Below are 45,786 nucleotides of genomic sequence, written 5' to 3'. Positions count from 1 at the left end.
CTGATGCCATAGCGTCGGCACAGCTCGCGGACATTGCTCTGCGGCTGTTCGGCCAACCACACAAATTCACGCCGAATCGACATGGTGGTGCACTCCTGCCACGGCATCGCTCGAACTCCTCATTCGACGGATCCCGTAAGCGTAAATGCGTTACCTATGTCTCCCGACACCCGTTACCTATGTCCCCCGGCTGAACACTGTGCGCACCGCCCCCCGTATCTGCCTCGGTACCCCGTCAAACCGCTGGTGCGCACGGCGCACCCTACCGGATCAGCTTCACTCTTCAATTCCGGCCATTCGAATCGTCCCAGGCAACCATCAGAGGATATTCGCGTAATCCGCCTCGATGCGCTCCAGGCTCAAGTGGTTGAGGAAGTTGGAGAAGCACATCCAGGCCGACAGTGCGTTGAGGTCGCGGAACTGTGGCGGCAGGTACTTCGGCGGCACCACCAGCCCTTCGTCCACCAGTTGGCGCAGGGTGCGGGTGTCTTCCAGGGTGGTCTTGCCGCAGAACAGCAGCGGGATCTGTTCCAACTTGCCTTTGCGCACCGCGAGCTGGATGTAGTTGTAGATCAGGATGAAGCCCTTCAGGTAGGACAGGTCCTTGGTGAAGGGCAAGCCGCCCGGCAATGAACCACGGAATGCGCGGCTGGCGCTGCCGTAGCTTTCTTCCGTGCTGTAACCCTGCTCGCGATAGAAGTGGTAGACGTCGAGGAAATCGGCGCCCTCCTCCGCCATGTGGATGGCGCGGGTGCGGTTGGTCAGCCGGCGCAGGCGCGTTGGATAGGAGGCGAAGGCGATCACTTCCATCAGGATCGCCAGACCTTCCTGGGTCACGGTGGAGGACGGCGGGCCCTTGGAGAGGAAGGTGCAAATCGGCTGGTTCTGGCCGTTCAGGGTGGTGCCCACGTGCACCAGCCCCTCGTGGACTTCCAGGGCGCGCACATCACGCTCGTTGAACATCGCGTCGGCGCGGATCTTGATGTAGTCGGCACCCGCCGCGGCGTCGGCGACGATGCCGTCGGACTCGAACACGCGGATGGTGTCATCGCCGAATACCGGCCCCAGCCGGCTCTGCAACAGGTCCACAGCGTCCTTGGCGGTGAGGGTCTTGGCCTCGTCCTTGAGGTCGCCGCGATCAGCGATGTTGTTCAGGTAGTCCGAGAGCATCAGGCCGAGGTCGGCCAGGGTCGGGTCGCCGGCGTGGAAGGCATCGGAGGCGGCGCCGTAGAGTTCCTGGGAAATCAGGCCGAAATCCGCAGTGCCACGCGCTTCGAGCATGCGGATCACCATGCGGTATTCCTTGCACATGCGTCGCATGATCTGGCCCACCGGGTTGAACTGGCCCAGGTGGCGGGTGATGTCGCGCTCGATGTTCTGGAATTCCAGCTTCTTTTCCGTCGAGTCGAAGGCCAGCGGACGGCTCTCGTAGTAGGCGCGGTCCACCGCGGGCATGGACTTGCCCTTGTGCTTGAGGAAGCCCTGACGGACGCCGTCGTCCCATTTCACGGCATCCAGCACGCGGATCGGCGTCTGTGCCTGGACGATGCGGTCGGACAGCGCGCGAATGGTTTTCTGGTAGTCGTCGGGCAGCTTGCGACGGGACATCGGCGGCTTACTCCTCGGCAGCGCGCTGGTAGCGCGCCACTTCAACGAAGACGTCGGAGTTGGCCGGGTCATCCAGCCAGCCGAAGACGACGTCCAGCGGGCTGGTGATGAGCACGCCGTCGCCATCCGGCATTTCCACGGGCTGGCCCTGGAACTTGCCTTCCTGCATTTCCTGCTCGATGCGCTCGACATCCAGGTTGTAGACCACCAGCTCGTTGTCGGTGGTCAGTTCGAAACCGGCGATGGCGAAATTGGCGCCGAACTTCTTCGGTACGCCAGCGGAGAGGTACCAGCGGCGGCCATGGTGGGCAACGGTGAAGCCGAACTCCTCCATGCCTTCCAGGTTGTCCTTGCTGCCGTCGAAGCTGCGTGCCTTGTACAGGTTGGAGCCAGCGCGGCTGATCTCCAGGTACTGACGCTCGCCCCACTCATCCTTGCGGGTCCAATCCCCGAGAAGGGGAATGGGGGCCGGCTCGTTGGCCGGGATGGGATCCTTGAAGGTGACCAGGCAGCCGCCCAACAGCAGAAATGACAGGGCAACCACGGCACGCCAGACGTTCATCTCGCTCTCCTTGTGATAACGAAAAACCCCGCTACCGCGGGGTTTGATCTACGCGCCTAGAGTCCCATCACCAGATACAGGTAGCGTTTCAGGACGGCTCGCATCTCGTCGATGTCGAGGTTTTCCACCCCATCGAGAAGGCCCTGATATTCCATCCGCAGAATGACAGCCGTCAACACCTTGGCGTCTTCGGTGGGTTCGGCCGAGCCCAATACCTGGAAGAAATGCTCCGCGCCCTGCGAGAGTATCTTGCGATGTGCGTCAGCCAGATTACGAAGCCCCGCATTGAGCAACGCTTCCTGGCGGAAGGCATGCTCGGCCAGGAGCTGGTCGCGGTTCTCTTCGAGTTGGCTGCGCACGTACTGGATGGCCAGTTCGACGATCTGGTCGGTCATCGCACGACGCGAGTCGCCGTCGCGAGTGAGCGCCGCGGCCATGGCCTGAAGGTCATCCTCCACGTTGGCCCAGAAAGCCGCCATCACCGCCGAACTGCGCTCCACGAACTGGGCGAAGGTGTCGGTGATCAGGTCATTGATGTCCTTGAAGTAATAGGTGGTGGCCGAGAGCGGCACCTGAGCCTCTGCGGCAACGGCCCGATGGCGCACCGCCCTCACGCCGTCGCGGACGATGATGCGCATGGCGGCATCGAGAATCGCCTGGCGCCGCTGCTCGCTGCCCTGGCGACTGGCCTTTCGACCCTGGTATTTCACGCTTTCGGCGACCGCGCTGGCTACGCGGGCGGCACTGTCACTGCGCGACGACTGGTTCAAGACAGGAAACCCTCCGAACTCACTCAAAGTGAAGTGTTGACCATTTATCCGGCTAATCAATGCGGGATCTGGCGAGATTGTGGCTCTGTCGACCCTGACGAGCGCCTTGTAGGAGCAGCACCGGGGGCAAAAGGTTCGCGTGCCGGACGCCAGCCAAGAAAAAACCGCCCGAAGGCGGTTTTTCTTGTTACTCCAGGGTCAAGCCTGCGGGCGCATGTGCGGGAACAGGATGACGTCACGAATAGACGGCGAATTGGTCAGCAACATCACAAGACGATCGATACCGATGCCTTCACCAGCGGTGGGCGGCATGCCGTATTCGAGCGCGTTGACGAAGTCGGCGTCGTAGTGCATCGCCTCGTCGTCACCGGCATCCTTCTCCTTGACCTGCAGCATGAAGCGTTCGGCCTGGTCCTCGGCGTCGTTCAGCTCGGAGTAGGCGTTGGCGATCTCGCGGCCACCGATGAACAGCTCGAAGCGGTCGGTGACGCTCGGGTCCTGGTCGTTGCGGCGCGCCAGCGGGGAGACTTCGAAGGGGTATTGGGTGATGAAGTGCGGCTGCTCCAGCTTGTGCTCCACCAGTTCCTCGAAAATCATCACCTGCAGCTTGCCCAGGCCTTCGTGGCCGAGGACCTTGGCACCGGCTTTCTTGGCGATCTCGCGGGCCTTGTCGACATCCTTGAGGTCAGCGGCGCTGATCTCCGGGTTGTACTTGAGGATGGCGTCGAACACGGACAGGCGGGCGAACGGCTCGCCGAAGTGGAAGACCTTGTCGCCGTAAGGCACGTCGGTGCTGCCGAGCACGGCCTGGGCCAGCTCGCGGAACAGCTCCTCGGTCAGGTCCATGTTGTCTTCGTAGTCGGCGTAGGCCTGGTAGAACTCGAGCATGGTGAACTCGGGGTTGTGCCGGGTCGAGACGCCTTCGTTACGGAAGTTGCGGTTGATCTCGAAGACCTTCTCGAAGCCACCGACCACCAGGCGCTTGAGATACAGCTCCGGCGCGATACGCAGGAACATGGCCATGTCCAGGGCGTTGTGGTGGGTGGCGAACGGCTTGGCCGCGGCGCCGCCGGGGATGGTCTGCAGCATCGGGGTTTCCACTTCGAGGAAACCCCGGTCGGACAGGAAGCGGCGGATGTGGGCGATGACCTGGGAACGCACGCGGAAGGTGTGGCGGGTTTCCTCATTGACGATCAGGTCGACGTAGCGCTGGCGGTAGCGCTGCTCGGTGTCGGTCAGGCCGTGGTGCTTGTCCGGCAGCGGGCGCAGGGACTTGGTCAGCAGGCGCACGCTGGTCATTTCGACGTACAGGTCGCCCTTGCCGGAACGGGCCAGGGTGCCTTCGGCGCCGATGATGTCGCCCAGGTCCCAGGTCTTGATCTCGGCCAGGGTCTCTTCCGGCAGGGTCTTGCGGTTCACGTATGCCTGCAGGCGGCCGCTGCTGTCCTGCAGGACGATGAAGGAGCCGCGGTTGAGCATGATGCGACCGGCGACCTTGACCGGGATGGCTGCGGCTTCCAGCTCTTCCTTGGTCTTGTCGGCATACTGTTTCTGCAGGTCCGCGAAATAGTCGGCGCGGCGGAAGTCATTGGGGAAGGCGATGGCCTTGGCTTCGCGCACGGCGGCAAGTTTTTCCTTGCGCTGGGCGATCAGCTTGTTTTCTTCCTGTTGCAGTTCGTGCTGGTCGAGTTGTTGGTCGCTCATGGTCGTCTATCTGCCTGGCGTCAATTTCAAAAGAAGGTAACCGTAGGAGCGAGCTTGCTCGCGAAGCTCTTCGACGCGAGCAAGAACTGGGCGTCCCCCTCGCTCCTACAAAATCGGCTCCGCGTCAGAGCCCTTGTTTGAGGCTGGCCTCGAGGTATTCGTCCAGATCGCCGTCCAGCACCTTGTCGCAGTCGCTGCGCTCTACGCCGGTGCGCAGGTCCTTGATCCGCGACTGGTCGAGTACGTAGGAGCGAATCTGGTGGCCCCAGCCGATATCGGATTTGGAGTCTTCCAGGGCCTGGGAGGCGGCGGTGCGTTTCTGCATCTCCTGCTCGTACAACTTGGCCCGCAGCATTTTCATGGCGGTGTCCTTGTTGGCGTGCTGGGAGCGTTCGTTCTGGCACGCCACCACGGTGTTGGTCGGCACGTGGGTGATACGCACCGCGGAGTCGGTGGTGTTCACGTGCTGACCGCCCGCGCCGGAGGAGCGGTAGGTGTCGATGCGCAGGTCGGCCGGGTTGATTTCGATCTCGATGTTGTCATCGATTTCCGGCGAGACGAACACCGCGGTGAACGAGGTGTGGCGACGGTTGCCGGAGTCGAACGGGCTCTTGCGCACCAGGCGGTGCACGCCGATCTCGGTGCGCAGCCAACCGAAGGCGTACTCGCCCTTGATATGCACGGTGGCGCCCTTGATGCCGGCGACTTCGCCTGCGGACAGTTCGATGATGGTGGCGTCGAAGCCGCGCTTGTCGGCCCAGCGCAGGTACATGCGCAGCAGCATGTTGGCCCAGTCCTGGGCTTCGGTGCCGCCGGAGCCGGCCTGGATGTCCAGGTAGGCGTTGTTCATGTCCATCTCGCCGCTGAACATGCGGCGGAATTCCAGCTTCTCGAGGATCTCGCGCAGGCGCTCGACTTCGGTGGCGACGTCGTTGACCGCGCTTTCGTCGTCCTCTTCGACCGCCATGTCCAGCAGGTCGCGGGAATCGGACAGGCCGCCGGTGAGGTCATCGAGGGTCTCGACGATCTGCGCCAGTTGGGCGCGTTCACGGCCGAGATTCTGGGCGTATTCGGGATTGTTCCAGACGCTGGGGTCTTCGAGTTCGCGGTTTACTTCGACGAGACGATCATGCTTCTGATCGTAGTCAAAGATACCCCCGAATAGAGAGGGTGCGATCGGAGAGGTCCTTGATGCTGTTCAGGATCGGGTTGATTTCCATGGCTGGAAGCTCTCGCTGGCAAAACTTTCGGAAAAGCCGGCGAGTATACCCGAGTCACGGAATGCCGGCAGCATGCCGGCCGCGAATTGCGCCGATCCGGCGACGCACGGGCCCGCCCGGCGTCGCCTCCCCCGTCAGGGCCTGGCGTCGGCTACCACCATGCCCACCTGGTTGCGGCCGTTGTTCTTGGCCTGGTACAGCCCCTGGTCGGCCATGTCCACCAGCACCAGGGAAGCCTGGCCGGTCTTCGGCGTCAGCGTGGCGACGCCAATGCTGACGCTCAGCACCGAACCCGGTGCCGGCATGTCGTGGTGGATGCCCAGGGCCTCCACCGTGCGCCGCACCTTCTCCGCCAGCAGGCGCGCGCCGCCGGCGGCGGTGCCCGGCAGGACCATGGAGAACTCTTCGCCGCCGTAGCGCGCGGCCATGTCCGTGGCGCGGCTGCAGCATGCGCGGATCGCTTCGGCGACCCGGCGCAGGGCATCGTCGCCGGCCACATGGCCGAAGTTGTCGTTGAAGGCCTTGAAGTGGTCGACGTCGATCATCATCAGCGACAGCTCGCTCTGCTCACGCAGCGCGCGGCGCCACTCCATGTCCAGGTACTCGTCGAAGTGGCGGCGGTTGGACAGGCCCGTGAGGCCGTCGGAGTTCATCAGCCGCTGCAGCACCAGGTTGGTTTCCAGCAACTGCTGCTGGCTTTCCCGCAGGGCGCGGTAGGCCTCGTCGCGCTGCAGCAGGGTGACGAAGGAGCGGGAGTGGTAGCGGATACGCGCCACCAGCTCGATGGCGTCGGGCAGCTTGACCAGGTAATCGTTGGCCCCGGCGGCAAAGGCCGCGCTCTTCACGGTGGGCTCTTCCTTGGTCGACAGGACGATGATCGGCACATCGCGCAGGGCCGGCACGCCACGGAATTCGGCCAGCAGGCTGAGGCCATCGACGCCGGGCATCACCAGGTCGAGCAGGATCACCGTCGGCTTGATCTGCTGGGCCGTGGCGATGGCCTGCAGGGGATCGGCGCAGAAATGGAAGTCGATGCCCGGCTCGCCGACCAGCGCGCGGCGCACGGCCTCGCCGATCATCGCCTGGTCGTCCACCAGGAGGACCATCACCCCGCTACCGCCTGGGGAGGCCTCATCCATCTGACTGCGATGTGGGTATTGCATATGACTCTCCGGGCCCGTCAGGCCTAGCTTGATGCTTCGAATTCAACCGATCGCCTCGACCAGCCGGGGCGCGATGCGCTCCAGGGCGAGTATTTCCACCGCCGCGCCGATGGCCGCGGCAGCCTTGGGCATGCCATAGACGGCGCAACTGGCCTGGTCCTGGGCGATGGTCAGGAACCCCTTGTCGCGCATGCGCTTGAGACCTTCCGCGCCATCACGGCCCATGCCGGTGAGCAGTACGCCAATGGCCTCGCCCTTCCAGTGCTCCACCAGGCTGTCGAAGAAGACGTCGATGGATGGACGGTATACATGGCTGGTGGGCTCGGCGGTATAGGCCAAGGTGCCATTCTTCAGCAGCCGCAGGTGATTGTTGGTGCCGGCCAGGAGAACGGTGCCCGGCTGCGGCGGCTCACCCTCCCGCGCGAGGCGGACGGGGAGCCTGGATTCACTGGCCAGCCAGTCGGCCATGCCGGCGGCGAAGACCTCGTCCACGTGCTGGACCAGCACCACGGAGGCCGAGAATTCCGCCGGCAACTGCTTGAGCAGTTGCGCCAGGGACGCCGGGCCGCCGGCGGAGGCGCCGATCGCGACCAGGCGTTGACCGCCACGGTACTGGGCTATGGGCTCGGCGGCGCCACGGCCACGGATATCGCGCTGCCCCATCAGCCAGCTGATGTTCTGGATCTTGCGCAGCAACTGCGCGGCTTCCTGGGCCTGGCCGCTACCAAGTCCCGGGGTGTTCACTGCATCCAGGGCTCCGTAGCCCATGGCTTCGAACACCCGGTGCACATTCTGTTCGATATCCACGGTGACGATGAGGATGGCGCAGGGGCTGCGGGCCATGATCTGGCGGGTCGCCTCGACCCCATCCATCACCGGCATCAGCAGGTCCATCAGCACGACGTCCGGCACGTCCCGGCTGCAGCATTCCACCGCTTCGGCGCCGTTGACTGCGACCCAGGCGATCTGGTGCGCCGGCTCCAGGGCAAGGGCCCGGCGCAGCGCTTCCACCGCCAGGGGCATGTCGTTGACTATCCCTATCCTCACCCTTGCGCCTCCCCGATCAGCATGACCACCGCATCCAGCAACGCTTCGTCGTGGAAGCTGGCCTTGGCCAGATAATAGTCGGCGCCGGCATCCAGGCCGCGACGACGGTCCTCTTCACGATCCTTGTAGGACACCACCATCACCGGCAGGGACTGCAGGCGATTGTCGCGACGCACCAGGGTGACCAGCTCGATGCCATCCATGCGCGGCATGTCGATATCGGTGATGAGCAGGTCGAAATGCTCGGAACGCAGGGCGTTCCAGCCGTCCATGCCATCCACCGCCACGGCCACGTCGTAGCCGCGCCCCGCCAGCAGCTTGCGTTCCAGCTCGCGCACGGTGAGGGAGTCGTCCACCACCAGCACCCGCTTGCGCTGGGCCCCCGCGCCCTGGCGCCCGCTGCGGTCGACCCGCTCCAGGCGGCCGCTGCCGAGCAGCTTGCCGACGGACTTCAGCAGGTCCTCGACGTCGAGGATCAGCACCGGCCGGCCATCATCCAGCAACGCCCCGGCGGACAGGTCCTGGACCTTGCCCAGTCGCGGGTCCAGCGGCATCACCACCAGCGTGCGCTCGCCGAGGAAGCGTTCCACGGCCACGCCATAGCAGGTGTCGCGCTCACGGATCAGCACCACCGGGATGCCGTGCTCGTCGCGCTTGCCTTCGCTGCACTGGAGGATCTGGCTGGCCGAAACCAGCCCCACGTGCCGGCCCTCGTGCCAGAAATGCTGGCGGCCTTCGAGCTGGACGATGTCCTCATGCTGCAGCCGGGTCATGCGTTCGATATGGGCCAGCGGGAAGGCGTAGGCCTCGCCACCCACCTCCACCACCAGGCTGCGCACCACCGACAGGGTCAGCGGCACTTCGATATGGAAGGTGGCGCCCTGTCCGCTGCGCTGCTCCATGCGCACGCTGCCACGCAACTGGCGCACCATGTGCTGCACCGCGTCCAGGCCGACGCCGCGCCCGGACACTTCGGTGACCTGGTCGCGCATGCTGAAGCCCGGCAGGAAGAGGAAAGCCAGCAGCTCCTCCTCGGTCATTCGCATCGCGGTTTCGAGGTTGGCGAATTGACGCGCGACCACCGCGTCGCGCAGGCGCTCCAGGTCGACCCCGGCGCCATCGTCTGCCAGCTCCAGCAGGAGCATCCCGGCGTGGTGACGGGCATGCAGGCGAATCACGCCCTCCTCCGGCTTGCCCAGGCGCAGGCGTACCTGCGGACTCTCGATGCCGTGGTCGACCGCATTGCGCAGCAGGTGCGTCAGGGGCGCTTCCAGGCGCTCCAGTACGTCGCGATCGACCTGGGTGGTTTCGCCACTCACGTCCAGCCGCATCGGTTTGCCCAGGGAGCGGCCAAGGTCACGGACCATCCGCGCCTGCCCCGCCAGCACATCGGCGAAGGGCCGCATGCGCGAAGCCAGGGCAGCGTCGTAGAGCAACTGGGCGCGCTGGCCGCCCTGCCAACCGAACTCGTCGAAATCGGTCATGTAGCCGGCGAGCATTTGCTGGCATTCGCCAAGCAGTTGCCGCGCCTCGCCCAGCATGGCCTGGGCCTGCGGGTCCAGGGAGCCGTCCAGCACCGATTCGCGGGCCACGTCCAGCGCCCGGCTGGCGCTGGCCTGAAGGCGTTTGAGGCGATGCAGGGCGTCGTTCAGCGGCTTGATGCGCTGGAACTCCACCAGTGATTTGCTGGAGATATCCAGCAGGTGATCGAGGCGCTCGGCGCTGACCCGCAGCACGCGGTCGCGGGCCTCGCTGGCCGTTTCGGCGGGAGCGGGTGTCTCCGCCTCACGCTGCACAGGCTCCGCTGGAGGAGGCGGCGGCGAGGGTTCGGGAACCCGTGCTGGCGGAATGACCGGCTCGATGAGTTGCTGGGTCGGCGGCGACTCCTCCACGGACCGCCCCTGCAACCGGGTAATCAGCGCTTCGATGGCCTCGCGCCCGGCACTCTCCGACCAACCGGCCTCAGCGCCGACGCGCAGCAGCAGGTCGGAACCCTGCAACAGCGCGTCGATATTGTCTGGCTGCAGGCGCACATGGCCCTGGCGGGCGGCCTCCAGCAGGTCTTCCATCACGTGGGCGATCCGTACCCCGGCATCCAGCCCGACGATCCTCGCCGCGCCCTTCAGGGAGTGGGCCGCACGCATGCAGGCTTCCAACTGGTCGGCCTGGGCTGGATTGCGTTCGAGCACCAGCAGCCCGGCGTTGAGCACCTGGGTCTGGGCTTCCGCCTCCAGCCGGAACAGCTCCAGCAGGGACGCATCGCGCATCTGATCCGGGGTCATGCCAGGCTCCTTGCCATGGCCTGCAGCAGCAGGCCCTCATCCAGCAGCGTGATACTGCGTTCGCGCCACTGCACGACGCCCGAGGCGAACTGGCGGGCGGCCAGGTCCGGTGCGCGGCCGGGGTCCACCACCGCATCCAGGGGAATGCCGTGGATGCCGTCCACCTCATCCACCGGCGCCACCAGCGGTCCGCCCTGGCTGGCGAAAATCAGCATTCGCGGCACCACGCGGCGCTCGCCATTCACCTCGTTGCCCTTCTCCAGCCCCAGCAGCTCCACCAGGGACAGACAGGCCACCAGGGCACCGCGTACGTTGGTCACCCCCAGCAAGGCCAGGGCGCGCTGGTGCGGCAGGGAGTGGATGGGGTTGAGCGCCGCCACCTCCACCAGGCTGCGGGTGGCGATGCCCAGCCATTGTTCACCCAGGCGGAACACCAGGGTGGAACGGCGTTCACGGCCATCCTCTTCGGCATCATCAACGACGCCGGTGATGTCTTCGCGGATCAGCGCATAGCGGTCGAGCAACAAGGTGGCGGCTGCAGCATGCACCTCGCAATTGCGGCAATGCACATGAGCGGCCAGGCGCTCACAGGATTTGTCGCCATGGATGCCAATGCGATTCCAGCAGTCGTCCACCGCCGGCAACTGGTCGCTGGCAATCAGGGGCAGGCGGTTATCGGCCATGGTTGTTCACTCCCCGGCTGGCACGCTGTTGCAAGCGCTGTGCGCCGGCCCGGTCGCCCCGAGCGGCGAGCAGCGCCGCCAGGTGGGCCAATGCTTCGGCGTGCTGCGGCGCGAGGTAAAGCGCCTTGCGGTAATAGTCCTGCGCCTCATCCACCTTGCCGGCCACGTCGCTGAGCAGCCCGAGCCAGTAGAAGGCATCCGCCGAGGGGCCATGGGCGGCCAGGAAGGCTTCGCAGGCACTGCGCGCTTCCTCGCAGCGGCCGCTGTTGGCCAGGCTGGCAATCGTCGCGAGGGCGGCTTCAGGCCCTGCGCCATCGGCCTTGGGCAGCTCGGGCTTCGGCAGTGGCGCACGCGGCCTGGCCGGCGCCCGGCTGGGCACTGGCGCTGCGACGACGGGAGCGGGTGCCGGGATGCGGACCTTGGCCGGTTTGGCGGCGACCTGCGGCGGCGCATGGCGGAACACGAAGGCCTGTGGATAACCCAGCGGCTGCATGCCCTGTTGGCTGAGCAGGCTGGCCTCGGCGGGACCGATGAACATCGCACCGTCGCGCTGCATCAGGCGTTTCAGCACCTCCAGCACGGCGCTCTGGGTCGGCCGGTCGAAGTAGATCAGCAGGTTTCGGCAGAACACGAAATCGTAGGGCGGCTCCCCGGCGAGCAGCCCGGGCTCCAGCAGGTTGCCACGCAGGAAACGCACCTTGGACGCCACCTGCTGGGCCACCGCGTGGCCCTCGCCCGAAGGAAGGAAGTAGCGGTCGCGAAAACCCAGGTCCTCGCCCCTGAACGAGTTGCGCCCATACACACCCTGGCGCGCCCGCTCCAGCACCCGCTCGCTGATATCCATCGCGTCCACCTGGAACAGCCCCGGAGCCAGGCCGGCGTCGAGCAGCGCCATGACGATGGAAAACGGCTCCTCCCCCGTGGAACAGGGCAGGCTGAGGATGCGCAACGGGCGGCCACCCGCCAACGCCGGCAGTCGCTCGAAGGCCAGGCGGCCGAGGGCGGCGAAGGATTCGGGATAGCGGAAGAACCAGGTTTCGGGCACCACCACCGCTTCCACCAGCGCCTGCTGTTCGGCGGGCGAAGCATTCAGGGTGGTCCAGTAGGCGTCCTCGTCACGGCTGTCGCACGCATGCATGCGCTGGCGCACGGCGCGCTCGATCACCACCCGGCCGACGGACTCCGCCTCCAGGCCGATGCGGTTCTTCAGCAGGGTTTCGAAGCGCTCGATCATGCCGCGCCCTCCGTGGCCGGGAACAGCAAAGCGCGCACCTCGTCCGGCAACAGGTCGCCAACGCGAATGCGCTGCACCAGGCCATCGGCCGCCTGGTAGACCGGCCCCAGGTAGCGCGCGCCGCCCTGTTCCAGGCCGTAGTCGCGGAACTCTTCGGGACGGCAGCGCAGGGTATCGGTTGCCTGCTCCAGGATAAGCCCGAGCCAGCGGCTCTGCCCCTCCAGCGGGTAATCCACCAGCACCAGCCGGGTACTGGTGCGAGCCTGGGCCGGCTGGCCGAAGGCGAGTATTCCCAGGTCCAGCACCGGCACCAGCGCGCCACGGTGGGAAAACACCCCGGCGACCCACTCGGGCGCCTCGGGCACCTGTTTCAACTGGCGCAGCGGCAGGACCTCCACCACTTCATGGACGTCCAGCGCATAGCGGTCGCCGCCCATGCGGAATTGCAGGTAGAGCCGGCCCCTGACGGTGCGGGCCGGCGCTCGGGTTCGACTCGGGCCCATGGCGCCGACTCAGACCTTGAAGCGGCTGACGCCGGTTCGCAGGCCGTTGGCCACCAGGTTCAGTTCGTCGATGGCGGAGCTGGCCTGGCGCAGGGATTCCACCGTCTGCCCGGTGGCCTCGCCCAGTTGCACCAGGGCCTGGTTGATCTGCTCGGCGCCGGTGGCCTGGGCCTGCATGCCCTCGTTGACCATCTGCACGCGCGGCGCCAGCGCCTGCACCTGCTGGATGATCTGCGACAGTTGCTCGCCCACCTGCCCTACTTCAGCGATGCCGCGACGGACTTCCTCGGAGAACTTGTCCATGCCCATGACCCCGGCGGACACCGCCGACTGGATCTCGCGCACCATCTGCTCGATGTCGTAGGTGGCCACGGCGGTCTGGTCGGCCAGGCGGCGCACTTCGGTCGCCACCACGGCAAAGCCACGGCCGTACTCGCCGGCCTTTTCCGCCTCGATGGCGGCGTTCAGGGACAGCAGGTTGGTCTGGTCGGCCACCTTGACGATGGTGGTGACCACCTGATTGATGTTGCCGGCCTTCTCATTGAGGATCGCCAGCTTGGCGTTCACCAGCTCGGCGGCGCCCATCACCTGGTGCATGGTGTCTTCCATGCGCGCCAGGCCAAGCTGGCCGGAGCCGGCGAGGATGGAAGTCTGCTCGGCGGTACCGGACACCTCGGCCATGGTGCGCACCAGGTCGCGGGAAGTGGCGGCGATCTCCCGCGAAGTGGCGCCGATCTCAGTGGTGGTGGCGGCGGTTTCGGTGGCGGTGGCCTGCTGTTGCTTGGACGTCGCGGCGATCTCGGTAACCGAGGTGGTCACCTGCACGGCAGAGCGCTGCGCCTGGGACACTAAGGTCTTGAGCTCCTCGGCCATGCTGTTGAAACCGGTTTCGATGGCGTTGAATTCGTCCTGGCGCTTGAGGTCCAGGCGGGTGGACAGATCGCCACCGCCCATGACCCGCAAGGTATCGACGATGCCGCCCACCGGCCGGGTGATGGCACGCATCAGCAGCAGGCCACAAACGGCGGCGGCGGCAACCGCCATCACCAGGGCGAAAAGCATGCTGCGTTCGGCATTGCGCACCGAGGTGATGATCTCGGTGATCGACGCCTCGCTCATTTCGCGGTTGATCTCGATCAGTTCGTTGAGGTTCTGGCGACCTTCGCCCCAGCGCTCCACCAGAACGCCTTCGAACGTGGCACGGGCCTCGTCGAGCTTGCCTTCTTTCAGGTCTGCCAGCGCCTGCGCCTGATGCCCTCCATACACCTTGCGGATGTCGGTGAAGGACTTGAACTGCTCGCGATCAGCATCGGCGGTAATGGTGCGGTCGTAGGCCTCGATCATCTCGTCGAGCTGGACGTTGCTCTCGTCCAGGTCCTTGAGGCCGGTGTGATAGATGGTGCTGCCCGAATCGCCGTCGCGGTGCAGCAGGGCCTGGGTACGCAGGAGGTTGTCGGTCCAGCCGCTGCGAATCTTGCTGATGTAGTACATGCCGGGTACGGAATCCGTCAGGACCCGATCCCCCTCATGCTCGATATTCCTCAGCTGCATGTAGGACATGCCGGCCATCAGCAACATGATGGCGATGATCACCGCGAAACTTGCCTGGATACGCAAGCGAACAGTCCAGTTCTTCACATTCTTCCCCGTTACCAGTGCCCGGATTCTTGCTGGCCTGCGGCCAATGGCGGCGACTCTAGTGGCAAGGCCATGCGCTAGCAAGCGCAAGGATTAGGCACATTTATGTCGCCAGAATGCCGCCGGTCCGCGGCATTTGGGGAGTTTGGCAGAAAGTTGCCGATTTGCAGGGGGAAGGAATGCTCGGTTGGGAAGCTTGTCCCCAATGCAGAGCTGGGAGCGTCATGCTCGATCGTCGGTGCGCACGGCGCACCCTACCGTTCTCCAGGTAGGCACTCGGCTCGCTGTGGGAGCGATTTCATTCGCGATTGAAATCGCTCCCACACGGCAGCGCCATTCAGGCCAGTTCCTGCCGAACCTGCCGCTCAAGTTCGGCCTTGAGCCCCGGATCGAGGCGCAGCTGACGGGCCAGCTCTTCGAGGTAGGCACGCTCCATGAAGTGTTCCTCGTCCACCATCAACACGCTGGCCAGGTACATCTCGGCGGCCATTTCCGGCGTGGTGGCAGCGCGGGCTACCTCGGCGGGGTCCAGCGGCTTGTTCAGTTCAGCGTCCAGCCAGTAGCGCAGCTCGACGTCCTGGGTCAGTTTGGCCAGCTCTTCCTCTATCAGTTGGCGTTCGCGGGCGTCCACATGGCCATCGGCCTTGGCCGCCGCCACCAGCGCCTTGAGGATGGCCTGGCTGTGTTGCTCGGCCTGGGGCGCGGGCAGGCGGTCGAGAGTCCGGGGCTCGTTCTGCGGAGCCGTCGCCTGCTGGGCCTGCCAGTTGCCGTAAGCCTTGTAGGCCAGCACACCGAGCGCCGCCAAGCCGCCGTAGGTCAGCGCCTTGCCGCCCAGCTTGCGTGCGCTCTTGTTGCCCAGCAACAAGCCCAGGGCTCCCGCCGCCAGGGCACCGCCGCCTGCGCCCTTGAGCAGGCTGCCGAGGTCGCTTCCGTTACCGGTTTTGCTGGCGGATTTGCCGGCCGCCTTCTGTTGCAGCAGGTCCTGGCCGGATTTCAGCAGTTGGTCGAGCAGTCCGCGGGTAATCATCGATGCCTCCTGGTCATTCCGATCTCACAGATCGACCGACTCTATCCGCAGGGATTCCTGGCGGCCCTTCGCAGAGTGCTTCGAGATATTGCTGCGGGTCCGCAGAGTGGCGGAAATCTACGGAACCATCTAAAAAAGCGAAACGCTCGTTCAGATTTCGATAAACCCTATTCTTCGGCCGCCATCCAGACGCGAACCACGCCCATGATGACCCTCCGCCAGATCCGCCATTTCATCGCCGTCGCCGAAACCGGCTCCATCTCCGCCGCGGCCCAGGCGGTGTTCATTTCCCAGTCCACGCTAACGCTGGCCATCCAGCAACTGGAAGAAGAGATCGGCGTCAGCCTGTTCAACCGTCACGCCAAGGGCATGTCGCTAACCCACCAGGGCCACCAGTTCCTGCGCCAGGCGCACCTGATCCTCGCCACAGTGGAGAACGCCAAGCGCAGCTTGCAGCAGAGTACCGACCAGGTCGCCGGCAGCCTCACCATCGGCGTGACCAGCCTGGTGGCCGGCTACTACCTGGCCGACCTCATCACTCGTTTCCAGCGCGCCTACCCCAACGTGAAGACCCGCGTGGTGGAGGATGAGCGCCCATACATCGAGCACCTGCTGGTCAGCGGCGAGATCGACGTGGGCGTGCTGATCCTCTCCAACCTGGAAGACCGCCACGCCCTGCAGACCGAAGTACTGACCCATTCGCCCCACCGCCTCTGGCTGCCAGCCCAGCACCCACTACTGGAACGCGACAGCATCGCCCTGGCGGATGTGGCCGGTGAGCCGCTGATCCAGCTCAACGCCGACGAGATGGGCCTGCACACCCAGCGCATCTGGTCCCGCGCCGGGCTCACGCCTCAGGTCACCCTGCGCACCGCCTCGGTGGAAGCGGTGCGAAGCCTGGTAGCGGCGGGCCTCGGCCTGTCGATCCAGCCGGACATGACCTACCGCCCCTGGTCACTGGAGGGCGACATCATCGAAGCACGTCCGCTGGTGGACCTGGGCGCCCCACTGGACGTGGGCCTCGCCTGGCGACGGGGCACCGCACGCCCGGCCCTGGTGGACCCCTTCATCACCGTGGCGCGGGAACAGCCGAACAACCGCAGGCTTTCGATTTAATCGAACGCTGCTTTCAATATTTAGAATTTGTCGACCTCCAGCCCGGCCTCTAGTCTCTCCTCCCCATAAGCAGAGGCATGCCGGGCTCCCAAGGAGCACGGGATGACCACAGAACAAAAGTCCGAGAAGAAAAGAGCCAGCAAGATGACCGGCGCCACCAGCACCCCGACCCTGCACACCGAACTGCTGATCGACGGCCAGCTCGTCATCGGCGAAGGGTTGGCCGAGCCGATCATCAACCCCGCCAGCGGCGAAACCCTGGTGACCATCGCCGAAGCCTCCATCGAGCAGGTGGAAGCAGCCGTCACCGCCGCCCATCGCGCCTTCACCCACTGGTCGCGTACCACGCCCGCGCAACGCGCCACCGCCCTGCTGGCCATTGCCGACGCCATCGAGAAACGCGCCGATCAGCTTTCCCGCCTGGAAGCCTTGAACTGCGGCAAGCCGCTGCACCTGGCGCGCCAGGACGACATCCCCGCCACCGCCGACGTATTCCGCTTCTTCGCCGGCGCTGTGCGCTGCCAGCAGGGCCAGCTCGCCGGTGAATACGTACCCGGACACACCAGCCTGGTGCGCCGCGATCCGGTGGGCGTCGTCGCCTCCATCGCACCCTGGAACTACCCGCTGATGATGGCGGCCTGGAAGATCGCCCCGGCGCTGGCTGCCGGCAACACGCTGATCTTCAAGCCATCCGAACACACACCGCTGTCCATCCTGGCCCTCGCACCAGCGCTGGCGGAAATCCTCCCGCCGGGGGTGATCAACATCCTCTGTGGCGGCGGCGACAGCGTCGGCAGCCAACTGGTGGGCCACCCGCGCGTGCGCATGGTGTCGCTCACCGGCGACATCGTCACCGGCCAGAAGATTCTCCAGACCGCCGCGCGCACCCTGAAGCGCACCCATCTGGAACTGGGCGGCAAGGCGCCGGTGATCGTCTGCAATGACGCCGACATCGATGCCGTGGTCCAAGGCGTACGCACCCACGGCTACTACAACGCCGGCCAGGACTGCACCGCCGCCTGCCGCATCTACGCCCAGGCCGGCATCCACGACCGCCTGGTGAGCGAACTGGGCGAGGCCGTGGCCAGCCTGCGCTTCGCCCGCAAGCGTGACCAGGACAACGAAATCCCCCCGCTGATCAGCTCGCGCCAGCGCGATCGCGTGGCCAGCTTCGTCGAGCGCGCCCTCGGCCAGCCGCACATCGAGCGGGTCACTGGCGCCGCCGTACACTCCGGCGCCGGCTTCTACTACCAGCCCACTCTGCTGGCCGGCTGCAAGCAGCAGGACGAGATCGTCCAGCGCGAAGTCTTCGGCCCGGTGGTCACCGTCACCCGCTTCGACGACCTGGCCCAGGCCGTGGATTGGGCCAACGACTCCGAGTACGGCCTGGCGTCCTCCGTCTGGACGCAGAACCTGGACAAGGCCATGCAGGTGGCCGCGCGGCTGCAATACGGCTGCACCTGGATCAACACCCATTTCATGCTGGCCAGCGAGATGCCCCACGGCGGGCTCAAGCGCTCCGGCTATGGCAAGGACCTGTCCAGCGATTCGCTGCAGGACTACAGCGTGGTGCGCCACATAATGGCCCGCCACGGCACTGACTTTTAAGAGAACAAGAACGCACCAACCCGCTTCATCTGCCCCGACCAATAACGAAAAAGAGGGAACATCATGTCCGTGCGCAAAACCGCCCTGCTCAGCGCAGTGGCCACCGCCATCCTCGCCAGCGGCAGCCTGCAGGCCGCCGAAGCCCTGAAACAAGTCGGCGCCGGCGAAGGCCAGCTCGACATCATTGCCTGGCCCGGCTATATCGAGCGCGGCGAGTCGGACAAGAACTACGACTGGGTGACCCAGTTCGAGCAGGAGAGCGGCTGCAAGGTCAACGTGAAGACCGCTGCCACCTCCGACGAGATGGTCAGCCTGATGGCCAAGGGCGGCTATGACCTGGTCACCGCGTCCGGCGACGCCTCCCTGCGCCTGATCTATGGCAAACGCGTGCAGCCGATCAATCCGGAGCTGATCCCCAACCTGAAGAACCTCGATCCGCGCCTGAAAGACGCGCCTTGGTTCACCGTCGACGGCAAGTCCTACGGCACCCCCTACCAGTGGGGCCCGAACCTGCTGATGTACAACACCAAGGCCTTCACCAAGGCGCCGGACAGCTGGAGCGCGGTGTTCGAGCCGCAGCAGCTGGCCGACGGCAAGGCCAACAAAGGTCGCGTGCAGGCCTACGACGGCCCCATCTACATCGCCGACGCCGCCCTCTACCTGAAGTCCGCCAAGCCGGAACTGGGCATCCAGGACCCGTACCAGCTGACCGAAGAGCAGTACACCGCCGTGCTCGACCTGCTGCGCAAGCAACATGGTCTGGTGCACCGCTACTGGCACGACGCGACCGTGCAGATGAGCGACTTCAAGAACGAGGGCGTAGCTGCCTCCAGCACCTGGGGCTACATGGCCAACACCCTGAAAGCCGAAGGTCAGCCTGTGGCCACCGTCGTGCCGAAGGAAGGGGTCACCGGCTGGGCCGACACCACCATGCTGCACGTGGACGCCAAGCACCCGAGCTGCGCCTACAAGTGGATGAACTGGTCGCTGGAACCCAAGGTCCAGGGCGACGTCGCCGCCTGGTTCGGTTCCCTGCCCGCCGCCCCGGAAGGCTGCAAGGCCAGCGCCCTGCTCGGCGCCGAAGGCTGCACCACCAACGGCTTCGATCAGTTCGACAAGATCGCCTTCTGGAAAACCCCGCAGGCCGAGGGCGGCAAGTTCGTCCCGTATAGCCGCTGGACCCAGGACTACATCGCCATTATGGGCGGTCGCTGATAGCTCCCCTCTCCCGCTTGCGGGAGAGGGGCCGGGGGAGAGGGTAGCTCGGCACCGCGCGGTGTTTCCCTCTCCCCAGCCCTCTCCCTGAAGGGAGAGGGAGTTTGTTCGTACTCGCCTGGAAACACCGAGCGGCTGACATAACCCTCATCCGCACGCGGCCCGCCCAGCCCTCTCCCAGAGGGAGAGGGAGTCATACCGAGCCACCTGAAATTCCCGCAGGGTCTCCACCGCGAGGCCCCGCCCAAGTCATGTCTTTTTTCGCGTCACCGGAGCACCACACCATGACACTTGCTGTCCAGTTCACTGAGGTTTCCCGCCAGTTCGGCGAGGTCAAGGCCGTCGACCGGGTATCCATCGATATCAAGGACGGCGAGTTCTTCTCCATGCTCGGCCCATCCGGCTCGGGCAAGACCACCTGCCTGCGCCTGATCGCCGGTTTCGAGCAGCCCACCTCGGGTTCCATCCGCATCCACGGTGAAGAAGCCGCCGGCCTGCCGCCCTACGAGCGCGACGTGAACACCGTGTTCCAGGACTACGCCCTGTTCCCCCACATGAACGTGCGCGAGAACGTCGCCTACGGCCTCAAGGTGAAGGGTGTGGCGAAGTCCGAGCGCCTGGCCCGCGCCGAGGAAGCCCTCGGCATGGTCGCCCTGGCCGGCTATGGCAACCGCAAGCCGGCGCAGCTGTCCGGTGGCCAGCGCCAGCGCGTGGCCCTGGCCCGCGCCCTGGTCAACCGCCCGCGCGTACTGCTGCTGGACGAACCCCTCGGTGCCCTGGACCTCAAGCTGCGCGAGCAGATGCAGAGCGAGCTGAAGAAGCTACAGCGCCAGCTCGGCATCACCTTCATCTTCGTCACCCACGACCAGGGTGAAGCGCTGTCCATGTCCGATCGCGTGGCCGTGTTCAACAAGGGCCGCATCGAGCAGGTGGACACCCCGCGCAACCTCTACATGAAACCGGCCACGCCCTTCGTCGCCGAGTTCGTGGGCACCTCCAACGTGCTGCGCGGCGACGTCGCACGTCAGCTCACCGGTGTCGACCAGCCCTTCTCCATCCGCCCCGAGCACATCCACTTCGCCCATGGCGAGCGCAACGGTAGCGATGTGGAAATCAGCGGCCTGCTTCACGACATCCAGTACCAGGGCGCCGCCACCCGCTACGAAATCCGCCTGGATAACGGCCAGAACCTCTGCGTCAGCCTGCCCAACAGCCAGTGGCAGGACGCCGCGCCGCTGCACCAGCAGGGCCAGGTGGTCACCGCCCGCTGGGCGCGCGATGCCATGGTCCAGCTGACCGAGGGCGCGTGACATGGAACTGACCCTCAACGCCGAGCGGCCGCGCGCCGCCAATGGCCTGATGCGCAGGTTCTCGGGCCTGCTCTATCGCCGGCCGACGCTGTACCTCTCGCTGCTGCTGGTGCCGCCGCTGCTGTGGTTTGGCGCCATCTACCTGGGCTCGTTGCTGACGCTGCTCTGGCAGGGTTTCTACACCTTCGACGACTTCACCATGTCGGTGTCGACGGACCTTACCCTGGTGAACTTCGGCGCGCTGTTCCAGGCCGCCAACTTCGACATCATCGTGCGTACGCTGAGCATGGCCATCGCCGTGTCCATCGCCAGCGCCACCCTGGCCTTCCCCATCGCCTACTACATGGCGCGCTACACCACGGGCAAGACCAAGGCGTTCTTCTACATCGCGGTGATGATGCCCATGTGGGCCAGTTACATCGTCAAGGCCTACGCCTGGACCCTGCTGCTGGCCAAGGGCGGCGTAGTGATGTGGTTTGTCCAGGCGCTGCACCTGCAGCCCGTGCTGGAGCTGCTGCTGGGCGTGCCCGGCGTTGGAGGCAGCACGCTGTCCACCTCGCACCTCGGGCGCTTCCTGGTGTTCGTGTACATCTGGCTGCCGTTCATGATCCTGCCGATCCAGGCCTCCCTCGAGCGCCTGCCGCCGTCGCTGCTGCAAGCCTCGGCCGACCTCGGCGCGCACCCGCGCCAGACCTTCATGCAGGTGATCCTGCCGCTGTCCATTCCGGGCATCGCCGCCGGCTCGATCTTCACCTTCAGCCTGACCCTGGGCGACTTCATCGTGCCGCAGCTGGTAGGCCCGCCCGGCTACTTCATCGGCAGCATGGTCTACGCCCAGCAGGGCGCCATCGGCAACATGCCCATGGCCGCCGCCTTCACCCTGGTGCCGATCGTGCTGATCGCCGTGTACCTCTCCATCGTCAAACGTCTGGGGGCCTTCGATGCACTCTGAAAAAGCGTCCTGGGGCCTGAAAGCGGCCGCCTGGGGCGGGCTGGCATTCCTGCACATCCCGATCCTGATCATCTTCCTGTACGCCTTCAACACCGAAGACGCCGCGTTCAGCTTCCCGCCGCAGGGCTTCACCCTGCACTGGTTCAGCGTCGCCTTCGGCCGCGCGGACGTGGTGGAAGCGATCAAGCTGTCGCTGCAGGTCGCGGTCATCGCCACACTGATCGCCATGGTGCTCGGCACCCTGGCGGCGGCCGCGCTGTACCGCCGCAGCTTCTTCGGCAAGGAAGGCATCTCGCTGATGCTCATCCTGCCGATCGCCCTGCCCGGCATCATCACCGGCATCGCCCTGCTTTCGGCGTTCAAGGGACTTGGCATCGAGCCGGGGTTGCTGACCATCGTCATCGGCCACGCCACCTTCTGCGTGGTGATCGTCCACAACAACGTGATCGCGCGCTTCCGCCGCACCTCCCACAGCCTCATCGAAGCCTCGATGGACCTGGGCGCCGACGGCTGGCAGACCTTCCGCCACATCATCCTGCCGAACCTCGGCTCGGCCCTGCTGGCAGGCGGCATGCTGGCGTTCGCGCTGTCGTTCGACGAGATCATCGTCACCACCTTCACCGCCGGCCACGAACGCACCCTGCCGATCTGGCTGCTCAACCAGCTCAGCCGCCCGCGCGACGTCCCGGTGACCAACGTGGTCGCCATGCTGGTGATGCTGGTGACCATGCTGCCCATCCTCGCCGCCTACTACCTGACCAAGGGTGGCGAGAGCGTGGCGGGTAGCGGGAAGTAAAGCCCATGCACGCCCTCTCTCCGGCTTTTCTCCCCTCTACCGCTTGCGGGAGAGGGGCCGGGGGTGAGGGCAGCGAAGTCAGATCCAGAACACGCGGCTGCCGGCGAGTCCGCAGCCCTCTCCCTAACCCTCTCCCTGAAGGGAGAGGGGATAGTTACGAGGACCTACCCCATGCAAACCAAACTCCTGATCAACGGCCAGCTCGTCGCCGGTGAAGGCCCCAGCCTCGCCGTGCTCAACCCGTCCCTGGGCACCGCCCTGGTGGAAATCGCCGAGGCCAGCCCAGCCCAGGTCGATGCTGCCGTGCGTGCCGCCGACGCCGCCTTCCCTGCCTGGTCGCAGACCTCGCCCAAGGACCGCGCCACCCTGCTGCTGAAGCTCGCCGACCACATCGACGCCCACGCCGAGGAACTCGCCCGCCTGGAATCGCAGAACTGCGGCAAGCCCTTCACCGCCGCGCTGAACGATGAGCTGCCGGCCGTGGCCGACGTGTTCCGCTTCTTCGCCGGTGCCAGCCGCTGCATGAACGGCTCCGCTGCCGGCGAGTACCTGCCCGGCCACACCTCGATGATCCGCCGTGACCCGGTGGGCGTGGTCGCCTCCATCGCGCCATGGAACTACCCGCTGATGATGGCCGCCTGGAAACTCGGCCCGGCGCTCGCCGCCGGCAACACCGTGGTCCTCAAGCCTTCCGAGCAGACCCCGCTGACCGCCCTCAAGCTCGCCGAATTCATCGCTGAGATCTTCCCCGCCGGCGTGGTGAACATGGTCTTCGGCCGCGGCCCGAGTGTCGGCGAGCCGCTGACCACCCACCCGAAGGTGCGCATGGTGTCCCTCACCGGCTCGGTCGCCACCGGCTCGCGGATCATCGCCGGCACCGCCGACAGCGTGAAACGCATGCACATGGAACTGGGCGGCAAGGCCCCGGTGATCATCTTCGACGACGCCGACATCGACGCCGCCGTGGAAGGCATCCGCACCTTCGGCTTCTACAACGCCGGCCAGGACTGCACCGCCGCCTGCCGCATCTATGCGCAGAAAGGCATCTACGAGAAGTTCGTGGCCAAGCTCGGCGAGGCCGTCGGCAGCATCAAGACCGGCCTGCAGGACGACCCGGACACCGAACTCGGCCCGCTGATCACCGAGCAGCACCTGGAGCGCGTCGAAGGCTTCGTCCAGCGCGCCAGCGCCGTGCCGCACATCACTGTCGTCACCGGAGGAACACGCGTCGATGGCCCGGGGTTCTTCTTCCAGCCCACCGTGCTCGCCGGCGCCCGCCAGGACGATGAGATCGTTCGCCGCGAAGTGTTCGGCCCGGTGGTGTCGGTCACCGAATTCGACAGCGAAGAGCAGGTGCTGGAGTGGGCCAACGATTCCGACTACGGCCTGGCCTCCTCCCTCTGGACCGCTGATGTAGGCCGCGCCCACCGCCTGTCCGCACGCCTGCAGTACGGCTGCACCTGGGTCAACACTCACTTCATGCTGGTCAGCGAAATGCCCCACGGCGGCGTCAAGCACTCCGGCTACGGCAAGGACATGTCCATGTACGGGCTGGAGGATTACACCGCCATTCGCCATGTGATGTTCAAGCATTAACGAGCTGGCTTCGGCCAGTGCGCTCCTTTGTGGGAGCGAATTCATTCGCGATCCGGGCCGCCTGGTCCGGCCGGAATAGCCAGAGGGCAGCTGCGCTGCCCTTCGCGACTGAAGTCGCTCCCACATGGGAGGACGCTCCACAGGTAGTACCCGCACAAACCACCAGGAGAACAAGCAATGCGTAACACCTTGCGTAATTTCAGCTTCATCCTGTTTTGCGCCATGGCCGGCATGGCCCAGGCGGCTGACGATGCCAAGGCCATAGTCGATGGCTACATGGCTGCCTGGAACGCCCACGACGCCGACAAGGCCGCCAGCTTCCTGGCCGAGGACGCGGAATACTTCGATGCCACCGTCGGCACGCCGCAGAAAGGTCGTTCGGCGGCTCGCGACAATGTGATCAAAGTCTTCGTCGGTGCCGTACCCGACCTGAAATGGAAGATGACCAGCGAGCCCATCGTCAGCGCGGACGGCATCGCCTTCCAGTGGGAGTTCGCCGGTACCAACAGCGGTGCCTGGAGTGCCGAAACCCCGGCCACCAACAAGCCGCTGAAGTTCGAAGGCGTGAGCTTCATCCGCGTCAAGAACGGCAAGATCACCTACCAGGGCGACTACTACGACGCCCTCGGCTTCAACAAGCAACTCGGCTGGTAAGCCCCTCGCCGGCGCCCATTCCGGAGCGCCGGCCCTCCCCCGCTTCACCCCGCTCCGCGATCGATAACAACTGTCTTGCAAGGATTCGCCATGACCATCACCCGCCGTGATTTCCTCAACGGTGTCGCCCTCACCATTGCCGCTGGCCTCACGCCCATGCAGCTGCTGCGCGCCGCCCCTGCTGGCCGCTACTACCCGCCGGCCCTCACCGGCCTGCGCGGCAGCCACCCCGGCGCCTTCGAGGTGGCGCACCAGATGGGCTGGGAGAAGAAGAAGTTCGACACTGACGGCCTGCCAGTGAGTGAGGAGTATGACCTGGTGGTGGTCGGCGGCGGCATCAGCGGCCTGTCCGCCGCCTGGTTCTATCGCGAGAAGCAGCCGAACGCGCGCATCCTCATCATCGAGAACCACGACGACTTCGGCGGCCACGCCAAGCGCAATGAATTCGAGGCCGGCGGACGGATGATCCTCGGCTATGGCGGCAGCGAATCCTTCCAGTCGCCCAACCACCTCTACAGCGACACGGTGAACGGCCTGCTGAAGAAGCTCGGCGTCGACATCAAGCGTTTCGAGACCGCCTTCGACCGCGACTTCTACCCCAACCTCGGGCTGTCCCGCGGGGTGTTCTTCGACAAGGAGAACTTCGGCGTGGACAAGCTGGTGAGCGGCGACCCAACGCCCATGGTGGCCGACGACATCGCCCCGGAAAAACTCAATGCCCGCTCCTGGCGCGCGTTCATCAGCGACTTCCCGCTGCCCGAGGCCGACCGCAAGGCGCTGATCGACCTCTACGAGGCGCCCCACGACTACCTGGCCGGCAAGACCAGCGAGGAGAAGGAAGCTCACCTGGCCAAGACCAGCTACCGCGACTTCCTGCTCAAGGACGTGGGCCTGTCCGAAAGCGCGGTGAAGTACTTCCAGAGCCGCACCAATGACTTCTCCGCCCTCAGCATCGACGCCGTGGCCGCCTACGACGCCTACTACGTCGGCTTCCCCGGCTTCGCGGCGATGCAATTGCCGCCCATTGGCGAGGAAGCCAAGGCCGAGATGGAAGAGCCGTACATCTACCACTTCCCCGATGGCAACGCCTCGGTGGCGCGCCTGCTGGTGCGCGACCTGATTCCGGCGGTGGCGCCCGGCAAGGGCATGGACGACATCGTCCTGGCGCAATTCGACTACAGCAAACTGGACGTCGCCGGCAACCCGGTACGCCTGCGCCTGAACAGCACGGCGGTGAGCGTGAAGAACCGCGAGGGCGGCGTCGACGTCGGCTACAGCCGCGGCGGCCAACTGGCGAAAGTGCGCAGCAAGCACTGCGTGCTGGCCTGCTACAACATGATGATCCCGTACCTGCTGCGCGACCTCTCGCCCGAGCAGGCCAATGCCCTCGCCCAGAACGTGAAGTTCCCGCTGGTGTACACCAAGGTGGTGATCCGCAACTGGGAGAGCTTCCAGAAGCTCGGCGTGCACGAGATCTACGCCACCACCCAGCCCTACAGCCGGATCAAGCTGGACTACCCGGTGGACCTCGGCGGTTACCAGCACCCGCGCGATCCGAAGCAGCCCATCGGCCTGCACATGGTTTACGTGCCCACCTCGCCGAACGCCGGCATGGACGCCCGCACCCAGGCCCGAACCGGCCGCGCCAAGCTCTACGCCGCGACCTTCGAGCAGCTCGAAGCGCAACTGCGCGACCAGCTTCAGCGCATGCTCGGCCCAGGCGGCTTCGACCACCAGAAGGACATCCTGGCGATCACCGTCAACCGCTGGTCCCACGGCTACGCGTGCTTCTCCAACTCGCTGTTCGACGATGAGCAAGAGAGCGAAAAGACCATGCTGCTGGCGCGCAAACCGGTGGGCAACGTGACCATCGCCAACTCCGACGCGGCGTGGAGTGCCTATGCCCATTCGGCGATAGAAGAAGCCCATCGCGCGGTGGGCGAACTCGCCTGACCGACCTTCCGTGGCCCGGACCGCCGGGCCACGGCTTCGCGCCGCCGCTTGCGGCGCCTTCCTGCCCCAACCCGTTTCGGTAACCCACCATGCAGAGCAGTCCCCGACAGACCCAGGCGCCCACGCCGGAAGGCGGCGCCCAGGGCAACTCCACACTCGACCAGGTCAAGCTGCTGATCGACGGCCTGAACAACCGCTGGAACGAGATCAGCAAGGTTTCCGACGTGATCCGCCAGATCGCCAGGAACACCAACCTGGTTGCGCTCAACGCTGCCATCGAGGCGGCCCGTGCCGGCGAACTAGGACGCGGCTTCGCCGTGGTCGCGGACGAGGTTCGGCGCCTGGCCACCCAATCGGCCAACGCCACCGCTGATATTGGCAGCGTGGTCGCCACCATCCGCCAGGAGAGCGAGAAAGCACTGGAGCAAGTGCAGCGGGCGGAAAGCGCCTCAAAGGAGGAGACCGCCGAGGTCCTGCTGGCCCGCGAGGCGCAGCAGTTGCAGAGCCAGTTCGCGGTGATGGCGACGGCGCTCTATGGCCTCAAGCATTTCATCCTCGGCCTGCATGCCCAGGGCTTTGGCCCGCAGCGCGAGCAGATCGACGCCGTGATGCAGCACTGCCTGCTGCAGAACCCCGGCCTGCTGGCCTTTGCCTGCGCCAGCGAACCCAACGCCCTGGACGGCCGCGACGCCGAATTCGCCAGCCAGCACGGCCACGATCACACGGGCCGCATCATGGCCTACTGGAACCGGGGCGCCGGTGCCATCCAGCGCGAGTGCCTGGTGGGTTACGACGGCGACTGGTACGAACTGCCCCGGCGCAAGGGCCGCGACCTGTTCATGGAGCCCTACGAATACACGGTGGCCGGCAGCACGGTGCTGATGACCTCCTTCATGACCCCGATGCTGGCCGGCGGACGCTTCCTCGGCATCCTCGGCGCCGACTACAGCCTGCAGCAGCTGCAAGAGCGCCTGAGCCAGCTGAAACCGTTCGGCAATGGCCATTACGCGCTGCTGTCCAATGCCGCCCACTTCGTGACCCACCCGGATGGAAAACGGCTGGGCACCCCGGCCAACGAACTACCGAGCGATGCACGCAGCGCCATTCGTGATGGCCGGCCGTTGCGCTTCAAGGGAGCTGGCAACGCCATCTGCCTGCTGCATCCGATCTTCGTCGGCAACTGCAATGCGCCCTGGTCATTGCTGTTGCAGTTCGATCCTGAGCAGGCTGGCTAATTCTTCTGTAGGGGCGAATTCATTCGCCAAGCAGAGCACCGCTCTGCCCTGTAGGAGCGAATTCATTCGCGAAATGGAATTGCAGCGAGCCGACCTGACACAACCCTCTCCCGGAGGGCGAGGGGTGACTCGCGCCTGGCACCCAGTAGCAGTTCTGCACGAACAGCCCCCTCTCCCTCCGGGAGAGGGTTGGGGTGAGGGGGAAAATATCTCAGGCGTGCGCCAAGGTTGGTCTGTACGACTAAACCCCAGCCGCCCCCGCCAGCCCCTTCTCCGCCAACCACGCCGGGTTGAACAACCGCCCCGCATACAACCCACCGCGATCACACAGCAGCGTCACCACGCGATGCCCCGGCCCCAACTGGCGCGCCACCTGCACGGCCGCAGCGAGGTTGATGCCGGACGATCCGCCAACGAACAGCCCCTCCTCCCGCAGCAAGTGATAGACCATCGCCACACAGGCCGGGTCGTCCACTTGCACGGCGTCATCGATGGGGGTGCCTTCGAGATTGGCGGTGACGCGCGTGGTGCCGATGCCTTCGGTGATGGAGCTGCCCTCCGCCACCAACTCGCCGCGCTTCACCCAGTTGTACAGGGCGCTGCCCATGGGGTCGGCGAGGACGATGCGGATGTTGGCGTCACGCTCCTTGAGGTAGCGCGCCACCCCTGCCAGGGTGCCGCCGGTGCCGGTGGCGCAGACAAAGGCATCCAGATGGCCCTCGGTGTCGGCCCAGACTTCCGGACCGGTGGTCGCGAAGTGGGCCTGGCGGTTGGCGGTGTTGTCGAACTGGTTGGCCCAGATGGCGCCGGGCAGCTCGGCAGCCAGGCGGCCGGCGATCTTCTGGTAGTTGTCCGGGTCCTTGTAGGGCTTGGGCGGCACCGGACGCACTTCGGCGCCGAGGGTGCGCAGCAGGTCGAGCTTTTCCGGGGACTGGTTGTCGGGGATCACGATGATGCAGCGATACCCGCGCGCCGCGCAGATATGCGCCAAGCCGATGCCGGTATTGCCGGCGGTGCCCTCCACCACCGTGCCGCCGGGGAACAGGCGCCCCTCGCGTTCGGCATCGTCGATGATGTAGCGGGCGGCGCGGTCCTTCACCGAGCCGCCGGGGTTGAGGAATTCGGCCTTGGCCAGGATGTCGCAGCCGGTCTCGGCGCTGAGGCTGTCGAGACGCAGCAGGGGCGTATTACCGATGGTGCCGATGAAACCTTCGCGGATCGCCATGCTGCACCTCCTCGAGGAGCATGGGGACGAACAGTTTCAGTCTAGCCGCACGGTCATTCGCCTATGTCTTCGTTCCACAGCTCCGGACGGGCCTCGATGAAGTCCTCCATCAGCTTCACGCACTCGGCGTCCTGCAGCACCTCCAGCGCCACGCCCCGGGAACGCAGCAGCTCTTCCTCCCCCTGGAAGGTGCGGTTCTCGCCGATGATCACCTTGGGAATCCCATAGAGCAGGATCGCCCCGCTGCACATGGAACAGGGCGAAAGCGTGGTGTAGAGCACCGACTCGCGGTAGACGCTGGCGGGCTGGCGGCCGGCGTTTTCGAACGCGTCCATCTCGCCGTGCTTGATGGCGCTGCCTTCCTGGATGCGGCGATTGTGGCCACGGCCGATGATGCGGCCCTTGTGGACGATCACCGAGCCGATGGGAATCCCGCCCTCGGCCAGTCCCTGGCGGGCTTCTTCGATGGCGGCTTGCATGAAGGGGTCCATGTTCGTTCCTTGTGTTCCCGTGGATTGAGCCACTGGTTTACCCGCCCGGCTGCGGGTCCTGCAAGTCCTGCTTCGCCAACCAGACGCGATAGGCGTTGATCCCCGCCCGCACCGAGCTGAACACCATCGGGGGCTTCAGCTCGCCCAGCTCGCCGGAGCGCTGCAACAGCTCGTAGGCCGGGCCGAACAGGCGGGCGAAACCGAAGTGGACGCCCCTGGCCGCGAGTGTCTGCTTCACTTCGCGCAGGGTGGCGAGGCCGGTCAGGTCGAGGTTGATCATGGTTTCGGCGTTGAGCAGCACTGCGCGGGGGTGGTCCGCCTGATCCACGAGGTGCAGCAGGCGCTGCTTGAAATAGTCGGCGTTGAAGAACAGCAGGGGCGCATCGAAGCGGTAGATCATCAGGCCCGGCAAGGTGCTCGCCTGTGGATAACGACTCAGTTCCACCTGGCCGTCGACGCCTTCCATCCAGCCCAGCACCGCGTCGGTGGGGCGGTACGTGAGGTACAGCAGGCGCAGCAGGGCCAGGCTGATGGCGACGAAGATGCCCGGCAGCACGCCGACGCCCAGTACACCTACCGTGGTCAGCAGGCACAGCCCGCACTCGAAGCGGCTGAGGCGCCAGAACACCTTGAGTGCGCGAAAGTCGATCAGCCCCCAGCCGGCCAGCATCAACACCGCCCCCAAGGCAGCAATAGGCACCCAGGCCAGCGGCCCGTGGAGAAATACCAGTACGGCGACTATCACCAGGGCCACGACCACGCTGACCATCTGGGTCTTGCCACCGACCAGGTCATTCACCGCCGTGCGCGAGTCCGCGCCGCTGATGACAAAGGCCTGGGACACCCCGGCGCCGACGTTGGCCAGGCCCAGGGCGATGAACTCATGGTTGGCGTCGATGGCGTAGCCGTGCCGGGCGGCAAAGCTGCGGGCCGTGAGCATGGCGCTGCAGAAGCTGACGATGGTGATACCCGTGGCATCCCGCAGCAGGCTGAGCAACTCGGGGTAACTGGCACGCGGCCAGCTCAGCTCCGGCAGCCCCGCTGGAACCGCGCCCAGCAGTTCCACGCCATAGCGGTCCAGCCCCAGGACGGCGGCCGCCAGCGAAGCCAGCACGATCGCCACCAGGGCCACCGGCAGCCGGGGCCAGCGCCGAGGCAGGAGGATCAGCACCAGCAGGGTCGCCGCCCCCAGTGCCAGGGTCGGCAGGTGGGTATCGGCCAGGTTACGGATCATCGCCAGCAAGCCGGCAATGAAGCCGCTGGTTTCCGCCTGGTAGCCCAGCAGCTTGCCGAGCTGGCCGGCCAGCAGGCTGAGGCCGATGCCGTTCAGGTAGCCGACGAGGATGGGCCGCGAAAGGAAGCTGGCGATGAAGCCGGCACGAATGAACCCGGCGACGATGGACAGCAAGCCCACCATCACTGCGACGATCATCGACAGGTGGATCAGCCGCTGCGGATCGCCGGCCGCCAGCGGCGTGATGGCGGCGGCCACCATGGCGGCGGTGGCGGCGTCGGGCCCGACCATCAGCTGTCGGGAGCCGCCCACCAGGGCATAGATCAGCATCGGCAGGATGCAGGCATAGAGCCCCACCTGGGCGGGGAAGCCAATGATCTGCGCGTAGGCGATGGCGGTAGGTATCTGTACCGCGGCTACTGACAGGCCCGCCATGAGGTCCGGTCGCAGCCATTCGCGGCGATAGTGGAAACGGCTGACGCGATCACGCAGCCTGTGGATAAGGAACATTGGAGCCGTCCGCTTGAGATAACTCCAGAAGCTTAGGCCCACAACGCCGGGGAAGCCCCGGCGCCGCGTCACTTTTGAGAATTATTGATCCTTCTCACAGTTGATCATCCAGGGCACGCCGAAGCGGTCCACCAGCATGCCGAAACGCGCGGCCCAGAAGGTCTGCGCCAGGGGCATCTGCACCTGACCGCCTTCGGCCAGGGCGTTGAACACCCGCTCGGCCTCGACGATTCGGTCGACGTTGATCGAAACGCTGATGCCGCTGATGCCCTGGAAAGGCGCCTGGGGCGGGCAGTCCGAGCCCATGATCACCTGGTCACCCACGGCCAGGCGGGCATGCATGATCTTGTCGCGGAAGTTCTCCGGCACATCGCCGCAGGCGGGGCTCTCGGCGAAGGTCAGGAAGGCTTCGAGGGTGCCGTTGAGCACCTTGGCGTAGAACTGGAAGGCAGGGCCGCACTGGCCGTCGAACGTAAGGTAGGGGTCGATTTTCATGATGGTCTCCTGTCCGTGCTTTTCAGCGATCACTGCTGTTTGGCTTTCTCGAAGACGCGTTGTTCCTGCTCGCGCAATTCGGGGGTGAACTCAGCGCCGAAGTCCTCGGCCTCGAACACCTGGCGGATCTCGATTTCGGAATCGGACAGCATCGGGTTGGGGCAACGCTTGACCCACTCGATGCACTCTTCCAGGGAATTGACCTTGAACAGCCAGAAACCGGCGATCAGTTCCTTGGTTTCCGCGAAGGGACCGTCGACGACGGCGCGATCCTTGCCCTTGAACTGCACGCGCGCCCCTTTGGAGCTGGGGTGCAGGCCCTCACCGGCGAGCAGGATGCCGGCATTGACCAGCTCCTCGTTGTACTGGCCCATGGCCGTGAGCAGCTCCGTGCTGGGCATGATGCCGGCTTCCGATTCCTTGGTTGCTTTGACTATCACCATGAAGCGCATTGTTGTTCTCCTGTTGGGTGGCATGAACGCCAGCCTGCGGCCGCTGCCTGCTGACTGTGCTAATTGGTCGAAGGGGAAACGACGAGATCGACAACAGGCCGAAAATATTTTTCGAGGGCGCAGGACTGGAACAGCGTAGCCCTGGATGGAGAAGTTGCGCGGATGGGGTGACGGGTGAGCGAGTAGCTGCATTGGCGGTAGGAGCTGGCTTGCCAGCGAATGGCCCCTTTACGCTAGCAAGCTAGCTCCTACAAGGCGCCTATTTCTGGGGTTGGCGCAGCGATCGGGGCCGCTGCGCGTGCCTTGTTGGGCTTCGCTTCGCTCTGCGCCGACCTACCGTCGGTATTGGCTTCAGGATTGCGCGTGTCTAGCCGGCGCGAGTCACCCCTCGCCCTCTGGGGTGAAGAGGCACGCTTTTGGAAGCGCAGCTTCCGGTGCCGATGAACGCCTGATCGCGAAGCGATCAGGCTGGGGCGCAGGGCGGGGGCCGGGGGTGAGGGCTGTGTCAGGCAGGCGCGGAATATCTAAAAGGCCCGCGCAACCGATCCGGGCACGCTGCGCGTGCCTTGTTGGGCTTCGCTCTGCACCAACCTACGGGATGGTGCCGCGAACATCAGCGCGGCGCGATGTGGGCGACCATCAGCTGCACGCTTTCCTGGCCACGGAATTCGTTCACGTCCAGCTTGTAGGCCAGTTCGGCCCAGCGGACGCTGGCGTTGGGCCATTGCTCGCGGTCGATGTTGAAGGCGATGCCGTCCAGTTGTACCGAGCCGCATTCGCTCTTCAGCACCAATTTCAGGTGGCGCTCGCCGACCAGACGCTGCTGGACGATCTGGAACACGCCGTGGAACACCGGCTCGGGGAAGTGCTGGCCCCAGGGGCCGGCCAGGCGCAGCGCGCGGGCCAGTTCCAGGTGGAATTCCTCGATGCTCAGTTGACCGTCGGAGAGCAGGCGGCCGGTGAGGTCGTCTTCATCGAGCTGGCGACGGGTCTCGGCGTCGAAGGCAGCAGCGAAGGCGCCGAAGTTTTCCACAGGCAGGGACAAGCCGGCCGCCATGGCGTGACCGCCGAATTTGCTGATCAGTCCCGGATGGCGGGCGGCGACCGCATCCAGCGCATCGCGGATGTGGAAGCCCGGCACCGAACGCGCCGAGCCCTTGAGCAGGCCATCACCCGCGTCGGCGAAGGCGATGGTCGGGCGGTGGTAACGCTCTTTCAGGCGCGAGGCGAGGATGCCGATCACGCCCTGGTGCCAGTCCGGCTCGAACACGCAGAGGCCGAAGGGCATGTCTTCGATGGGCAGGTTCTTCAGCTGGGCCAGTGCCTCGCGCTGCATGCCCTGCTCGATGGCCTTGCGGTCCTGGTTGAGCTGGTCCAGTTGCACCGCCATGTCGCGGGCCAGGGCTTCGTCTTCGCAGAGCAGGCATTCGATGCCCAGGCTCATGTCGTCCAGGCGGCCGGCAGCGTTGAGGCGCGGGCCGAGGATGAAACCGAGGTCGGTGGAGGTGATGCGCCCCGCCGGGCGGCCAGCGACTTCGAGGATCGCCTTGAGGCCGGCACGGGCACGGCCGGCGCGGATGCGCGCCAGGCCCTGGTGAACCAGGATGCGGTTGTTGGCATCCAGGGGCACCACGTCGGCCACGCTGCCCAGGGCCACCAGGTCGAGCAGGTCGCCGAGGTTGGGTTCCTTGAGGCCGGCGCGGGCGAACCAGTCCAGCTCGCGCAGGCGTGCGCGCAGCGCCATCAGCACGTAGAAGATGACGCCGACACCGGCCAGGGACTTGCTGGGGAAATCACAACCAGGCTGGTTGGGGTTGACGATGGCGTCCGCCGCCGGCAGTTCCGGTCCCGGCAGGTGGTGGTCGGTGACCAGCACCTTGAGCCCGGCGGCCTTGGCTGCGGCCACACCTTCGACGCTGGAAATGCCGTTATCCACGGTCACCAGCAGGTCAGGCCGGCGCTCCAGGGCCACGGCGACGATTTCCGGGGTCAGGCCGTAGCCGTATTCGAAGCGGTTGGGGACGAGGTAGTCGACATGGAAGGCACCGAGCATGCGCAGGCCGAGTACGCCAACACTGCTGGCGGTGGCGCCGTCGGCATCGAAGTCGCCGACGTAGAGGATGCGCTGGCGCTTTTCCAGTGCTTCGACCAGCAGTTCCACGGCGGCATCGATGCCCTTGAGCTGCTGGTAAGGGATCAACCGTGCCAGGCTCTTGTCCAGCTCGGCCACCGATTGCACACCACGGGACGCATAGAGGCGGGTCAACAGCGGTGGCAGGTCGCCCAGGTCGGGCAGGACATCAGGCAGGGCGCGGTGTTCGATACGCATGGCGGGTCCAATCTTTGAATCGACTTCCCCTCTCCCTCCCGGGAAAGAGCCTTGGGGCGAGTGCTGGGCACCCTACCCCCGGAAATCCTCCGGACTTCCGATCAACGTTCCCCGGCCAGCCACTCCAGCGGGATTTCGTGCTGGCCACGCTCATCGGTGATGAACAGCGAACCGTCGCTGATCATCACGCTCCAGCTCACCGAGCGAGGCAGGTCGCGGGCCAGTTCTTCCAGGGCTTCCTGGTTGACGCCGACGACGTTGATGTTCTTCAGGTTACGCACACCGTCCAGCACCTTGGTCTGCCATACGCGCAGGTTGCCGTAGGCCACCAGGCTGAAGCGCTCGGTGCGGCGCGAGCACCAGGTGATGCGCTCGGCATCCGGCTGGCCCACTTCGATCCAGTGCAGGACGCGGTCGTCCAGGCTCTTTTCCCACAGCGCGGGCTCATCCACATCCGACAGGCCACGGCCGAAGGACAGCTGCTCGTGGTACCAGAGTGCGTAGGCGATCAGGCGCACGGCCAGGCGCTCTTCGGTTTCCGAGGGGTGCTTGGCGACGGTGAAACGCAGGTTCTCGTAGACGCTGCGGTCCAGGTCCGTGAGGTTGAGCTCGACTTTGTAGGGGGTCGCTTGGAGGGCCATGGCGGGCTTCTTGGTTATTCGCGGAGGGCGGCAAGTCTACCCTGATTCCGCGGCCATGGCTGGGCCTTCCGGCTAATCGGCGGGATAGCGCTGGATGCGGTTGCGACCCTTGTCCTTGGCGGCATAGAGCGCGTCGTCGGCCAGGGAAAGCAGGCGGAACAGGTCGTAGCCGGCTTCTTTGGAGCTGACGATGCCGATGCTGACGCTGAGCTCGCCCGGCTCCTGGAACGGCAGTTCGGCAAATTCGCGGCGGATGCGTTCGGCCACCTGGGCGCCCGCTTCGTCGTCAGCGTCGGCCAGCAGGCAGGCGAACTCCTCTCCGCCGATGCGGCCGAACACATCCTGCTTGCGCATGCTGCCGACGGCGATCCGAGTGAAGGCCACCAGGGCCTCATCGCCGGTGGCGTGCCCGTAGTTGTCGTTGAGGCGCTTGAAGTGGTCGAGGTCGCACAGCAACAGGGCCACCGGCTCTCCCCGGTGCTCGCAGCTTTCCAGCAGGTATTCGCCGGTGGTCATGAAGGCGCGGCGGTTGCCGACGCCGGTGAGGGGGTCGCAGTAGGCGGCGGCGCGGAACTTCAGCTCGGCGCGTTCCTTGACCATGGACAGGGTGACGAAGGAGATGCCGATGGCATAGAGCAGGGTCTCGAACACCAGCAGGGAGAAGAAGTTGGTGCCCTGTCCGCTGCTGGCCACCGCCGCGTCGAAGGGCATGCCGCGGTCGACGATGATGCGCACGCAGTAAAAACCCATGTGGAAGAGGGTCAGGGCCAGGGCCGGCAGGTAGGCGACCTCCAGGCTCTGGCGGCTGCGCCACAGCTCGTAGGCACTGAGGCCGGTGTAGCAGACGGTGATCAGCGAACCGACCGCGATGCGCACCGTGAGGGATTCGTAGAACGCCGGATTGAGGCAGAGCACCGTCCAGATCACCGCGCCGGCGCAAATACCCGGCACATGCGGCGAGCGCCCGGCGAATACGCGCATGGTGGTCCAGGTCATGGCCGCGCTGATGTGCAGCACCACGTTGCCGAACACCAGCGGCAGGTAATCCACCCCCATGCCGCGCAGGCTGCCCAGGATGGTGCCCAGCACGCCGAGCAGCAGCGCGGCGGACAGATAGCCGAGGGTCGGCTCGCGGCGGCCACGGCGCCAGGCGTGGAGCATGAGAATGCCCACCAGGGCGAGGATGTAGATATCCACAAGCACCAGGGTGGGCACGTTCAGTTGCATGGTCCCTCCTCCCGGCGCGTACTGGGCGACAAGCGGCAGAGGGTGGCAGCACGTGTTGGCATGGCGTTCGGCATGTGCGAATCGGGGTCCTGCCAAGCACTTTAAGTCGCCCTGCACAGGGGCGCCAGCGGTAAACCGGACTGTTCGCGGCTGGCCCCGCGGAGTAGAGTCGCCGCCATCGCCTGGACCCTGGATATCCCGATGAACGTCGCTGCAAAACCCCTCGCCGGCCTCAAAGTGATCGAGCTCGGCACGCTGATCGCCGGTCCCTTCGCCTCGCGCCTGTGCGCGGAGTTCGGCGCTGAAGTCATCAAGATCGAATCCCCCGACGGCGGCGACCCGCTGCGCAAATGGCGCAAGCTGTACGAAGGCACCTCGCTCTGGTGGTTCGTGCAGGCACGTAACAAAAAATCGCTGACGCTGAACCTCAAGCACCCGGAAGGCCAGGAGATCCTCAAGAAACTGTTGGCCGAGGCGGACATTCTCATCGAGAACTTCCGCCCTGGCGTGCTGGAAAAGTTGGGGCTGGGCTGGGACGTGATCCATGCGCTCAACCCGAAGCTGGTGATGGTACGGCTGTCCGGCTTTGGCCAGAGCGGCCCGTACAAGGACCAACCGGGCTTCGGTGCGGTTGGCGAGTCCATGGGCGGGTTGCGCTACATCACTGGCTTCGAGGACCGCCCGCCGGTGCGCACGGGCATTTCCATCGGCGACTCCATCGCCGCACTCTGGGGCGTGATCGGCGCCCTCATGGCGCTGCGCCACCGCGAGGTGAACGGCGGCCAGGGCCAGGTGGTGGACGTGGCGCTCTACGAGGCGGTGTTCGCCATGATGGAAAGCATGGTGCCGGAGTTCGATGTGTTCGGTTTCATCCGCGAACGCACCGGCAACATCATGCCCGGCATCACCCCCTCTTCCATTCACACCGCCGCCGACGGCCGCCATGTGCAGATCGGCGCCAACGGCGATGCCATCTTCAAGCGCTTCATGCTGGGTATCGGCCGTGAGGACCTGGCCAACGATCCGACCCTGGCCAGCAACGATGGCCGGGACGCCCGCCGCGATGAACTCTACGGCGTGATCGACCGCTGGGTGGGCTCACTGCCGCTGGACGAAGTGCTGGCCGTGCTGAACCGCGCCGAAGTACCGGCCAGCCGCATCTTCTCCGCCGAAGACATGTTCGCCGACCCGCAATTCCTCGCCCGCGAGATGTTCCTCTCGGCGAAGCTGCCGGATGGCAAGCCGTTCAAGATGCCGGGCATCGTGCCCAAGCTCTCCGAGACTCCCGGCTCCAGTGAATGGATCGGCCCGGAGCTGGGCGAGCACAACGCCGAGGTGCTGGCGGGGTTGGGCTATAGCGTCGAGCAGGTGGCGGCGCTGAAGGGGGATGGGGCGATTTGATCTCAGGCAGGCTGCATTTCTGTAGGGGCGAATTCATTCGCCAGGCAGGCCGAAGGTCTGCCCCGCGGGGCCGAGAGGGATGCTGCGCATCCCTTGGCGAATGAATTCGCCCCTACAAGGTTCGGATCCACCGTTGCGAAATAAAAAGGCCGGCCCCTTTCGGGAGCCGGCCTTTTCGTTTCAGGCGCTATGGCTTACAGCGGCTTGCCGCGATTGCCATGCTGGCTGACGAAGGCCTGGATCTGCTTCAGGTCGTTCGGCAGCACGGTGCAACGCTCTTCGCGCTGGAACAGGTCGGCGAGGTGCGGCGGCAGTGCCGGGGCCTGGCCAACGCCAGCCTTCTCCACGGCCTCGGGGAACTTCACCGGGTGGGCAGTGCCCAGGATGACCATCGGGGTGGCCAGGCTGCGGCGGCACTCACGGGCAGCGCGTACGCCGATCGCGGTGTGCGGGTCCAGCAGCTCGCCGCACTCCTTGTACACCTCGGCGATGGTTTCGCAGGTGGCTGCGTCATCCACGGCCAGGGAGTCGAACAGCTTGCGTGCTTCGGTCCAGCGGTCTTCCTCGACGCTGAAACCGCCGCCCTGCTTGAAGGTATCCATCAGGCTGGCGATGGCAGCACCATTGCGGCCGTGCAGGTCGAACAGCAGGCGCTCGAAGTTGGACGAAACCATGATGTCCATCGACGGCGACAGGGTCGGGTGCAGGGTGTCCTTGACGTACTGATTTCCGCTCATGAAGCGGTGCAGGATGTCGTTGCGATTGGTGGCGACGATCAGTTGGCTGATCGGCAGGCCCATGTTGCGCGCCAGGTAGCCGGCGAAGATGTCGCCGAAGTTGCCGGTGGGCACGGAGAAGGCCACGGAACGGGCCGGGCCGCCCAGCTGCAGGGCCGCGTGGAAGTAGTAGACGATCTGGGCCATGATCCGCGCCCAGTTGATCGAGTTCACTGCCACCAGGCGGGTGCCCTTGAGGAAGCCCTGGTCGGCGAAGCTCGCCTTGACCATCTCCTGGCAGTCGTCGAAGTTGCCCTCGACCGCGATGTTGTGGATGTTCTCGCCGAGGATGGTGGTCATCTGGCGACGCTGCACCTCGGACACGCGGTTGTGCGGGTGCATGATGAAGATGTCGACATGCTCGCAGGCCTTGCAGCCTTCGATGGCGGCCGAGCCGGTGTCACCGGAGGTCGCGCCCATGATCACCACACGCTCGCCGCGCTTGCTCAGCACGTGGTCGAGCAGACGGCCCAGCAGCTGCAGGGCGAAGTCCTTGAAGGCCAGGGTCGGACCGTGGAACAGCTCCAGCACCCACTCGTTGCCGTTCAGCTGACGCAGCGGCGCCACGGCATTGTGGGCGAAGCCGCCGTAGGTCTCTTCGAGGATTTTCTTGAAGTCGGCATCGGCGATGCTGCCGGTCACGAAGGGGCGCATCACACGGAAGGCCAGTTCGTGGTACGGCAGGCCTGCCCAGGAAGCGATTTCTTCCTGGGTGAAGCGCGGCAGGTTTTCCGGGACGTAGAGGCCGCCGTCACTGGCCAGGCCAGCCAGCAGCACGTCTTCGAAGTTCAGGGCCGGTGCCTGGCCGCGGGTACTGATATAGCGCATGTCTTAAAACCTTGGTTTCGAGCTGAAAGCACCGGCGCGCCGCTCCGGGGGATCGCCCCTCCGCGGCCGCGCCCGTACCTTGCGGCTGCTTAGTTCAGTTGCTCGACGCGGATGCGCACTACGCTGCCTACCACGTCTTCCAGAGCTTCCAGCGCGGCGATGGCGTCGTTGACGCGCGCCTCGACGACCCGGTGGGTAACCAGGATCATCGGCACCAGGCCGTCCTGCTCTTCGACTTCTTTCTGCATGATGGATTCGATGTTGATGCCGCGTTCCGACAGGATGGTCGCGACCTGCGCCAGCACGCCCGGATGATCCTTGGCCTGGATGCGCAGGTAGTAGGCGCTTTCGCAGGCTTCGATCGGCAGGATCGGGTGGTCGGACAGGGAATCCGGCTGGAAGGCCAGATGCGGTACATGGTTTTCCGGATCGGTGGTCAGGGCACGGACCACATCCACCACGTCGGCGACCACGGCAGAGGCGGTGGCCTCCATGCCGGCGCCAGCGCCGTAGTAGAGGGTGCTGCCGGCGGCGTCGCCGTTGACCATCACGGCGTTCATCACGCCGTTGACGTTGGCGATCAGGCGGTCGGCCGGAATCAGGGTCGGGTGTACGCGCAGTTCGAAGCCGCTGTCAGTGCGACGCGCCACGCCCAGGTGCTTGATGCGGTAGCCCAGGGCTTCGGCGTAGTTGACGTCGGCGCTGGTGAGCTTCGAGATGCCCTCGGTGTAGGCCTTGTCGAACTGCAGCGGGATGCCGAAGGCGATGGACGCGAGGATGGTCAGCTTGTGGGCAGCGTCGATGCCTTCGACGTCGAAGGTCGGGTCGGCTTCGGCGTAGCCCAGGGCCTGGGCTTCTTTCAGCACGTCCTCGAAGGCGCGGCCCTTCTCACGCATTTCGGTGAGGATGAAGTTACCGGTGCCGTTGATGATGCCGGCCAGCCAGTTGATGCGGTTGGCGGCAAGGCCTTCGCGGATCGCCTTGATCACCGGGATGCCACCGGCGACGGCGGCTTCGAAGGCGACCATGACGCCCTTCTCGCGGGCCTTGGCGAAGATTTCGTTGCCATGCACGGCGATCAGCGCCTTGTTGGCGGTGACCACGTGTTTGCCGTTCTCAATGGCCTTCATGACCAGCTCACGGGCCAGGGTATAGCCACCGATCAGTTCGATGACGATGTCGATTTCCGGGTTGTTGGCCACGTCGAAGATGTCGGCGGTGATGGGGGTAGCGCCGGTTTCACACTTCGGGTTGGGACGACGAGCGGCAATCTGGGCAACTTCGATTCCACGCCCGGCACGGCGGGCAATCTCCTCGGCGTTGCGTTTGAGTACGTTGAAGGTGCCGCCACCGACGGTCCCAAGGCCACAGATGCCTACTTTTACCGGCTTCACGCTGAACTCCCCATCATCACTGCGAAAACGGCCGGGTGAGTCCCGGCCGAGGAAAAGAGCCGCACTTTACGAAGCGGCTGAATATTGGTCAATCGAGGCAAGCGCCCGGATTACTTGGCCTCCAGGGCAAGTTTCGCCAGCTGCGGGGCCGGCTGGTAGCCCGGAATCATCTGGCCATTGCCCAGCACGATGGCCGGAGTGCCGTTGACGCCTATCAGCTGGCCCAGCTCGAACTGCTTGGCCACCGGGTTATCACAGGTCGCAGCCGGCAGTTCTTCGCGGGACTTGGCCTTGTTCATCGCGGCCTGACGGTCCTTGCTGCACCAGACGCTGACCAAGCTGTTGTAGCCGTGGCTGCCAATGCCCTGACGCGGGAAGGCGACATAGCGCACTTCGATGCCGCGGCGGTTCAGTTCCGGCACTTCGCTGTGCAGCTTCTGGCAGTAGCCACAGTCGGTGTCGGTGAACACAGTGATGTGCGCCTTGGCCGGCTCCTTGGGCGAGAACACCACCATCTCGCTGGTGGGGATGGCGTTGATTTCCTTGGCGATGGAGCGGCTCTCGGCCTGCTCGGTGAGGTTCACCGGCTTGCCGTTCTGCACGTGGTAGAGGTAGCCCTGCATCAGGTACTGGCCGTCGGCGCTGGTGTAGAGCATGCGGCCGCCCTTGAGCTGGACCTGGTAGATGCCGGTCATCGGGCTTTCGCCGATGGACTCAATGGGCAGGCCAAGTTGCAGGGCGTCGAGGGTCTTGCGGATGGCCTGGTCCGGGTCGTCGGCGAGGCTGATGGTGCTGGCGAGGCCGAGAGCCAGGCCAGCGATAAGACGAGTCACGCGCATGGGTACTCCTGTCGAGCGGCGGACGTTCGGGAAACCGTTCAAGCCTAACACAGAAGCTCTGGCGCGCAGACTTCGGGTGCCCGGCGGACGTTGCCGGAGGCCAGTCGGGTATTCGCAGGAACAGGGCCCGGCCATCCTGGCCGGTCGTTCGCCGGGGCGACGCAGCGCGAAGGTCGGGACTCGTGCATGACATCCCTGTCGCGGCTCCTGCGCCGGGTTCGACCCCGGCTCACCCCCGCGGGTGGTGGCGGGCGTGCAGTTCCTGCAGGCGGGCGCGGGCGATGTGGGTGTAGATCTGGGTGGTGGACAAGTCGCTATGACCGAGCAGCATCTGCACCACGCGCAGGTCCGCGCCATGGTTGAGCAGGTGCGTAGCGAAGGCGTGGCGCAGGGTGTGCGGCGACAGGGACTTGCTGATGCCGGCCACCTGGGCCTGGTGCTTGATGCGGTGCCAGAAGGTCTGACGGGTCATCTGCTCGCCACGCAGGCTGGGGAAGAGCACGTCGCTGGGTTTGCCTTCCAGCAGGAAGGGCCGCGCCTCGCGCTGGTAGCGCTCGATCCAGGCGATGGCTTCTTCGCCCAGGGGCACCAGGCGCTCCTTGCTGCCCTTGCCGAACACCTTGAGCACACCCTGGCGCAGGTTGACCTGTTCCAGGGTCAGGCTCACCAGTTCGGTGACCCGCAGGCCGCAGGCATAGAGCACTTCGAGCATGGCGCGATCGCGCATGCCGATGGGGTCTTCCAGGTCCGGAGCTTCCAGCAAGGCTTCCACATCCGCTTCGGAGAGCGATTTGGGCAAGGGGCGACCGAGTTGCGGCAGGTCCACCTGCAGGGTCGGGTCTTCAAGGATCAGGTTTTCCCGCAGCAGGAAGCGGTAGAAGCCGCGCAGGCCGGAGAGAAACCGAGCCGTGGAGCGCGCCTTGTAGCCCTGTTCCAGGCGCCAGGCGAGATGGTCGAGGATGAGGTCGCGCCCGGCCTTGTCCAAGACCATGCCCCGTTCATCGAGCCAGCCATTGAAGTGGGCGAGGTCACTGCGGTATGCGGAGCGAGTGTGTTCGGACAGGCCCTTCTCCAGCCAGAGGGCGTCGAGAAAGCGATCAATCAGAAGATGGTCTAGCGCGGGCATGAATGGCAGCCTTGACTGTGCAAGGCGCTAGTCTTTCATAGCGCTGTATCCGATTCATCTCCGATAGGGACTTCCGATGAGCGAACACCATATCCTGCTCGGCCTGGGCGGCATTGGCGCGGCTGCGCTGTTCAGCCAGTGGCTGGCCTGGCGCCTGCGCCTGCCGGCCATCCTCTTCCTGCTGCTGGCCGGTATTCTCGCCGGCCCGGTGACCGGCCTGCTGGACCCGCAGGCGCTGTTCGGGCCACTGCTGTTCCCACTGATTTCCCTGTCGGTGGCGTTGATCCTGTTCGAGGGCAGCCTGACCCTGCATTTCTCCGAATGGCGCGAGATCGGCAGCGTGGTACGACGCATGGTGACCGTGGGCGCGCTGATCACCTGGGTGGTGATCGCGATCGCCACCCACTGGCTGCTGGGCTTCTCCTGGGAGCTGTCGCTGCTGTTCGGCACCCTGACCCTGGTAACGGGGCCCACGGTAATCGTGCCGATGCTGCGTGTGGTGAGGCCGCGCGCCTCGATCGCCAACATACTGCGCTGGGAAGGCATCGTCATCGACCCCATTGGTGCGCTGCTGGCGGTGGTGGTGTTCAGTTTCATCGTCAGCCGTGACGACGGAGGCTGGAGCGCCAGCCTATCGACCTTCGCCGCGGTGATCGCCTGCGGGACGCTGCTGGGCGCCATCGGTGGCTGGTTGTTCGGCGTGGTTCTGCGTCGGCACTGGCTCCCGGAGTACCTGCAGAACCTCGCGGCACTGGCCGCGGTACTCGGCGTGTTCATTGGTGCCAACCTGTTGGTGAACGAGTCCGGCCTGCTGGCGGTGACCGTGATGGGCATGGCGCTGGCCAACATGCGCGGAGTGGATGTGCGGCAGATCCTGCACTTCAAGGAAAACCTCAGCGTGCTGCTGATCTCCGGGCTGTTCATCCTCCTTGCGGCTCGCCTGGATTTCGCCGCGCTGGTGGCCATGGGCCCGGCGACCCTCCTGTTGCTGGCGGTGATCCAGTTCATCGCTCGGCCATTGAACGTCGCTGTCAGCACCCTGGGGTCGAACCTGAGCTGGCGGGAACGCGCGTTACTGGCGTGGATCGCCCCACGCGGCATCGTCGCCGCAGCCGTCTCGGCGATCTTCGTCCTGCGCCTTCAAGCTGAGGGCAACGAGCAGGCCGAATTGCTGGTACCGCTGACCTTCCTGGTGATCATCGGCACCGTGGTACTGCAGAGCGCCACTGCACGCCCGCTGGCACAACTGCTCAAGGTGGCAGAGCCCGCGCCGTCGGGTTTCCTCATCATCGGCGCCAATCCCGTGGCCCGCGAAGTCGGCAAAGCCCTGCAGAACCTTGGCAGCCGGGTACTGCTCACCGATTCCAGCTGGGAGAACATCCGTGCCGCGCGCATGGACAACCTGCCCACCTACTTCGGCAATCCGACATCGCAGCATGCCGAAGCGCACCTCGACCTGGTAGGCCTCGGACACCTCCTGGCGCTCTCCCCTTCCAGCGAACTCAATGCTCTGGCCTGCATGCACTTCCGCCATGACTTCAACGCCCAGCGCCGTTTCACCCTTCCGACCGGCAACGAAAGCCGGCGCTCGGACAAGCATCGCGTCAGCGAGACCGTGCGCGGCCGCCCCCTCGGTGGCCAGCCTCTGACCTTCCCGCAGTTCGCCAGCTATCTCGCCAAGGGCGCCGACGTGCGCACCACTACCCTGACCGCGACCTTCGGCTGGGCCGAATACCAGGCCCTGCACGGCAACCGCGCCACGCTTCTGCTGGCCCGCGATCCACGCGGCTGGGTGCACCTGGCAGGGCAACCGCTGGACTTCACACCGGAAAAGGACTGGACGCTGGTGTCCCTGATGGAAACCGAGGAGCAACCCGGTGTTACCGCTGATCGCACTCTGGCGCAAACACACTGACAGGCGGCATGGCCAGCCTATCCTTAGTCTGGTGACAGGATCGGGCTGGCCGTGGATGATTTCATCTTGCTATCACCCATTGCCGGTACCGGAACATGGCCAACCAAATGAACTCCCGCCTGGGGCAGATCCTCATCAACAAGGGTCTGATCACATCCCAGCAGCTGGATACCGCAATCAAGATGCAGCTCACCAGCAAGATGCGGCTGGGTGAAGTACTGATAGCGCAAGGCCTGCTGACCCAGAAGCAACTGACCAAGGCCCTGAAGAAACAGAGCAACCTGCGACTGGCGGCTACCCTTGTGGCCGCGTTAATGAGCCCCTTCCAGATGGCCAGCGCCGATATCCAGCGCTTGCAGCCGCCCGCCAGCATCAGCCGCCAGGAAACACCGCGGGGCCTGCGCCCGCTGACCGATCTGGAGATGAGCAATGTCAGCGCCCAGGGTCTGGACGATGTGTTGCAGGGCTTGTTCCTGCAAGCCGAACAGGGCGACGGGCTGGGCGCGGTGAAGCAACTGGCGAAGCTGGTGATGCCGGTGCTGGACAGCCTGGATGCCGAGACTTCGATGAAGGACGTGGTCTACGACACCAGCAAGATGACCTCGGTGGTCAATTCGGACGGTTCGGTGAACCTGCGGTTGCCCAGTTCCATCGGCGAGTTGCGCTTCGAGAACATCCGCGTTGCCGGCTCGCCGCAGAACCAGAGTTTCGGCAGCCTGACACTGAACAACATCGACCTGTCCCAGGCATCGCTGAAGATCAGCATGCGCAACTGATCCTGGCCGTGTCTAGTCCTGAAATAGGTTTACACCTATCAGGCTAAGCTCCCGACCTCAAAACGCCCGATGCACCGCATCGGGCGTTTTGTATTGCAGGGCCTGGTGAGGGCGTTCCCGGTTATAGATATCCACGGCCTCGCGCACCATCCGACGGGCCTGTTCCAGGTGCGCTGGGGTGTGGGTCTGCAGTTCATTTTTCAGGATGCCGTTGACCCGTTCGGCCAGGGCGTTCTGGTAGCAGTCGTAGC

The 45,786-nt window shown here is 65.4% G+C and carries 39 protein-coding genes; 13 read left to right on the top strand and 26 right to left on the bottom strand.

Annotated elements, in window-relative coordinates:
• Window positions 1-318 precede the first annotated feature (318 nt).
• From E8E91_RS07670 to E8E91_RS07610, 13 genes are all read right to left on the bottom strand, one after another.
• Window positions 319-1,608 (bottom strand): flavohemoglobin expression-modulating QEGLA motif protein, encoded by a 1,290-nt coding sequence (locus E8E91_RS07670; RefSeq protein ID WP_190831000.1) that lies wholly within the window; start codon window positions 1,606-1,608, stop codon window positions 319-321.
• A gap of 7 nt (window positions 1,609-1,615) precedes the next feature.
• Window positions 1,616-2,170, bottom strand: coding sequence for a hypothetical protein (locus tag E8E91_RS07665; RefSeq protein WP_280368072.1), 555 nt, complete (start codon window positions 2,168-2,170; stop codon window positions 1,616-1,618).
• 56 nt (window positions 2,171-2,226) lie between these two features.
• Entirely contained in the window at window positions 2,227-2,940 is a 714-nt protein-coding gene (locus E8E91_RS07660) for a TetR family transcriptional regulator (protein WP_280368071.1), read from the bottom strand.
• Window positions 2,941-3,138: 198 nt separating this feature from the next.
• Window positions 3,139-4,644, bottom strand: a complete 1,506-nt coding sequence (gene lysS / locus E8E91_RS07655) for a lysine--tRNA ligase (RefSeq protein WP_280375259.1) — start codon at window positions 4,642-4,644, stop codon at window positions 3,139-3,141.
• Between the two features lie 124 nt (window positions 4,645-4,768).
• A protein-coding gene (gene prfB, locus E8E91_RS07650) for a peptide chain release factor 2 (RefSeq protein WP_280375258.1) occupies window positions 4,769-5,864 on the bottom strand; the annotation gives its coding sequence in 2 pieces (ribosomal slippage) (window positions 4,769-5,791 and window positions 5,793-5,864; 1,095 coding nt in all).
• A 134-nt stretch (window positions 5,865-5,998) separates the two neighbouring features.
• Window positions 5,999-7,027: a diguanylate cyclase gene (locus tag E8E91_RS07645; protein WP_280375257.1), complete on the bottom strand. Its 1,029-nt coding sequence runs from the start codon at window positions 7,025-7,027 to the stop codon at window positions 5,999-6,001.
• A 42-nt stretch (window positions 7,028-7,069) separates the two neighbouring features.
• Entirely contained in the window at window positions 7,070-8,074 is a 1,005-nt protein-coding gene (locus E8E91_RS07640; RefSeq protein WP_280375256.1) for a chemotaxis response regulator protein-glutamate methylesterase, read from the bottom strand.
• Window positions 8,071-10,356 (bottom strand): hybrid sensor histidine kinase/response regulator, encoded by a 2,286-nt coding sequence (locus E8E91_RS07635; protein ID WP_280375255.1) that lies wholly within the window; start codon window positions 10,354-10,356, stop codon window positions 8,071-8,073. The genes E8E91_RS07640 and E8E91_RS07635 overlap by 4 nt, the downstream gene beginning before the upstream one ends.
• A complete protein-coding gene (locus E8E91_RS07630; RefSeq protein WP_280375254.1) occupies window positions 10,353-11,039 on the bottom strand; it encodes a chemotaxis protein CheW in 687 nt (228 codons plus the stop codon). Before E8E91_RS07630 ends, E8E91_RS07635 begins: the two co-directional genes overlap by 4 nt.
• On the bottom strand, window positions 11,029-12,273 hold the full coding sequence (locus tag E8E91_RS07625) for a CheR family methyltransferase (protein ID WP_280375253.1): 1,245 nt from the start codon (window positions 12,271-12,273) through the stop codon (window positions 11,029-11,031). Before E8E91_RS07625 ends, E8E91_RS07630 begins: the two co-directional genes overlap by 11 nt.
• Complete coding sequence (locus E8E91_RS07620; RefSeq protein ID WP_280375252.1) at window positions 12,270-12,776, bottom strand: chemotaxis protein CheW; 507 nt, start codon at window positions 12,774-12,776, stop codon at window positions 12,270-12,272. The genes E8E91_RS07625 and E8E91_RS07620 overlap by 4 nt, the downstream gene beginning before the upstream one ends.
• A gap of 9 nt (window positions 12,777-12,785) precedes the next feature.
• Complete coding sequence (locus tag E8E91_RS07615; protein ID WP_280375251.1) at window positions 12,786-14,414, bottom strand: methyl-accepting chemotaxis protein; 1,629 nt, start codon at window positions 14,412-14,414, stop codon at window positions 12,786-12,788.
• A gap of 337 nt (window positions 14,415-14,751) precedes the next feature.
• The gene (locus E8E91_RS07610) at window positions 14,752-15,441 is read right to left on the bottom strand and encodes a tellurite resistance TerB family protein (RefSeq protein ID WP_280375250.1); all 690 of its coding nucleotides are present in this window, start codon (window positions 15,439-15,441) and stop codon (window positions 14,752-14,754) included.
• A 204-nt stretch (window positions 15,442-15,645) separates the two neighbouring features.
• Between E8E91_RS07610 and E8E91_RS07605 the strand changes: the two genes are divergently transcribed.
• The 10 genes from E8E91_RS07605 to E8E91_RS07560 all read left to right on the top strand — a co-directional run bounded on the left by E8E91_RS07605 (window position 15,646) and on the right by E8E91_RS07560 (window position 27,876).
• Window positions 15,646-16,557 carry a LysR family transcriptional regulator gene (locus E8E91_RS07605; RefSeq protein ID WP_280368049.1) on the top strand — a complete coding sequence of 304 codons (912 nt, stop codon included), beginning with the start codon at window positions 15,646-15,648 and terminating at the stop codon, window positions 16,555-16,557.
• Window positions 16,558-16,659: 102 nt separating this feature from the next.
• Window positions 16,660-18,165, top strand: a complete 1,506-nt coding sequence (locus tag E8E91_RS07600) for a gamma-aminobutyraldehyde dehydrogenase (RefSeq protein ID WP_280375249.1) — start codon at window positions 16,660-16,662, stop codon at window positions 18,163-18,165.
• A 63-nt stretch (window positions 18,166-18,228) separates the two neighbouring features.
• Window positions 18,229-19,380 (top strand): putative ABC transporter substrate-binding protein YdcS, encoded by a 1,152-nt coding sequence (gene ydcS, locus E8E91_RS07595; RefSeq protein ID WP_280375248.1) that lies wholly within the window; start codon window positions 18,229-18,231, stop codon window positions 19,378-19,380.
• 284 nt (window positions 19,381-19,664) lie between these two features.
• Window positions 19,665-20,690: an ABC transporter ATP-binding protein gene (locus tag E8E91_RS07590; protein ID WP_280375247.1), complete on the top strand. Its 1,026-nt coding sequence runs from the start codon at window positions 19,665-19,667 to the stop codon at window positions 20,688-20,690.
• A 1-nt stretch (window position 20,691) separates the two neighbouring features.
• Window positions 20,692-21,642 (top strand): ABC transporter permease, encoded by a 951-nt coding sequence (locus tag E8E91_RS07585; RefSeq protein ID WP_280375246.1) that lies wholly within the window; start codon window positions 20,692-20,694, stop codon window positions 21,640-21,642.
• Window positions 21,632-22,438 (top strand): ABC transporter permease, encoded by an 807-nt coding sequence (locus E8E91_RS07580; protein ID WP_280375245.1) that lies wholly within the window; start codon window positions 21,632-21,634, stop codon window positions 22,436-22,438. Before E8E91_RS07585 ends, E8E91_RS07580 begins: the two co-directional genes overlap by 11 nt.
• A 171-nt stretch (window positions 22,439-22,609) precedes the next feature.
• Window positions 22,610-24,034: a gamma-aminobutyraldehyde dehydrogenase gene (locus tag E8E91_RS07575; protein WP_280375244.1), complete on the top strand. Its 1,425-nt coding sequence runs from the start codon at window positions 22,610-22,612 to the stop codon at window positions 24,032-24,034.
• A gap of 177 nt (window positions 24,035-24,211) precedes the next feature.
• Window positions 24,212-24,688, top strand: a complete 477-nt coding sequence (locus tag E8E91_RS07570; protein WP_280368035.1) for an ester cyclase — start codon at window positions 24,212-24,214, stop codon at window positions 24,686-24,688.
• Between the two features lie 90 nt (window positions 24,689-24,778).
• Window positions 24,779-26,641: an NAD(P)/FAD-dependent oxidoreductase gene (locus E8E91_RS07565; RefSeq protein WP_280375243.1), complete on the top strand. Its 1,863-nt coding sequence runs from the start codon at window positions 24,779-24,781 to the stop codon at window positions 26,639-26,641.
• A gap of 89 nt (window positions 26,642-26,730) precedes the next feature.
• Window positions 26,731-27,876, top strand: coding sequence for a methyl-accepting chemotaxis protein (locus E8E91_RS07560; protein ID WP_280375242.1), 1,146 nt, complete (start codon window positions 26,731-26,733; stop codon window positions 27,874-27,876).
• Between the two features lie 241 nt (window positions 27,877-28,117).
• Here E8E91_RS07560 and E8E91_RS07555 read toward each other — a convergent pair whose 3' ends face one another.
• From E8E91_RS07555 to E8E91_RS07520, 8 genes are all read right to left on the bottom strand, one after another.
• A complete protein-coding gene (locus E8E91_RS07555) occupies window positions 28,118-29,101 on the bottom strand; it encodes a cysteine synthase A (protein ID WP_280375241.1) in 984 nt (327 codons plus the stop codon).
• A gap of 53 nt (window positions 29,102-29,154) precedes the next feature.
• Window positions 29,155-29,592 carry a nucleoside deaminase gene (locus tag E8E91_RS07550; RefSeq protein WP_280375240.1) on the bottom strand — a complete coding sequence of 146 codons (438 nt, stop codon included), beginning with the start codon at window positions 29,590-29,592 and terminating at the stop codon, window positions 29,155-29,157.
• 37 nt (window positions 29,593-29,629) lie between these two features.
• Complete coding sequence (locus E8E91_RS07545; RefSeq protein WP_280375239.1) at window positions 29,630-31,336, bottom strand: SulP family inorganic anion transporter; 1,707 nt, start codon at window positions 31,334-31,336, stop codon at window positions 29,630-29,632.
• An 81-nt stretch (window positions 31,337-31,417) separates the two neighbouring features.
• On the bottom strand, window positions 31,418-31,831 hold the full coding sequence (locus tag E8E91_RS07540; protein WP_280368023.1) for a VOC family protein: 414 nt from the start codon (window positions 31,829-31,831) through the stop codon (window positions 31,418-31,420).
• Window positions 31,832-31,860: 29 nt separating this feature from the next.
• A complete protein-coding gene (locus tag E8E91_RS07535; RefSeq protein ID WP_280368020.1) occupies window positions 31,861-32,283 on the bottom strand; it encodes a YciI family protein in 423 nt (140 codons plus the stop codon).
• A 613-nt stretch (window positions 32,284-32,896) separates the two neighbouring features.
• Window positions 32,897-34,612, bottom strand: coding sequence for a single-stranded-DNA-specific exonuclease RecJ (recJ, locus tag E8E91_RS07530; protein ID WP_280375238.1), 1,716 nt, complete (start codon window positions 34,610-34,612; stop codon window positions 32,897-32,899).
• Window positions 34,613-34,713: 101 nt separating this feature from the next.
• Window positions 34,714-35,253 carry a YaeQ family protein gene (locus E8E91_RS07525; RefSeq protein ID WP_151136503.1) on the bottom strand — a complete coding sequence of 180 codons (540 nt, stop codon included), beginning with the start codon at window positions 35,251-35,253 and terminating at the stop codon, window positions 34,714-34,716.
• 72 nt (window positions 35,254-35,325) lie between these two features.
• The gene (locus E8E91_RS07520; protein WP_280375237.1) at window positions 35,326-36,480 is read right to left on the bottom strand and encodes a GGDEF domain-containing protein; all 1,155 of its coding nucleotides are present in this window, start codon (window positions 36,478-36,480) and stop codon (window positions 35,326-35,328) included.
• Window positions 36,481-36,681: 201 nt separating this feature from the next.
• Here E8E91_RS07520 and E8E91_RS07515 point away from each other — a divergent pair, with 201 nt between their 5' ends.
• Window positions 36,682-37,881 (top strand): CaiB/BaiF CoA-transferase family protein, encoded by a 1,200-nt coding sequence (locus E8E91_RS07515; RefSeq protein WP_280375236.1) that lies wholly within the window; start codon window positions 36,682-36,684, stop codon window positions 37,879-37,881.
• Window positions 37,882-38,075: 194 nt separating this feature from the next.
• Here E8E91_RS07515 and thrC read toward each other — a convergent pair whose 3' ends face one another.
• The 4 genes from thrC to xerD all read right to left on the bottom strand — a co-directional run bounded on the left by thrC (window position 38,076) and on the right by xerD (window position 42,844).
• Complete coding sequence (gene thrC / locus E8E91_RS07510; protein ID WP_280375235.1) at window positions 38,076-39,485, bottom strand: threonine synthase; 1,410 nt, start codon at window positions 39,483-39,485, stop codon at window positions 38,076-38,078.
• Window positions 39,486-39,574: 89 nt separating this feature from the next.
• Window positions 39,575-40,879: a homoserine dehydrogenase gene (locus E8E91_RS07505; RefSeq protein WP_077526769.1), complete on the bottom strand. Its 1,305-nt coding sequence runs from the start codon at window positions 40,877-40,879 to the stop codon at window positions 39,575-39,577.
• A 110-nt stretch (window positions 40,880-40,989) separates the two neighbouring features.
• Window positions 40,990-41,718: a thioredoxin fold domain-containing protein gene (locus E8E91_RS07500; RefSeq protein ID WP_280375234.1), complete on the bottom strand. Its 729-nt coding sequence runs from the start codon at window positions 41,716-41,718 to the stop codon at window positions 40,990-40,992.
• 229 nt (window positions 41,719-41,947) lie between these two features.
• Window positions 41,948-42,844 (bottom strand): site-specific tyrosine recombinase XerD, encoded by an 897-nt coding sequence (gene xerD / locus E8E91_RS07495; protein WP_280375233.1) that lies wholly within the window; start codon window positions 42,842-42,844, stop codon window positions 41,948-41,950.
• A 76-nt stretch (window positions 42,845-42,920) separates the two neighbouring features.
• Here xerD and E8E91_RS07490 point away from each other — a divergent pair, with 76 nt between their 5' ends.
• Both E8E91_RS07490 and E8E91_RS07485 read left to right on the top strand, forming a co-directional pair.
• Entirely contained in the window at window positions 42,921-44,759 is a 1,839-nt protein-coding gene (locus E8E91_RS07490; protein ID WP_280375232.1) for a sodium:proton antiporter, read from the top strand.
• Window positions 44,760-44,854: 95 nt separating this feature from the next.
• Window positions 44,855-45,535: a hypothetical protein gene (locus tag E8E91_RS07485; protein WP_280375231.1), complete on the top strand. Its 681-nt coding sequence runs from the start codon at window positions 44,855-44,857 to the stop codon at window positions 45,533-45,535.
• 57 nt (window positions 45,536-45,592) lie between these two features.
• Here E8E91_RS07485 and E8E91_RS07480 read toward each other — a convergent pair.
• Window positions 45,593-45,786: integrase core domain-containing protein (locus E8E91_RS07480; RefSeq protein ID WP_280375230.1), on the bottom strand; the 194-nt coding region annotated here is incomplete at its 5' end.

Source organism: Pseudomonas sp. BN515, assembly GCF_029873155.1.
GTDB lineage: Bacteria > Pseudomonadota > Gammaproteobacteria > Pseudomonadales > Pseudomonadaceae > Metapseudomonas.
The sequence above is the reverse complement of the archived record's forward strand: the minus strand, read 5'-3'. Positions and strand labels throughout refer to the sequence as shown.

Excerpts from the sequence above, each read along its gene's own strand:
- E8E91_RS07645 (WP_280375257.1), bottom strand. The coding sequence starts at position 7,027 with ATGCAATACCCACATCGCAGTCAGATGGATGAGGCCTCCCCAGGCGGT.
- E8E91_RS07565 (WP_280375243.1), top strand. The coding sequence starts at position 24,779 with ATGACCATCACCCGCCGTGATTTCCTCAACGGTGTCGCCCTCACCATT.
- E8E91_RS07600 (WP_280375249.1), top strand. The coding sequence starts at position 16,660 with ATGACCACAGAACAAAAGTCCGAGAAGAAAAGAGCCAGCAAGATGACC.
- E8E91_RS07670 (WP_190831000.1), bottom strand. The coding sequence starts at position 1,608 with ATGTCCCGTCGCAAGCTGCCCGACGACTACCAGAAAACCATTCGCGCG.
- E8E91_RS07605 (WP_280368049.1), top strand. The coding sequence starts at position 15,646 with ATGATGACCCTCCGCCAGATCCGCCATTTCATCGCCGTCGCCGAAACC.
- E8E91_RS07525 (WP_151136503.1), bottom strand. The coding sequence starts at position 35,253 with ATGGCCCTCCAAGCGACCCCCTACAAAGTCGAGCTCAACCTCACGGAC.
- E8E91_RS07540 (WP_280368023.1), bottom strand. The coding sequence starts at position 31,831 with ATGAAAATCGACCCCTACCTTACGTTCGACGGCCAGTGCGGCCCTGCC.
- E8E91_RS07635 (WP_280375255.1), bottom strand. The coding sequence starts at position 10,356 with ATGACCCCGGATCAGATGCGCGATGCGTCCCTGCTGGAGCTGTTCCGG.
- E8E91_RS07630 (WP_280375254.1), bottom strand. The coding sequence starts at position 11,039 with ATGGCCGATAACCGCCTGCCCCTGATTGCCAGCGACCAGTTGCCGGCG.
- xerD (WP_280375233.1), bottom strand. The coding sequence starts at position 42,844 with ATGCCCGCGCTAGACCATCTTCTGATTGATCGCTTTCTCGACGCCCTC.
- E8E91_RS07620 (WP_280375252.1), bottom strand. The coding sequence starts at position 12,776 with ATGGGCCCGAGTCGAACCCGAGCGCCGGCCCGCACCGTCAGGGGCCGG.
- thrC (WP_280375235.1), bottom strand. The coding sequence starts at position 39,485 with ATGCGCTATATCAGTACCCGCGGCCAGGCACCGGCCCTGAACTTCGAA.
- E8E91_RS07575 (WP_280375244.1), top strand. The coding sequence starts at position 22,610 with ATGCAAACCAAACTCCTGATCAACGGCCAGCTCGTCGCCGGTGAAGGC.
- E8E91_RS07580 (WP_280375245.1), top strand. The coding sequence starts at position 21,632 with ATGCACTCTGAAAAAGCGTCCTGGGGCCTGAAAGCGGCCGCCTGGGGC.
- E8E91_RS07490 (WP_280375232.1), top strand. The coding sequence starts at position 42,921 with ATGAGCGAACACCATATCCTGCTCGGCCTGGGCGGCATTGGCGCGGCT.
- E8E91_RS07500 (WP_280375234.1), bottom strand. The coding sequence starts at position 41,718 with ATGCGCGTGACTCGTCTTATCGCTGGCCTGGCTCTCGGCCTCGCCAGC.
- E8E91_RS07570 (WP_280368035.1), top strand. The coding sequence starts at position 24,212 with ATGCGTAACACCTTGCGTAATTTCAGCTTCATCCTGTTTTGCGCCATG.
- recJ (WP_280375238.1), bottom strand. The coding sequence starts at position 34,612 with ATGCGTATCGAACACCGCGCCCTGCCTGATGTCCTGCCCGACCTGGGC.
- E8E91_RS07520 (WP_280375237.1), bottom strand. The coding sequence starts at position 36,480 with ATGCAACTGAACGTGCCCACCCTGGTGCTTGTGGATATCTACATCCTC.
- lysS (WP_280375259.1), bottom strand. The coding sequence starts at position 4,644 with ATGAGCGACCAACAACTCGACCAGCACGAACTGCAACAGGAAGAAAAC.
- E8E91_RS07545 (WP_280375239.1), bottom strand. The coding sequence starts at position 31,336 with ATGTTCCTTATCCACAGGCTGCGTGATCGCGTCAGCCGTTTCCACTAT.
- E8E91_RS07625 (WP_280375253.1), bottom strand. The coding sequence starts at position 12,273 with ATGATCGAGCGCTTCGAAACCCTGCTGAAGAACCGCATCGGCCTGGAG.
- E8E91_RS07485 (WP_280375231.1), top strand. The coding sequence starts at position 44,855 with ATGGCCAACCAAATGAACTCCCGCCTGGGGCAGATCCTCATCAACAAG.
- E8E91_RS07590 (WP_280375247.1), top strand. The coding sequence starts at position 19,665 with ATGACACTTGCTGTCCAGTTCACTGAGGTTTCCCGCCAGTTCGGCGAG.
- E8E91_RS07610 (WP_280375250.1), bottom strand. The coding sequence starts at position 15,441 with ATGATTACCCGCGGACTGCTCGACCAACTGCTGAAATCCGGCCAGGAC.
- ydcS (WP_280375248.1), top strand. The coding sequence starts at position 18,229 with ATGTCCGTGCGCAAAACCGCCCTGCTCAGCGCAGTGGCCACCGCCATC.
- E8E91_RS07555 (WP_280375241.1), bottom strand. The coding sequence starts at position 29,101 with ATGGCGATCCGCGAAGGTTTCATCGGCACCATCGGTAATACGCCCCTG.
- E8E91_RS07560 (WP_280375242.1), top strand. The coding sequence starts at position 26,731 with ATGCAGAGCAGTCCCCGACAGACCCAGGCGCCCACGCCGGAAGGCGGC.
- E8E91_RS07585 (WP_280375246.1), top strand. The coding sequence starts at position 20,692 with ATGGAACTGACCCTCAACGCCGAGCGGCCGCGCGCCGCCAATGGCCTG.
- E8E91_RS07515 (WP_280375236.1), top strand. The coding sequence starts at position 36,682 with ATGAACGTCGCTGCAAAACCCCTCGCCGGCCTCAAAGTGATCGAGCTC.
- E8E91_RS07535 (WP_280368020.1), bottom strand. The coding sequence starts at position 32,283 with ATGCGCTTCATGGTGATAGTCAAAGCAACCAAGGAATCGGAAGCCGGC.
- E8E91_RS07665 (WP_280368072.1), bottom strand. The coding sequence starts at position 2,170 with ATGAACGTCTGGCGTGCCGTGGTTGCCCTGTCATTTCTGCTGTTGGGC.
- E8E91_RS07550 (WP_280375240.1), bottom strand. The coding sequence starts at position 29,592 with ATGGACCCCTTCATGCAAGCCGCCATCGAAGAAGCCCGCCAGGGACTG.